Genomic DNA, 56,229 nt, shown 5'->3' with positions numbered 1-56,229 from the left:
AAGCGGTCATAGCATCACAAGACATGTCCACTGTGTGCAAGCACCGTATAACTACGTGTTGAGGGCAAGTTGGGGCAGATGGGCCGGTCAGCGGCCCGCCGGGGAACGAAAAAGCCCCGCACCTCTCGGATGCGGGGCTTTGGCTGCGGACCGGGCCGCGGACCGGATCAGAACGGGTAGTCGGCGATCACCCAGGTGGCGAACTCGCGCCACTGCGCGGCCGCCGCCTGGTGGGCCGGGTGCTCCAGGTACCGCTTCAGCGCGTCCGCGTCGGCCACGGCGGCGTTGATGGCGAAGTCGTACGCGATCGGCCGCTCGGTGATGTTCCAGGCGCACTCCCAGAACTCGATCTCGGGAACGAGCCCGTCGAGCTCCTGGAACGCCTTCACACCGGCGGCCACCCGGGCCTCGTCGCGCCCCACGCCCTCATTGAGCTTGAACAGGACCAGGTGGCGGATCATGAACGTCTCCTACGGCTTGCGACTACGGCTTATGGCGGCGGTGACTCGGCTGAGTCTGCCGGGGCGGCTCAGCGGACCAGGTTGGTCATGAACTTCCCGACGCCCTTGGCCGCGCTCGATATGCCCTCGAACCCAGTCTGGACCATCCCGGCGGCCTGCACCGGCGACGTGATGATCGTGTACAGCACGAAGACCACGACGACGTAGAGCAGGACCTTCTTGACGTCCACTTGCCTTGCCCCTCCCCGGCGGTCCGCTGTGTGATCGGGCGAGTCTAACCGCCATGTGGCCGGTTCTCACCCAGCCTTTATGGACCAAGGACCCGGTGATCGGGGCCCTTCGCCCGACGGTACGGACGTGACGAGGGAGCAGGATGGTTCCTGAGCCCTCCGGATCTGGCAGGAATGCGGAGGGCCAGGAACAGGGCCTCACTGCGGGGCCCGCGCCGCGCGCTTCCCCTGACTGCGGCGCAGGGCTTGCAGGTTCTGTTCTCATCGGGGGAAGCGGCTTGTCCCCCCGATGCCGCTTCCCCCGTCCCCACGTCGAAGCCCCGGTCACTTCCCCGACCGGGGCTTCTGCGCGTCCTCGTACGTAAACCACAAAGCTGCGCCTCCCTAGCGCGGTGCCCGTCGGTGGTTCGTCCGAGGTTGTCCAGGGCGTGAGACGGCCCGGCCCCCGGCGTCTCCGTGCCGAGGTGGAGGGTTAGCGTCGGCGACCGCAATTGACGTAATCAAAGGGGGAGTTGAGCCGTGTCCGCGTCCACGAGTCTGCGTGCCGTCTTCATGGCGGGGCCCGCCCTGCCGCTCATCTCGTTCCTGGCCAGGCTGCCGGCCGCGATCTGTCCCATCGGCACGCTCCTGATGCTCACGGAGCTCAACGGGATCGGCCGGGCCGGGATCGTCGCCGGCCTGCTGTGGGCGGGGCAGGCCGTGGGCGGGCCGTTCCTCGGCCGGTTCGCCGACCGGCACGGGCACCGCCCGGTGATCCTGGGCGCCTCCCTCGCCAACGCTGCGGCGATCGCGGCCCTCGTCGGCGCGGTCCTCGCCGACCTGCCCGTACCGGCCGAAGCGGCCCTGGCGGCCGTGGTGGGACTGACCGTGCCGCAGGTCGGCCCGCTGTCCCGCACCCGCTGGATCGCCATTGTCGAAGCGCGCGGCACGCAGGATCAGCCGGCCGCCGCCCGGGAGCGGAACCGGGAACTGACCGGCCGGGTGCTGTCGTTCGACACCACGATCGACGAGATCGGCTTCATGGCGGGACCGGCGCTCGCGGGCCTGGCTGTCCTCCTGATCCATCCGGTGGCGGCGATGGTGCTGGCGGGTGCGCTCATCGCGGTCTTCGGCGCCCTGTTCGCCGTCCACCCCACCGCGCCACGCGGTACGGGCGCGAAAGCCGCGTCCGGGGTGCGGGTGCTGACCCCGGCGCTGGGCGTGCTCTTCGCGATGGCGCTGCTCCAGGGAACGATCTGGGGCAGCGCCAACGCGGGTGTCAGCGCGCTGGCCGAGCACCTCGGCGATGCCGGAATGGCGGGGTTCATCTGGGGCGCCATGGCGGTGACGAGCTCCCTCGCCGGTCTCGCCACCACGATGAGGACCGCGAAACGGGACCTGACGGTACGCCTCAGGCTGGCCATCGTGGGCCAGCTGATCCTGCTGGTGCCGCTGCTCGCCGTGGACAGCTTCCTCGGCGCGGCCGCGGCCGTCGCGGGCATCGGCCTCGCCGTGGCCCCCCACCTGATCGCGGTCTTCGGCCTCGCCGAGCGGGTCGCGCCGAGCGAGCGGATGGGCGAGGCGATGGCCCTGCTCGGCAGCGGCCTGATCGCCGGCCAGGGAATCGCGGCCCTGGCCGCCGGCCAACTGGCCCAGCACTCCGGCTACCCCGCCGCCTTCATCCTGACCTGCGCATCGGGCACGGCAGCGGCCCTGACCGCCCTGACGCTGGTCCGCCCCACCACGTTCGCGTCCGCCCCTGCGGCGAGCGCGACGGCGGTGGAAGTGACGGGGCCGGCGACCGACTCCCGGACAGGTAGCAGTTCGGGACAGGCGGGCCGTCGCCGCGCAGCCGGCTGAAGCCGACGTCCAGGTGCACCCGAACTCTGGTCCTTCTCAGGCGAGTTGGCAGATTTCCCCACCCGCCCGTGTGGACTCGCCCACACGCAAAACACCCCGCCGCCCTGAGTTTCCTCAGGTCAGCGGGGTGTTGAAAGCGGTAGCGGAGGGATTTGAACCCTCGGTGAGTTTCCCCACACTCGCTTTCGAGGCGAGCTCCTTCGGCCGCTCGGACACGCTACCGAGAGAGAGCTTAGCCCAAGGTGGGCCGTGGTTTGAAATCGGTTCGGCGAGACGTCGGTCACCGCTGCCGGAAGAACGCCGTCAGCTGCGCCGAGCACTCCGCTTCGAGGACGCCCGCGATCACCTCGGGGCGGTGGTTGAGCCTCCGGTCGCGTACGAGGTCCCACAGCGAGCCGGCCGCGCCCGCCTTCTCGTCGCGGGCGCCGTACACGAGCCGGTCGATCCGGGACTGCACGATGGCGCCCGCGCACATCACGCACGGCTCCAGGGTGACGACGAGCGTGCAGCCGGTCAGCCGCCACTCGCCGGTCCGCTCCGCCGCGCGGCGGAGCGCGAGGATCTCCGCGTGCGCGGTCGGATCGCCCGTCTCCTCGCGCTCGTTGTGCCCGGACGCGAGGAACGAGCCGTCCGCGGCCAGTACGACCGCGCCGACCGGCACATCGCCGGCCGACTCGGCCTCGGCGGCCCCGGCCAGGGCAGAGCGCATCGGCTCCGTCCATCGTTCTCGTACGGGGTCGTGCGGGTGCGGCACTAGCGGACGGCCTCCAGGACCTCGGCCGCGCCGAGCGCATCCGCGATCGTCACGAGGGCGTCGCCCTCGAGCGCGAGGAGCTCCCGCTCGGCGACCCCGAGGTCGGCGAGGATCGCGCTCTCGCCGAGCGGCCCGGCCGGCACGGCGGCGAGGTCCTCGTCGCCGTCCGGGTCGTCCGCGACCGCTTGCGCCGCGTCCTCGTCGTAACCGTCCTCCGTGCCGTCGAGGTCAAGGGCCTCCAGCTCGTCCTCCTCGTCGTCCTGGTCGTGGCCGAGCAGTTCGTCGGTGAGCATGGCCCCGTACGAGGAGCGGGCTGCAACGGCGGCGTTGGAGACGAAGACGCGCGGGTCCTCCTCGCCGTCGACGCGGACGACGCCGAACCAGGCATCCTCCTGCTCGATGAAGACGAGCACCGTGTCGTCGGCCCCGTCGGCCGCTGCTTCCCGGGCCAGGTCGGCCAGATCGGCCAGCGTCTCCACATTGTCGAGCTCTGTGTCGCTCGCTTCCCACCCGTCTTCGGTGCGCGCGAGCAGTGCGGCGAAGTACACCGTGACTCTCCCACTGGTCATAGGCGTGCCGGTTGGGGGTCCCCCCGGCTGTGGCTTCCTTCGGAATCGTGGCAGAAAACCACGCGGATGCGAGAGTTCTTCCACGGTTGCGTTTTTCCGGTCGCCGCGATCACGGGCTCGGGGGCACCGGAATCGCGGGTCACCAGCGGAAGGTTCGCATGCGCATGGCCTGCCGCATACGGGCCGCGCGGGCGCGCCGCGGCTGGACCCGCTCGCGCAGCGCCTTCGCCTCGTGGAGTTCGCGCAGGAACTGGGCGCGCCGCCGACGGCGGTCGGCATCGTTCTCCGGCTGCTGGTCTCGGTCGCGCTCGTCCGGCATTGGCCCACACCGCCCCGGGGTCGGTTCGTGCCTCCCACCTTCCCCCCGTTCGGCCGCTTGACGCCAGCGCGAACCATCAGCAGGTGGGGCGCGGTGCCCCTACGCCCCGGTTACTGTGGACGTCATGCGGATCCATGTCGTCGACCACCCTCTCGTGGCGCACAAGCTCACCACGCTGCGCGACAAGCGCACCGACTCCCCGACCTTCCGGCGGCTCGCCGACGAGCTGGTCACCCTGCTCGCCTACGAGGCCACCCGGGACGTGCGCACCGAGCAGGTCGACATCGAGACCCCGGTGACGCCGACCACCGGCGTGAAGCTCTCGCACCCGCGTCCGCTGGTGGTCCCGATCCTTCGGGCGGGCCTGGGCATGCTCGACGGCATGGTGCGGCTGCTGCCGACCGCCGAGGTGGGCTTCCTCGGCATGATCCGCAACGAGGAGACCCTGGAGGCCTCCACGTACGCGTCCCGGATGCCCGAGGACCTCTCCGGCCGCCAGGTGTACGTCCTGGACCCGATGCTGGCGACCGGCGGCACGCTCGTCGCGGCGATCCGGGAGCTGATCAAGCGCGGCGCCGACGACGTGACCGCCGTGGTGCTGCTCGCGGCCCCCGAGGGCGTCGAGGTCATGGAGCGCGAACTCGCGGGCACTCCGGTGACCGTGGTGACCGCCTCGGTCGACGAGCGCCTGAACGAGCACGGCTACATCGTGCCGGGCCTCGGCGACGCGGGCGACCGGATGTACGGGACCGCGAGCTAGGCGATCTTGTGGAAGTCCGGTGCGGTACCGCGCCCTGAAGGGGCGCGGGGAACTGCGCGACCAGCCAGGGCTGGCCCGCAGCCGACGAACACCACTTCCCGCGGAGCGCTCAGCACTTCCCGGAGGGCGCGGGCGCGGGCTTGGCCAGGGCGGCCAGGGCCGTGGTCGCGTCCTGCGGCGTGTTCAAGGCCCCGAACGTCGTGCCGATGATGAGGTCGACGTCCGGCGTGTCGCGCGTGTCGATCTTCTGCTGCGCGCCCTTGAGCTGCGTACCGAGCACGGAGAGCGGGCCCCGGGTGGCCGCCGGGTTGCCGAGCAGTATTCCGTTGCCCGGGACCTTCTTGTCGTACTCCTCGGGCGCGTTGCCGACCTTGCCGATCGCGAAGCCGCGCTTCTTCAGCTCGTCGGCCACCGACTTGGCGAGGCCGCCGCGCGGGGTCGCGTTGTAGACGTTGACGGTGATCTGGGCGGGCTTCGGCAGCGCCTGCGCCTGTGCCTGGGGCGCGGCGGACGCGGGGGGCGTCTTGCAGTTCCCCTTGGCAGTGGCCGCCTTCGCGCCACTGTGGCCGCCGAACACGTCGATGAGCTGGATCGTCCCCCAGCCGATCACGCCGAGGGCCAGGACCGCGCCGACCAGCGCGAGGACGAGCCGGCCGCGATTTCGGGGACGCCGCATCCGCGGGTACGCGTCGCCCTTGATGCGGTACTTTCCGCCCATGCCGGGGGGAGTGAGCATGCTCATAGCGGCAGGGTAATGCCGTTATGTGACGATGCCTACTAAATGATCAATGCCCGGCGCGCGTGTGCGCCCGTATGCGCCTCAAAAGGTCCGAAAGGCTCATCCGGCTGTCGGAGTCAGTCCATTTCGAGTACGCGCGCGTGCAGGACCTGGCGCTGCTGGAGCGCCGCCCGTACCGCCCGGTGCAGCCCGTCCTCCAGGTAGAGGTCACCCTGCCACTTCACGACGTGCGCGAAGAGGTCGCCGTAGAACGTGGAGTCCTCGGCGAGCAGGGTCTCCAGGTCGAGCTGGCCCTTGGTGGTCACGAGCTGATCGAGCCGGACCGGGCGCGGCGCGACGTCCGCCCACTGACGGGTGCTTTCCCGGCCGTGGTCGGGGTACGGCCGTCCGCTTCCGATGCGCTTGAAGATCACACGGAAAGCCTACCGGGCGAGCGGCTCCGGGCGCAGCCATGGAACGCGAGTGCAATCCCGCGCAAAATGCAAGAAACCCGACGTAGTGGGCGTGTCATGACGGACAGCGACCTGACAGCGGCCGGACGGTGGCCGCGCCCGAGCCCATCAGCGCCGCCCGCGCGGGCGAAACCGGAGCGCGGGATCGCGCTGCGGCGCTCTCCGCCCCGCCCGCGCCCCCGGCAGCGCTCACTTCGCCGCCTTGGCCGCTCTCGCCGCCGCCTTCGCCTCCTGCTTGTACGCTCTGACCTTGGTCAGGGACTCGGGGCCGGTGATGTCGGCGACCGAGCGGAAGCAGTTCTCCTCGCCGTAGGCGCCCGCGGCCTCGCGCCAGCCCTTGGGGCGGACGCCGAGCTGCTTGCCGAGCAGCGCGAGGAAGATCTTCGCCTTCTGCTCGCCGAAGCCGGGCAGCGCCTCAAGCCGGGCCAGGAGCTCGGCGCCGGTCCGCGCCCCCGTCCACACCCCGGCCGCGTCACCCTCGTACTCCTCGACGAGGAACTGGCACAGCTGCTGGATCCGCTTCGCCATCGAGCCCGGGTAGCGGTGCACGGCCGGCTTCTCCTTGAGGAGTTCGGCGAAGGCCTCCGGGTCGTACGCGGCGATCGCCCCGGCGTCGAGATCGTCCACCCGCATCCGCTGAGCGATCGTGTACGGGCCGGAGAACGCCCACTCCATGGGGACCTGCTGGTCGAGCAGCATGCCGACCAGGGCGGCCAGCGGGCTGCGGCCGAGCAGCTCGTCGGCCTCGGGCTGCTGGGCGAGCCGAAGGGTTGTGTCCATGCCTCGATGATCGGCGGGCGGCGGCCCGGCCGCATGCGGACACCGACGGGCGGGTACTGCGTGCCGCGATCCGCAAGGGGTGTTTCCGAGCGGACTCACGCTTTCGCATGACAGGCGTACGGGGCCCGAATGGGCGCGGGGCGGCGGGGTAGTTCGGGGCCGACCGTCAACGCGCGTACCAGGAGGGGCGACCGCAGTGACCCAGCCTTTTGTCCTGCCGGATTTCTACATGCCGTATCCGGCCCGGCTCAATCCGCATCTCGAAGCGGCCCGGGTGCACACCCGGAAGTGGGCGGCCGAGATGGGCATGCTGGAGGGCTCCGGGATCTGGGAGCTCAAGGACCTCGAAGCGCACGACTACGCGCTGCTCTGCTCGTACACCCACCCCGACTGCGACGCCGAGCAGCTGGCCCTGGTGACCGACTGGTACGTGTGGGTGTTCTTCTTCGACGACCACTTCCTGGAGACGTTCAAACGGACCCTGGACCGCAAGGGCGGCAAGGAGTACCTCGACCGGCTGCCCGCCTTCATGCCGATGGACCTGGCCGACGGATTCCCGGAGCCGGCCAACCCCGTCGAGGCGGGCCTCGCCGATCTGTGGGCGCGGACCGTGCCGTCGATGACGAACGAGTGGCGCGAGCGCTTCGCCGTCAGCACCCGCAATCTGCTCAACGAGTCGCTGTGGGAGCTCGCCAACATCAACGCGGGGCGGATCTCCAACCCCGTCGAGTACATCGAGATGCGCCGCAAGGTGGGCGGGGCGCCCTGGTCGGCCGGGCTCATCGAGTACGCGGCGAACGCCGAACTCCCCGCGGCCGTCGCCCGGTCGAGGCCGCTGCGCGTCCTGACGGACGCCTTCGCCGACGGCGTGCACCTGCGCAACGACCTGTTCTCCTACCAGCGCGAGGTGGAGGACGAGGGCGAACTCAGCAACGGCGTCCTGGTACTTGAGACCTTCCTCGGCTGTACGACGCAGGAGGCCGCCGAGGCCGTCAACGACCTGCTGACCTCGCGGCTCCAGCAGTTCGAGAACACCGCGCTGACCGAAGTCCCCGCGCTGTGCCTGGAGAAGGGCCTCACACCGGTCGAGTGCGCGGCGGTCGGGGCGTACGTCAAGGGGCTCCAGGACTGGCAGTCCGGCGGCCAGGAGTGGCACCTGCGCTCCAGCCGCTACATGAACGAGGGCGCCGCCGGGCCCTCCCTCTTCGACGGGGTGCTCGGCACCTCGGCGCTCTACATCACGACCCTGTTCGGCCGCCCGGCCGCGGCCCGGCAGCGCAGCTTCACGCACGTACCGATGCAGAAGGTCGGGCAGTCGCTGCTGCCCGACTTCGACGTGCCGTACCCGCTCACGGTCAGCCCGCACGCGGCCGAGGCCCGCGAGCTGTCCATCGCCTGGGCGGACCGGACGGGGCTGCTCGGCGACATCTGGGACGCGGAGAAACTCGCGGGCTACGACTTCGCGCTCTGCTCGGCCGGAATCGACCCCGACGCGACCCTGGAGGAGCTGGAACTCAGCGCCGAGTGGCTGACCTGGGGAACGTACGGCGACGACTACTACCCACTGGTGTACGGGCGTTCGCGCGATCTGGCCGGGGCGCGGGCCTGCACCGAGCGGTTCTCCGCGTGCATGCCGGTGGACGAGCCGGAGGCCGGGCTCCTGGCAGCCGAGACCCCCATGGAGCGCGGCCTCGCCGACCTGTGGGCGCGCACGGCCGGGCCGATGAGTCCCGAGGCCCGCGCGGACTTCCGCCGGTCGGTCGACGTCATGCTGGAGAGCTGGCTCTGGGAGCTGCACAACCAGTCCCAGCACCGCATCCCCGACCCCGTCGACTACATCGAGATGCGCCGGTACACCTTCGGCTCCGACCTCACGATGAGCCTGTCCCGGCTGCGCCACGCGGGCCGGCTGCCGCCCGGGATCTACCAGAGCGGCCCGGTCCGCGACCTGGAGAACTCGGCGGCGGACTACTGCTGCCTCCTCAACGACGTGTTCTCGTACCAGAAGGAGATCGAGTACGAGGGCGAGCTGCACAACGGCGTCCTCGTCATCCAGAACTTCTTCAACTGCGACTACCCGACGGCGCTGCGCATCGTGGACGACCTGATGCGGTCGCGGCTGCGGCAGTTCCAGCACGTGGTGGACAGCGAACTCCCCGTGCTGTACGAGGACTTCGAGCTCGACGAGGAGGGGCGGGCGGTCCTCGACGCCCATGTGGCCGAACTCCAGGACTGGATCGCGGGCATCCTGAACTGGCACCGCTCGGCCCGCCGCTACATGGCCGATGACCTGCCGGGGTCCCTGCCGCACGGGGGCGGCCTCCATGCGGAGCCGGAGGCGGGGGCGGCACCGTGGTGGATGCGGCCCACGGGGGTGGGGACGTCCGCGGACCGGGTGCGGCTGCCGGAGGCGATCGCTTCGGCGCTGCCGGGGGCGGGGGCTCCGTCGGTGGGGAGGGGGGCCACGCCGGACGTGGCTGCTGGGGCTCCCGTGGCTGCTGTGCCCTCGCTGCCCGGGGTGCTGCCCACGCCCTCCGGCTCCGCCGTCCCCGCGCTGCCCCTGCCGGCGGACTGGGTGCCCAGCCTGCCCGTGCCCACGGTGGCGGGAGGCCACGCCTCGTGATCCTCTGAGGTGTGCGGGGGCCCCACCCGGCACGAGGAGGCGCGTATGGGACACGACCACGGCGCGCCCTCCGCCGCAACCGGCACGCTCAGCGGTACGTACCGCAAGCGGCTCCTGTGGACCATCGGCATCAGTGCGTCGATCACCCTCATCCAGGTGGTCGGCGCGCTGCTGTCCGGCAGCCTCGCGCTGCTCGCCGACGCCGCGCACAGCCTCACCGACGCGATCGGGGTGTCCCTCGCGCTCGGCGCGATCACGCTCGCCCAGCGCGCCCCGACCCCGCGCCGCACCTTCGGCTTCTACCGGGTGGAGATCTTCTCGGCGGTCCTGAACGCGCTGCTGCTCGCGGCGATCTTCGTCTGGGTGCTGTGGTCGGCGATCGGCCGCTTCAGCGAGCCCGTCGAGGTCAAGGGCGGGCTGATGTTCGCGGTCGCGCTGGGCGGGCTCGCCGCGAACCTGGTGGGCCTGTGGCTGCTGAAGGACGCCAAGGACAAGAGCCTCAACCTGCGCGGCGCCTACCTGGAGGTGCTAGGTGACGCGCTGGGTTCGGTCGCGGTGATCGTGGGCGGCCTGGTCATCCTGCTCACCGGCTGGCAGGCCGCGGACCCGATCGCCTCGATCGTCATCGGGCTGCTGATCGTGCCGAGGACGTACGGGCTGCTCCGCGACGCCCTGCACGTGCTGATGGAGGCGGCACCGCAGGACGTGGATCTGGCCCAGGTGCGCCGACACATGCTGGACGAGCCGGGTGTGGTCGACGTACACGATCTGCACGGCTGGACCGTGACCTCCGGGATGCCTGTGCTCACCGCACATGTGGTGGTGTCGGCGGCGGCCCTGGACGGCGGGTACGGGGCGCTGCTCGCCCGGCTCCAGAGCTGTGTGGGAGAGCACTTCGACGTGGCGCACTCCACGATCCAGCTGGAACCGGAGGGCCACAGCGAGGCCGCGGAATCCTTCCACACCTGACTGTCACAGACGGCGGGCCCCTCTCGTCCCTCCGGTATGGACACCATGAACACGAAGAGCACGAACACGCTGGACATCGCGGTCGCCGGAGGCACCGGCACGCTGGGCCGCCATGTCGTGGCGGAACTGCGGGCGCGCGGTCACAACGTGCGGGTGCTGAGCCGGAGTTCGGCCGAGTACCGGGTCGACCTGACCACGGGCGAGGGTCTGGCGGCCGCGCTCGCGGGCTGCGACGTGGTGGTCGACGCGGCGAACTCCACCTCCCCGCGCGCCATGCGCGCCACCCTCGTGGACGGCACGAGGCGGCTGCTCGCCGCGGAGCGGGCGGCGGGGGTGGGCCACCACGTGTGCGTCTCGATCGTGGGGTGCGACCGGGTGCCGATGCCCTACTACAAGATCAAGACGGCGCAGGAGGACGCGGTGGCGGCGGGCCCGGTGCCGTGGACGATCGTGCGGGCCACGCAGTTCCACGAGCTGATCGCGAGCATGTTCACCGCGATGGCCCGCGCCCGTGTGCTGCTGGTCCCGAGGGACGTCCGCCTCCAGACGATCGCCGCGGTCGAGGCGGCCGGTGCCGTGGCGGACGTGGCCGAGTCGGCACCGCGCCGGGCCCGTGTGGAGGCGGCGGGCCCGCAGGTGACGGACCTGCGAACCCTGACCGAGGAATGGCGGTCCGCCACCGCCCGCAGGGCCGTTTTGCTTCCCGTCCCCCTCCCGGGCCCGCTAGGCCGGGCCCTGCGCTCGGGCGGCCTCACCTCGGACGATCCGCAGGCCCGGGGGGCCGTGGCCTTCGCGGAGTGGCTGCGGGACGCGGAGCGGCGCAAGTGAGGTCGGTGCGGAGGCCTGCGCAGCACTGGCGTGCGCGGAAGTGACCCGGCGCGGAAGTCGGCGCCGCACCGGCCCGCGCGAAAGGTAGACCGGCAGGCTCGGGGACGCTGACCGGCGCGGTTACTGAGGGTGAGCCGGGTTCGGCGCGCGGGATGGGGTGGGGGTGCCTAGCCTGGTCGGGGGGCTTGGCTTCCTGGAAGGGTGAGTCGATGCTCGCTCGACGCGTGATCGCGGCCGGAGCCGGGGCGGCTCTGGCGCTGATCGGCCCCGCGGCCGTCACCGAGGCCGCCGGGCCGGGTCCCGATCTGGGGCGGTTCTACCAGCAGAAGATCGGCTGGGAGGCCTGCAAGCCCAAGGAGAGCCAGACCGGCGAACTCCTGGATTCCGTACGGGAAATGGAGTGCGGCACCCTCAGCGTGCCGATCGACTACGCGGATCCCGGCAGCGGCGCCATCTCGCTCGCGGTGTCCCGCTTCAAGACGTCGGCGCGCGGCAGCGACCGCAAGGGCTCCGTCGTCTTCAACTTCGGCGGGCCCGGCGCCTCCGGAGTCGACGGCCTGGCCGGGTTCCGGGCCGAGGCGGCCGGCCTCGGCAAGCACTACGACCTGGTCAGCTTCGACCCGCGCGGGGTCGCGCGCAGCTCCCCCGTGCACTGCGGCGGCGAGGGTGAACTGAGCCGGCTGGAAGGCGAGAGCCCGAACGCGCCGGGCACGGCCGCCGCCGCTGTGGACGAGGCGAAGCGCATCGCCCGGGCCTGCCGCGACAAGACCGGTCCGCTGCTCGACCACGTCGGCACCATCAACGCCGCCCGGGACATGGACGTACTGCGCCAGGCGCTCGGCGACGACAAGCTCAACTACCTCGGCATCTCGTACGGGACGCGGCTCGGCGCGGTCTACGCGAGCCAGTTCCCGAAGAAGACCGGGCGGATGGTCCTCGACGCCGTCGACACCTTGCGGGGCTCCGCCAAGCAGGACGCGCTGACCCAGACCAGGGGGTTCCAGCGGGCGCTCGACGCCTTCTTCGCGGGCTGCGCCCAGCAGAACTGCGAGCTCGGCAGCAGCCCGCAGGAGGTCAAGGCGTCCTTCGACAAGGCGGTCGCCGAGCTCGCCGACGGGCGGGTGGTGACGTCCGCCGGAAACCAGGACTTCACCGGCGCCGACCTCCAGAACGCCGTGCGGTCCGCCCTGTACAGCCAGGCCTCCTGGCCGGTCCTGTCCTCCGGCATCGCGGCCCTGCTCCAGGACCGCGACCCCTCGGTCCTCGTCTCGATCAACGACGCGATGCAGAACACGTTCGCCGACAACGCGGGCGAGGCGCTGCTCGCGATCAATTGCGCGGACGATCCGGAACGGCCGGCCGACCCCGCGAAGGAATTCAACGACGTACGCGGGCAACTGGCGGCGGAATCCCCGTACTTCGGCCCGGACGCGGCCGGGCAGGCCGTCGCCTGCACGGGGTGGCCCGCGGGCACGGACTACATCCGCCGGATAGACCACCCCGGTGCGCCCAAGATCCTGGTCGTGGGCGGCAGGGGCGACCCGGCGACGCCGTACCAGTGGGCCCAGGACACCGCCAAGCGGCTCGGCTCGGGCGTACTCCTCACCTACGAGGGCGAGGGCCACGGGGCGTACGCGGCCTCCCGGTGCATCCGGGCGAAGGTGGACGCGTTCTTCGCGGCGGGGACGGTACCGAAGGAGGGGACGAGCTGCCCGGCGGAGGTTCCGCAGGAGTAGGGCGGGGTCACATGTGGCGGTAGCGCGTGGTGGGGCCGGGACCCTGCGCACGGCCACATGTGGCCCCGCCTCACCGGGCTTCGGCCCGCCGTCCGCCCCACCGGGCCACCCCCTCCTCGCCACTCCGCTCCCCCTGCCGTACACCTCCGCCACCGGGGGACCGCGTCAGCGCGCCCAACACCCAGGCCGTGTACCGCTGTTCGGTCACCACGTACACCGGCGTCGCCCCATCCCGGCACTCCACCACCTGGGAGCCGGGGGCGGGGCGGGGGCCCGGGTCGGTCCAGTAGGGCGGGCGGACGCGGACGGGGGTCAGGGTGCGGGGGACGGGATGGCGGGCGAGGTGGCCGGTCGGGTCGGGGGTGGAGGCGAGCAGGCCCGGGGCGGCCACCAGGTATCCGAACCCCTCGTGGCTGTACGGGACTTCACCGAGTACCCGGCCCGGAAAGCACTCCCGTCCGGCGGGTAGCAGCGGGGTCACCCTGATGGTGTCCGTGGTGCGGCGGCGGTGCCGGCGCGTGAGCCAGGCCGCCCCGGCCAGCACCGGCACCGCCCCGGCGGCCGTGAGCAGCAGGGCCGTCGGCACCCCGCCGGCCACCCATGGCGTACCGAAGGCGCAGCAGGCGAGCAGCAGCGCGGAGGCCAGCGGCACGGTGAGGCGCCAGGGCTCGGCCGCGGGCGGCTCGGTGGCGCGCTGGGCCCACCAGTGGGCGCCGCGCAGCGCCGCGCCGCCCACGAAGAGCAGGACGAGCGCCGCGGCGAACGGCAGCCGGTAGCCGCCGCGCGGATCCGCCGAGGTGTACTGGCGCAGGTCCCGGTACTCGACGTATCTGATCTCCCCGTGCCAGTACGTGAGTTGGGCCATGGCGCCGGGCTGGACGGCCGCGAACACCGGGGTGCTGCCGTCCATCTTGACCCGGAGCGGCGCGGGGGCCTGCGGCCCGTTCGGTACGGGGTCGAAGCCCAGCCAGTAGTAGGTCGAGCGGTGTTTGTGATCGGCCACCACGGAGGTCACCGTCGCCGCGACGGAGTGCCGGCACTCCGCCGAGACCCGCACGACCGGGCAGCCGGCCGCCGACGCGAACTCCCGCTCCTCGTCGAGCGCGCGGGGCACGGTGACCAGGAACAGCCAGCCGGCGCCGAGCATGAGCGCGGCGCCGAGCGCCGCGGCGACGAGGGCGGCCGGGCGGTTGCGGCGCTGGGGGGCGGGTCCGCTCATCGCTCGCCGCGCCTGGCCGCGTACCGTACGAAAGGGGATGACGAGATCATCATCCGGTCATTCTGGAGGTTCCCGACGATCAAGTTCCGCACGGTGGGCGGTGGTTCAGACCATTTTGCGGGGCACGCGCGCGACCTGCGGAACCGTCCCGGATGGGCCCTTTCGGCCAGTCCTGCACACCCCGGAACGGGGCCCCATATGTGTATTCATCGAATCACCCGTAGGTGTGATCAAGTACCGCGAATGAGCCCGTGGCACTTGCGTGTCGGCGCCGGGCGGTGCCAAGGGGGCGGACAACCGGGGCCGTCGACACCCTGCTGTTCCGCACCGCCCGGTGCGAGAATTCCCTCCACGCGAAACCGGCCGACGGGCATGTGCGGACGTTCCGGACACATGCCCGCACCCTGTGCATTCCCCACGTGCACACGACAGTTGTGCTCTCCGACTGCGTACGAGCCGCCGTGAGCGGGCATATGCCCAACCGGCGCTCCCGAATGAAGGTGATGGGGCCATGTCCGCGGACATGAAGGTGCTACTGGTCGACGACCACGAGGACAACCTGTTCGCCATGGAGAGCATCCTCGCGCCGCTCGGCTACCCGCTGGAGCTCGCGACCAACGGGGACGCGGCGCTCAAGGCCGCCCTCCACGGGGGCATAGCCGTCGCGGTCCTCGATGTGGTGATGCCGGGCGTGAGCGGCCTCGACGTGGTCCGCTACCTGCGCCGCCTGGCCCAGACCCAGCTGATCCCCGTCATCCTGGTGACCGGGATGGACCAGAACAACAAACTGGCCGCCGAGGCCCTGCGTCTGGGTATCGCCGACTTCCTGCTCAAGCCGCTGGACCCGTGGGCCCTGCGCATCAAGGTCCAGTACCTGTACCGCACGAGCGTCCTCCTGAGCGCCCCCCTCCGTCAGCAGACCCTCCGCAACCACCCCACGGACCCGCCCCAAGCCCCCTCCGGCCACCGCCGGTTGCGCCCCACCGAAACCATCCGCATTCCCTGGCAGCCGGAGGAACCGCCGTTGTGATGGCGGCGGCCCGCCTTCCCGCGATCGGCGGACCGGGCCTCAGGACCGGCGCGGCAGCCGCAGCGCGGCGATCGCTCCCCCCGCCCCCGGAGCGTTCGACAGGGTCAACTCGGCGTCCAGCAGCTCCGCTTGGGCCTGGGCGATGGTGAGGCCCAGGCCGTGGCCGTGGCCGCGTTCGGGGGCGGCGGTGCGGAAGCGCTGGGGGCCGTGGGCCAGGAGGTCGGCGGGGAAGCCGGGGCCGTGGTCGCGGACCGTGATCGTCGTGCCCTCGACCGTCACCTCCACCGGCGCCGCACCGTGCCGGTGGGCGTTGAGGACGAGGTTGGTGACGATGCGGTCCAGGCGGCGCGGGTCGGTCTCGGCGACCGGGTGGCCGGTCACCGAGATGTCCGACTCCAGGCCCGCACGCCGTACGGATTCCGTCACCAGGTCGCCCAGCGGCACCAGTTGGGCATCGGCCTCCTCGGCGCCCGAGTCCAGGCGGGAGATCTCCAGGAGGTCGTCCACGAGGGCGCGCAGCACCTGGACGCGGTCGCGGACCAGGTCGGTGGGCTCGCTCTCGGGGAGGAGGGAGGCGGAGGTGACGAGACCGGCGAGCGGGGTGCGCAGTTCGTGGGCCACGTCGGCGGTGAAGCGCTGTTCGCTGCGCAGCCGGTCCCGCAGGGCGTCCGCCATGAGGTCGACGGCGGAGGAGATGTCGCTGATCTCGTCGTGGCCGCGCCCGCCGGTCCTTGCCTCCAGGTCGCCGCCCTTGATGCGGCGGGCGGTCGCGGCGACGCGGCGCAGCCGCCGGAGCACCAACTCGGCGGCGAGCAGGGCGAGCGGGACGACGACGGCCAGCGTGGCGATCGCCGCGTACCTCATGTGCCGGTCCAGGGCCTGGAGGCTGAGCGTCTCGGTCGTCGTGCTCACCCTGACCGCCAGCGCCCGGCCGTCGACGCGGCTCGCCGCCCACATCCAGCCCTGGGTCGGCTTCCGGGTGTCGTACCAGTTCACGGGCGGATGGCCGGAGGCGAGCCGGGACAGCAGCGGATCCGGCAGCTCGTCGTCGACGAGGTAGCCGCGAGGGCCCGGCGGAGGCGGTTTCTCACCCCGGAACTCGGCCTCGGCCGAGACCAGTTCGGTCAGCGCCTGCCCGCGGAGGATGCTCATCGAGCGGTCCTCGGTGGTCCGGTGGACCAGGATCCCGATGCCCAGCGCCATCGCGCAGGCCGCCGCCGCGACCCCCGCGGCGATCTTCCAGCGCAGGGACAGCGGGTTGGCGAGCCGCCGCAGCGCACCGCCCTGGTGCGCGTCCGCGTCCGCGTCGGCTCCGTATCCGTATCCGTATCCGTATCCGTATCCGCGTCTGCGTCGCAGGTCGGCGTGTCCGCGTCGCATCTCAGCGCCGGAACCGGTAGCCGAAACCGCGGACGGTCTCGATGTGGTCGGCGCCGATCTTCTTGCGCAGCCGCTGCACCGCCAGATCGACCACCCGGATGTCGCCGTCCCAGCCGTAGTCCCACACCTCGCGCAGCAGCGTCCGCCGTTGCAGGGCGATGCCCGGGGCGGCCGCGAACTCCAGGAGCAGCCGTAGTTCGGTCGGGGCGAGCGCGAGCGGCCGGTCGTCGAGGCGGACCTCCAGGCCGCGGGTGTCGATGCTGAGGTCGCGGAAGGTGAGCACGCTGTCGGCATCGGCCGGTGGCGGGTCGGCCGCGGTGAAGGTGGCCCGCCTCAGCAGCGTACGGATCCGGGCCACCAGGACGTTGGTGTCGACGGGTTTGACGACGTAGTCGTCGGCGCCCGCCTCCAGGCCGGCCACCACGTCCAGCGCGTCGCCGCGGGCGGACATCATCAGGATGGGTGCCTGGCTGGTCTCACGGATCCTGCGGCACAGCCCGATGCCGTCGAGGTGCGGCAGCATGATGTCGAGCAGCAGCAGATCGTGCCCGCCGTCCCGGAACATCTCCAGGCCGGTCAGACCGTCGGGCGCCGCCGACACCTGGTAGCCGTAACGGTCCAACGCCATCCCGACGGACCGGCGGATCGTCTCGTCGTCCTCGACCAGCAGTACGTGGACCGGGGGGACTGGGCCGGGGCCGCCGTGGTGCCGGCCCGCCGCTTCACTGTCGCGCTGTCGCATGCCGTCTCATCCCGTCATCACCTGATTGGGTACGGAACTGCTCACGCGCATCCCGCCGTACGAAGAGGTAACCACTGCCCGCGCCTCACAGACGCAGCGCCGCCGCGACCGGCAGATGGTCGCTCCCGGTGCGCGGCAGGGTCCACGACGAGGCCGGGGCGATGCCCTTCAGCAGGATCTGGTCGATCCGGGCGACCGGGAAGGCGGCCGGCCAGCTGAAGCCGAAGCCGTCGCCCGCCTCGTCCTGGGCCGACCGCAGCTGAGAGGTCACCGGCCCGAGCGCCCGGTCCCCGGTGCTGCCGTTGAAGTCGCCCACCACCACGACCCGGGGCAGCGGTTCAGCCCGTACGGCATCCGCGAGCCTGCCCGCCGCCTCGTCGCGCCGCGCCGTGGTGAAGCCGACGGCGGGCAGCACCCGGACCGAGGCGAGGTGGGCGACGTACACGGCGACCGGCCCCTTCGGGGTGTCGGCGGTGGCCCGCAGGGCGCGGGTCCACGGCATGATCGCGACCGGCCGCACGTCGTGCAGCGGGTACGTGCTCCACAGCCCGACCGTGCCCTGCACCGAGTGGTACGGATAGGCGGCGTCCAGGGCGCGCTCGTACGCGGGCGCCGTGTGCGGGGTCAGTTCTTCGAGGGCGAGCAACTGGGGTTTGGCGGCGGCCAGTTGGCGCGCGGTGCCGGCCGGGTCGGGGTTCGCGTCGTTGACGTTGTGGCTCACCACGGTGAGGTCCCCGCCGCCGGACCGCTTGTCCATGAGCGTGCCGCCGAACAGAGCGCACCACACGACGGCCGGAAGCAGCACGGCGACACCGGCGGTCGCGGACCGCCGCACCGCCGCGAGGGCGAGCAGCACGGGCACGCTCAGTCCCAGCCAGGGCAGGAACGTCTCAAGGAGGCTGCCGGGGTTGCCGAAGACGTTCGGCACCGCGGAGTGCGCCGCCATGGCCAGCGCGCACAGCACGGCGCCGACGGCGATCAGCCGCCCCCGCCGCCAACCGACCTTGTGCGTCCGCGTAGTTGAGCCCGGCGCTTCGGGGCGCGGGCGATGGGCGAGTGTCGTCATGACGGCACGCTCTCCTTGCTGCCGGGGCAGCCGGACAGCACCCCGGCGACGCCCTCGACCTCGATGCTCGCCCGCCCCCGGACCCGCCCTCCCCGGCCCGCCCCAGCAGCACGCATCCGACCAGCACCCACCGCCAACCACCTCTCCCAGCCCGCCCGGCGCACCCGGGAACCGGGTACGTCCCGAAGCCTGGGAGAAGACCGCGTCCGGCAGATCAGGACGGTGCGTCCGGCAGCGCGCGGATTTGTGTCAGCCAGGTATCAGGCCGGGTGTCGGGCCGGGTATCAGGCGAGGTACCAGGTCGGGTGTCGGGGCGGGTGTCGGGCCGCTGGAGACGGGGGCCGAGTACGGGAGCGCGGACGGGAACCAGGGCCGCCCACCCCGCGTCCCACCCGCATGAATCGACGCCCCGGCCAGGCACTGGCCACCGCGTTCGTCCTGCTCGGCGGCGGTCTCGCGGTCGCCGCCTGCGGGCATGCGGGGGCCTCCGCGTCCGCTCGGCCCATCACGGGACCCATCGTCCTCGGCGCGGACGGGCGGACTCTCAGCGCGCGGATCACGGTGGGGGGATGCGAGGAGGGCCAACTCGCGGGAGCCGAGGGCGACTCCACCGTCAAGCTGACCCTCTCGCTGATCAGGCACCAGAAATCCGGCGAAGTCTGCCCGGCCTACGTCAAGGTGGGCGACGTGAGCTTGACGCTCCGGTCTCCCCTGGGCAGCCGCACGGTAGTTGACGGTACGTCAGGGAACGAGCCGGCCGTCGTCAGGCAGTAGTTCGCCCGCCGGCCGCGGCCCGCGGGGAGTGCGCCGGAACGGGGTGAGGACGCGTTCGGCGTGCTGCTCCTCGTGCAGGTCGACGCGGCGCGCCTCCAGCAGGTGGCGCAGGCCGAGGATGCCCTCGACGCGGCCCGGTTCGTCGCGCGGGACGACCACGACGCGGGTGACGTCGTGGGCGGCCATCCGGTTGGCGATGACGCGCAGCGTCTCGTCGGGGTGGGCGGTGATCGCGGGGCGGGCGAGCGCGCTCAGCGGGCGGGGGTCGTCCGGGGGGGGCCTGGGGGCAGGGGGCTCACGGGCTCATGGGCTCGGGGATTCGGGAGCCGAGGCCCGGGGTGCTGGGTGGGGCTGCGGTTTGCGGAGCTCAGGGGTGCTGGGCGGCTGCGGGTTGCGGAGCTCAGGTGCTGGGTGGCGGCGGGCCCATGGGGCCCTGGGGCTGGGCGGCCGCTCAGGCCGGAGCGGCACCCACCTCTTCCCCGCACCACGCGCAGAAGCGCGCTCCCGCTTCCGCCCGCATCCGGCCGCACGCCGGGCAGACCCGTTCCATGGCGCACGGCGCCTCGCCGCCTTCCTCGGTGGTGGCGGTTCGGCCGCCGATGGTCAGGCCGGGGCGGCGCCGGTGGACGGTCAGGTAGGCCAGTCCGCGCGGACCCGCGAGCAGCCCGCGCCGCGCCGACTTCGGCAGCCACGCCACGACGCCGGGCTCCAGCGCCTGGAGGCTCACACCGTTGTCGAGTTGCCCGGTGCCGTCGACGACGACAAGCAGCACGTCCAGTTCGGCCTCGACGTGCCCGGGGACGGAGCCGCCCGCGGGCAGCCGCACCAGGTTGGCGTCGAGCTGCCGGTCCTCCTGCGCCAGCCGCCACAGCGCACCACGCTGCCCCTCGTCGGCCTCGGCGAGGCGCGTGGCGAGAGCCACCAGCACCTGGGACGTCTCCTGCCCGGACAAGCTGCCTCCTCTGAAACCCACCCCGGAGGCTGCGCCCCGGCCCGAATATTGCACCATGCCGGCGAACGGGCGCTGTCCCCCCGGGAGTTGATGTTCCGTCCGCCCTCGGGCTGACGATCCGGTCCGCATCTGAGGGGACGTCAGGTGGGGTGCTCCGGACCTGGCGTCCTGGGCATGACCAGAATCCGTCGCACCGCCGCAGCCGCGGTGCCCGCGCTCGTCCTGCCGGTGCCGATCGCCGGGGTGGCAGCCGTGGCACCCAGCCCCACCGCCGCCACTTCTTCCGCTTCTTCCGCGGCCTCGCCCGCGTTCGGCGTCCCGGAACTGCCCCGCCCGACGGGCCCGCATGCGGTCGGGCGCAGCACGCTGCACCTTGTCGACCAGCACCGCCAGGACGCGTACGCCCGGCGGCGGAGGACCCGAAGGGGGCGAGTGTCTGGAGTGACTGTGGTGTTGCCGCTCCGGACGCGTGGACCTGCGATATGAAGCTGCCGTTCCGGTATTTCGCTGTCTGTTTCCGAGCGGGGAGTGTTCGTGCGGGTCGGTGAAGTCGGCGGTGTGCTGGTCGGTCTGCACGGTGCGCGGTGCTGAGCAGGTCGGCGCTGCTCCGGACGGCAGCCGGAGCTCTGATGGCGGGAGGTTCGTTGGTGGGCACGTCGCCTGGCGCGCGGGCCGCGGGCGGGGTCGGATCCGGCGGCCGCCGCAGCGGGACGGACGCCCTCGTGGTGGCCAAGGTCGGTGATCTGACCGGTCCGGGGATCACGACCCGGTTCCGGATGGAGGCGGCCGATCTCGGCATCCCCGTCCGGACTCCGGACGGGCGGCTGCTGTTCGTGTTCGGCGACACCTTCGAGGAGCCGCGGGTGGGCGGCGGCTGGTGGCGCTCGCCCGTCGCGCTGTACGCGTCCATGCCGGACGGCGGGGAGGTCGTCTGGACCGGCGCGGTGGGCGGGAGGTATGCCCAACAGCTGCGCCCGTACGACGACGACAGAGCGGGCATGTTCACCGTGCTGCCCACCGACGTGATCACCATCGGCGCCGACATGTTCCTCCATGTCGCGATGCATCGGGGCTTCGGGAACGTGGCGGGGAGCGAGATCTGGCGCTCGCACGACTCGGGCGCGAGCTGGCACCGTACCGCCGCCCGGTTCCCGGGAGGCCTGCACAGCGGACTGTTCCAGCTGCTGACCTGGGGGCTCGGTAGCGACGGCTACGTGTACGTGTACTCGACCGGCTTCCAGCGCGACAAGCCGGTCATCCTCCACCGGGTCCCCGCCGGCGACATCACGGACCCGTCCGCCTACCAGCCGTGGGGCCGACGCGACGGCATCTGGGGCTGGGGCAACCCTCCCACGCCGGTCCTGGAGGGGAAGTTCGGCGAAATGTGCCTGCGCCCGCTCGCGGGCCGATGGGCTCTGACGTGGTTCAACGCGGGTGACTACCGGATCGACGCAGCCGTCATGGACACCCCCATGGCGGACCTCTCCACCGCGTACCGCAGGACGCTGATCCGAGGAGGAGCCTGGGGGCACGAGGACGATACGCATGTGGCCCAGCTGTACGGCGGCTACATCATCCCGGGCTCGACTCTCAACGACCTCCGCCTGTCGGTCAGCCAGTGGAACACCGCTGCCGGATGGCCGTATCGCGTCATGCAGTTCCGCGTCCAAGGGCTCACGGGCTGACCAGCGAGGGCGACACCCCGGGCCCGGGGTCTTCGGCTTACACCGGACGCCGGGCGGTGAAACTCTCTAGAGTGCATGATCGTCAGGTGGTGCGTGCAGGGCGCCGCAGATGGTTGAGGGGCTGTTGTGAGGGTCGAACTTCCGCCGGGGCCGGTGTACTTCGTCAACCGTGACGAGGAGCGGGAACGCGCTTTGCGCGCCGTGACGGAATGGCGGGGCCGCTCCCGTCCGCTGGTCCTGTCGTTCAGCGGGCCCGGAGGTTTAGGAAAGACGGAGCTGGCCGTCCTGATTGCCCGCGCGCTGCTCGACCGCCAATCCTTTCCCGATGGTGTGCTGTCCGTCGACCTCGACGACTTCCGGGTGGACGGCGTTCTGGACCCCGGTGATGTGCTCTCCCAGCTGCTGACTTCCCTCGATGCGGAGCCGGACCAGGTCCAGGCCTCATACGCGGCTCGGTGCAAGCAGTACTGGACCAAGACCTCCGAGGCGAAGCTGATCCTGCTGCTGGACAACGCGCGCTACGCCTCGGAGGTCCTCCCGCTGCTTCCGGCGTCGGGCGACAGCGTGGTGATCGTCACGAGCCACGGTCCGCTCCACGACCTCGAAGCCGGAGCCGCGGTGGATCTGGCGCTGCCGCCGCTGGAAGAGCAGGCGGCGGCGGAGCTGCTTGAGCTGATCGCCCGCGATCACCGGCTGGCCGCCGACCCGGAGGCGGCGCGGGCGGTGGTCCGGTTGTGCGACGGCCTCCCCGCGGCGCTGCACGTGGCGGGCCGGTGGGTGCGCGCGCACCGGCTGCGCCCGCTCTCCCGTATCCTCGCCGATCTCCAGGCCGAGTTGGACGAGAAGGGCGTGTCCGGCGTCGAGCACTTCTCGGACATGGTCTACGCCGATCTGTCCCGCCCGGCGGCCCTGCTCTACCGGCTGCTTCCGCATCATCCTGGTGAGACGTTCACGCTCCACTCCGCCACCGCGCTGTCGGGACTCGGCCCGGACGCCTGCGAGGACGCCCTGGAGGAGCTGTACCGGGCCGGATTACTGGACCTGCGTCGGCTGTCGCTGACGGAGGCCGGCCAGCTGAGGCTGCCGGGATCGCAGCGCGGGCACGCCTTGCGCCGGTCCCGCCGCGAGGCGGCCGAGGGGGAGGTGGCCGAGGCACAGGTGCGGCTGCTGCGCTGGTTCGTACGGCAGGCTCAGCTGGCCGACCGGTTCGCCGCCGGCCGCCGGCTGACCGTCGTGGATCTCTTCGACCCCGTTCCCGGCGCGCCGGACGTTCCACTGGAGGATCCAGCGGCGGTCGCGGACGACGAAGCACGGGCCGAACGCGCCGAACGAGCGGCGCGCTGGCTGGACGAGGAACGCCATGTGCTGTTCGGCTGCTCGCGCCTGGCCCACGGCCGTGGGATGGACACCGAGGTCGTGGCCCTGTCCGAGCCGGTGTGGACGCATGCGCTGGACCACCCCCACCAGTCCGAGGTGATCGAGCTCTTCCGGCGCACCGTCGACTCGGCGGTCCGGCACGGGGGGTACGCGGGGTTGCTGGTGCGCACGCGCTGCCAGCTGGCCAGGTCGCTGTGGGAGGCCGGAGAGATGGGCGAGGCCGGGGTCCAGCTCGACCGCGCGATGTCCGCCCGTGGTCTGTTGGAGGACTCCGACCGGGACCGCAAGCTCGCCGCCTCGGTCGTCGAGCACTGCGGCATGCTCAAGGGCGCACGCGGTGAGTGGAGTGCGGCGCTGGCGGACTTCACCGTCTCCCGCGACATGCACCGGGCGATCCCCAACCCCTACGGCGTCCTGCTCCTGACCTATCGGATGGGCGAGGCGAACGCGAAGGTGGGAGACCTTGAGACGGCGCATCGTCTGCTGAGTGAGGCGCACACCGGGTTCGTGGCCCAGCATCGCGAGAGGCTGATCGGGCGTTCGGCGTTCGCCCTCGCGGGCGTCCTCCACAGGCTCGGGCGTACGAGCGAGGCCCGTGAGCTGTACCAGCAGGCGCTAGGGCGGGCCGGCCGGCGGCGCTCGGGCTTCGACCGGGCACGCGTCCACGACGCCCTCGCCGACCTGGACACGGCCGAGGGGAACGTGGCGGATGCCGAGGAGCACCGTACGGCGGCGCAGGCCCTCCGACGGCGCAACGGCCTGGTCTAGACCCGGATTTCGCACGAGATCCGGGTCTAGATCACTTGCGCCTCTTCGGCTTCCGTGGCCGGACGGAGGGTGATGTGGAAGGCCCGGTCACCGATGAGGCAGGTCATTCGGGTCGGGCCGGCCGAGAGGGGCGCAGCGGAGACCAGCCGGGCGTGCGCGGCCGACAGCGCGACGGCCGGGTCGATCCGTACGATCCGGCCTTCCTCGGGCCGCGGCTCGACCTGGACGGCGTACGTCTGCTCATGACCGCGGACTCTGAGCAGGCATCGACCGGACGCCGGCAGCACAGCGGCCGCACGGCAGCCCGGGTAGGCGGACAGGGCGTGCCGAGTCCACCCGTCGGCGGTCCAGGCCAGGTCCACGGGGGCCGCGGAGGCCGGGAGCGGGCGACGGTACAACAGGCCTGCGGAACGGACGAGTCGCTCATCGGCGGCGCCGTGTTCCACCGCCAGATGATGGCCGGGCGGCCCGGTGCCGGCCGGGTGCCGGGTGATCCGGACACCGGCCGCCGTGGCCTCCACCCGGACGTCGAACGCCGCGGGGACACGCGCGGCGGGCGCGGGCGAGGGCAGCAGCCGGGGTGCGACACGGTGGACGGGAGGCGCGAGACCGAGCAGGGCGTAGACCTCGGTGCGCAAGAGGCCCGCGGCTTCACCGTGGCGCGCGAACGCCATCCGAGCGGCGGTCTGCCCGGGACCCGGCCGATACGCCCGCAGGGCGTCGACGATGTCCTCGGCGCGGCCCAACCGCGGTACTCGCCGCAGGAGTACGTCCATGGGGCTGCCGGGGATCAGCTCGCCACCGGCTCGGTGGACGCTCACGACGGGGCGGTCCTGGGCGGCACAGTAGTACAGCGCCGCTGATCCGTGGTCGGTGACCAGGGCATCGGCGGCGATCAGTACGGAGGCCCACTCCTCGTGCGGATCCGGGAGGATCATCCCCGCATCGAGGGCCGGCGCCAGGCGTTCGGCCAACTCGTACGTCCCGAGCAGGCTGCGTTCATTGGGATGGATCACGAGCGCCAACTGGTATTCGTCGTACGGGAGTTGGGCGGCAAGTCGAGCAGGCAGGCCGGGGTGTTGCCGGATGAGGGACTCGGGCCCCCACGTGGAGACCAGGACCAGCAGCTCGCGGGCCCCGGTGCCCAACGCGGCTCGGTAGCCCTCGCGCAGGGACGACGAGGCGAGGACGCGCTCCAGAGTGGGGTCGCCGATCACCTTCGCGCGCCGGGCGGCCTGCGGGTTCGTGGCGGCCAGCCTGGCGATCTGCTCGGGATGGGCCAGGGCGTGCAGCGCTATCGGGGCGTGGCGGTGGTTCCGGCGCAGATACGCCGGGTCCAGTCCGGACGCCGAGTCGGCCGAACCGTCGCCGGGGATCGACTTGTTGAAGCCCGCGCCGTGCGGCAGGAGGACCTGCGGACCGCGCAGCAGACTCAGGTCGCCTTTCGGGCTCGCGGCGATGACCAGGTCGTACGTGTGACCGCCGGCTTCGCTCCATGGGACCGTGCGGCCTCCGAGGGCGTCGATCGTGGAGAGGGCGTCGGCTCCGAAGTCCGAACCGGGGATGAGGGTGAACAGGCGGGTGATCCGGTCGTCACCGGAGAATATGGGGAGAACGTCGAGCAGGCGATACAGGGCTACCGCCGATCGAGCCGCGAACAGAACCGTTCGCCCGTCGCCCGTCGCCCGTCGCCCGTCGCCCGTCGCCCGTCGCCCGTCGCGCGAAGTTTCCAGTTTACCGGCAACCGGCGGGCGGAGACAGCTGTTTCCGCAGGTCAGGGCAGGTTCATCCGCGTCGTCGGGCGACATGATCCGATCCTATCGGACGCTGTTCGCAGGTCGCTGAGAGTGATCCACGCCGCACATTCGGCAAGGGGGTGTGGGATGCCTTGGCCGATCGCGAAGATGGCGGCATGAGTGACTGGGGAATCGCGCTGATCGCCGCGGGGGCGGCGGTCGCGGGCAGCGTCGTCACCGGCTGGTACACCCGCAGCGCCGGCATCCGGCAGGCCACCGCGGCACGGCACGCCGGCGACCGCCAGGCGGACGCCCTGCTCGAATCTGTTCGCATGACGCTCCGCGCCGAGTCCGGGCACCGCGAGCTCGCCCTCCGCCGCCAGAGCTACGCGGAGTTCCTCGGAGCCGCGGAGGCCAGGATCCTCACCGAGCGGAACGGGCGGGGGCAGGCCGACGACGACGTCCTGCTGCAACGCGCCCTGGGCGGCGTGCTCCTGGAAGGCCCGCCGGATGCCGCCGCGGCGGCACAGCATCTCGTCGACTGCCTGCGACGCCATGAGCGGCCGGACGAACTGAAACGGGCGAAGCTGGCCTTCGTCTCGGTGGCGCAGGAGCACTGCCGACCCCGGTGACCTCCGTATCGCTGCGGCGAGCAGTCCCGGACGTAGGGGAATGAGACCAGAACTGAGACCGCGCGATCGAGATCAGGCGGGCCTGCGAGGTGATCCCACGATCGCCGCGCCAGATTCCTACTTCTTTGATAATCTTGATGCATGAGTGAGACGCCGTACAGCATCGGTGAGGGGCCGGCGACCAGGGTCAGCCTCTCGCTTCCGGAAGGAACGGCCGAGGCCATCCGGCAGCGGGTGGGCAAGCGCGAGTTCTCCGCGTTCATCGCGGCGGCGGTCGAGCGCGAGCTGCGAGGCCAGATCCTGGATGAGTATCTGGCCGACTACGAGCGCCGTCAGGGGCCCATCTCGGAGCGGGAACAGGTGCGGGCGCGTCAGGTCTTCGACGAGGTGTTCGCCGAGGAGGGCGAGTGGCCCGCCGCAAGTTGAGCCACGAAGGCACCCTCGTTCTCGACTGTGAGGGACTGTCGAAGTTCGTCAACGATCACGAGTCGGCGGTCGCGCTGGTTGCCGAGGCACGCAAGCGTGGCATGGAAGTGGTGATCAGCGCGCTCACCATCATCGAAGCCACCCACCGCCGGACGGACAAGGCGAGACTCGCGTGGGTGCTGTCCGGGGTGCGTATCGTCCACATCGGGGATGAGGAAGCCAAAGCTGCCTCCGCGCTACTGCTGAACACCGGCCTGCACGGCCACACATGCGCCATCGACGCGGTCGTCGCCGAGATGGCGCTGCGGCAGCAGCGGCCGGTCGTGATGCTCACCTGCGACATCGACGACATGGCGAAGCTGTGCGGAGACCGGGTGCGTCTCGTCGCGGTCTGACTCCGCCGCTGACGGGCTGGTTTCCCAGGGACGGAAGCGCGACTTCTCGAAGGGGAGGTGCTGATTTCGTGGGCGGTGGGGCTGGATGAAGTCTTGGCGCTGACGAACGGGCTGGTGAACGCCGTCATCGACCTGAAGAGCGGCGGCGGCAGCAGGTGCTGGCCTGCCGGAAGCCGCCGTGGGTGCTCGGTGACCTGTCCGCGGTCGAGGGTGGGGTCACCAGTGCGCGGGTGGTGGCCGTGACGCGCCACTGGAGGAGAGCCGGCAGTGCCGGACGCTCTGATGACGGCAGCGTGCCGTCGGCTGTGGCGGCTCGGCACCCGTACGGCCCGGGAGGCGCCCGCCGTCGACATCGCGGCGGTCGCCGCAGCACGTACCGCCGGGCGCCCGGCTGAAGACGAACTGCCGCCCGAGGGCGGCTGGGAACTAGAGGACGGCTGGGAACTAGGGGACGTCCGGTGGATCATGGCCGGGGTCGCGGCGGCTGGCACGGCACCTCGCCGCGTTGCCGAAACGACCCGATAGCTCCGCCCTCAAGGCCTTAAGGGCCAGAGGGACCCCTATTCAGGCCGCTCCGGCGCCTTGCGATGCACCGCACCAGCCTGCAGGGCCGTCGCGTACCCGATCCGCGTTGCCGATCTCTTCTTGCGACGACGAAGCCATGGCGGCCAGTATCCGCATCTCAACGGTGGTACGGAATGCCACCCCCGTCCGCGCTGTGGCACTCAGAGCCAGCCCTTGCGGCGCGCGATGCGCACGGCGTCCAGGCGGTTCCTGGCGCCGGCCTTCTGGACGGCGGACAGCAGATGGTTGCGTACGGTGCCGGCGGAGAGATGGAGATGCCGCGCGGTCTCCTCGGGGCTCTCCCCCTCGGCCGCGAGCCCCAGGATCTCGTTCTCGCGAGGGGTCAGCGGATTCGGGCAGTGCGCGCTGCCGAGGACGGCGACGTCCGGCCCGACGACCCGCTCCCCGGCCTGCAGCCGTCTGATGGAATCGATCAGTACGTCCGCCGAGGACGCGTCGGAGATCACCCCGGCCGCGTCGGCCGCCAGCGCCCGCTGCGCTCCGCCTGCCGCGAGGCCGCCGACGACGAGCAGGACGGGACAGTCGTAGAAGAGCCGACGGATTTCACGCAGGGATTCCATACCCGCCCGGTCGCCGGCAGGCAGCAGGAGCACCAGCACGTCCGGGCATTCGGTACGGCCCGGAGCTATGGCCGCCGCATTCTCCGCCTCGCCGAGGACCCGCATTCCCGGCCGGGACGAAATCATCGCGACAATTCCGCTGCGGGGGAGCGCGCCCCGCGCCAGGACGAATACCCCGATGGTTTCCGCGTCGCGGCCGAGTCTGGTTTCTCCTTCTGTGATGCTCACAGTTTTTCGCCCCCTAGCCAGAGAAGTTCGCATACCTGCCGTGCCGACGGGTCGTCGACCAGTGGTTTGAGCAACTGACCTTTCCAGCAACATGAGTTGATGGCTCACCCTCGGGACGCTAGGTCGCCCGCCCGCGCCCTGTCAACTGATATGGATAGGCCGCGCCATCGACTACTACGCGGGTGGAGCGCTAGATTGACGCGGAACGGAGGTGCGCCTTGACCGATTCCGAGGACGCGGGCGGGCGTACGCTCGCCGCCAAGCTGAACCACCTGTTTGAGACAGTCCTGCCGGCCGGCCGCGGTCCTTACGGCACCGAAGAGGTCGCCCGCGCGATCACCTCGGCCGACGTGTCCATTTCCGGCAGCTACATCTGGCTGCTGCGCAAGGGGCAGCGCGACAACCCCACCCTCAAACACCTGGAAGCGCTCGCCCGCTTCTTCGGCGTGCCCCCGGCCTACTTCTTCGACGACGAGGTGACGAAGGCCGTCGACGGCGAGCTGGAGCTGATGGTCGCCCTGCGGTCCGCCGGGGTGCAGCACGTGGCGCTGCGCGCAGCCGGCCTGTCACCCAGGAGTCTTCGGACCATCAAGGAGATCATCGAGCGCGCCCGCGAGCTCGAAGGGCTGCCCGGCGGGACCGACCCCGAGCCCGCCGACGAGTAACCGGCTGAAGGCCGAAGGCAGTTGCCTTTCGGCCAGCGCGTCGGGCAGTCGGCGGGCCGCGGCGGTTAGCATCGCCGAGGGCTCCTGACCGCGGAAGCCCAGCCAATTTCCGCATTGGCTCCGAGGCGTTTGTGGAGGGTGCATGCCGCAGAAACTGCAAGCTCCGGAGCAGCCTCTCAGCAGAGAATTGCTCCGGGGGTGTCCGGAGAGCAATTCCAGCCGGCCGTCGTGAAGCTCCCCAATTTATTCCGGGCCGCGCGCAGCCGATCCGTACGCAAGGAATTCCAGCTTCTCCGGCGGACTTCCGAAGAACTACTGGCACGCCTGGACCTGCCCGACGGCAGCGACATCGCCACGCTCATCGACCGGCTCAGCGTCGAGCGCGGACGTCCGATCAAGATGGTCTCCCTGGCCCTCGGCGCGGGCCGCCCCTGCGGGCTCTGGCTGGCGACGGAGGCCCTCGACCTCATCGTCGTCGAGGCGCGGACCGGTCCGCTGCACCGGGACCACATCGTCGCCCACGAACTGGCACACATGCTGTGCTGCCACTCCCGCTCCCCGGGGCTCGACCCGGACAGCATCGGGCTGCTCCTGCCCAGCCTCGATCCCCGGCGCGTCCTCGACGTGCTCGGGCGGACCAGCTATCCGACCCAGGAGGAGCAGGCCGCGGAGATCGTCGCCTCGCTGATCCTCGAACGCGTCACCCGCCCGCCGAAGGAGCCCCGCTGGCCGGTGCCCTCCGGCGACGCGGCAGCCGTCGCCCGCATCGACCAGTCCCTGAAACCACCGCACTGAGCCCGACGCCCCGCTGCGGACCCCTCATCCGCCACCAGGACCTGGAGGAGCTGTGCCCGGCGTCAAGAGCGTGGTCTTTCCGGTGTGCGCCGCGATCTGCGTGCTCGCCCTGCTCTACAAGCTGCGCGACGTGCGCAGGCACCCGCGCGATCCGGCGCTGATCGCGCTGCTCGTCGCGTTCTCCTGCAAGGCCGCCTCCTTCGCCCTGTCCACCCCACGCGTATCGGCGGCCGTGGACGCCCGCACCGGCGTTCCCGACCTGGGTGCGCTCGGCATCCATCTCCTGGGCGGCGTGGCATCGAGCGCCGCCATCCTCATCGCCATCGCGTACTGGGTCCATCCGCCGCAGCAGGCCCGTCGCCGAGCGGTGAGGCTGTTGGCGAGCAGTGCGCTGTGTGCCGCGGCGATGCTCACGATGTGGGTGGTGGCCGACTCGGGGACGGGCCCCCGCTCCCCGCACTACCTGCTGCAGAACGCACACCGCCCGGCCGTCACGGTCTACCTCCTCGTGTACGTCGCCGCCTTCGGCACCGGCATGGTGGAGATCATCCGGCTGTGCCGGCGCTACGGGCGGGTGGCCGGACGCCAGTGGCTGTGCCGGGGCCTGTACACCACGGGGATCGGCGCGAGCGCGTACCTCGTCTACTGCGTCCACCGCGCCTCGGCCGTCATCGCCGTGCAGCTCGGGCTCGACCCGCTGCGCTGGGAGCTGACGACGCCGCTGGCCAACAGCATCGGCATCTCGTTCCTGGCCGCGGGGCTCACCATGCCGTCCTGGGGGCCGAAGGCCTCCGACCTGAACCAGAAGCTGCGCAACTTCGCCAACTACCAGCGGCTGCACTCCCTGTGGCGCGCGCTGTACCGGGCGAACCCGCACATCGTCCTGGAGCCGCGGCCTTCCACTCTGCTCGCTCGCATCCGGCCCGGGGACATCAACTACCGGCTGTACCGCGAGATCATCGAGATCCAGGACGGTCTCCTTGCCCTTCGGCCCTACATGGATCCGGCCGTGAGCGAACGGGCCGAGCGGGATGCCCGCCGGGCCGGGCTGAGCGGGGAGGGACTGAACGCCGCGGTGCAGGCGACCGCCCTCACGCACGCCCTGACGGCCAAGAGCGCCGACCGGCCCGCCGAGGAGCCGGCAGAGGCGGCCGGGGCCGTCGAGCCGTACCCCGCCGGGCGCGGGGACTACGGGGCGGAGGTGGCCCGGCTGCTGAGCCTGGCGCGCGCGTACGCCACCCTCTCGTCGCCGCAGGACTCATCCCGCAAACGGAGCACTGCGTGAGGTATCGCAGGAGTTCCGGCCGCCGGCTGCGGCGGCACCCGGCCGAGCGCGAACGGCTGGTCGTTGCAACGAAGTTCCGAGCAGGCGCTGAAGAGGCTGGGGCACTGATCCGGCCGAAGGCCGCGTACAGACTCGTGGATATTCCACGATTCGGGCGCCGGGCCGCGCTCTCGGCCCCTCGCCGTTCGATCATTGCGGTAGCAAGGGGCCCTGAGCGGGCGCTGGTTGGGGCCGAGGAGGCGGGAGCGGGGATGAGGCGGATGCGGAAGTCCGGGCGGTTCGTGGGCCGGCGGCGTGCCATCGTGCTGCCGGCCGCCCTGGGAGCGCTGCTCGCCCCCTGCGTCCAGCCCGGGTTCGCGGCCGCGCGGCCCCCCGCCAAGGAGCCGTCGATCGCGGTGCCCTACCGGGCCGCGGAGCTGTGGCGCCAGGGCGTCACCGGCAGGGGCACCACCGTCGCCGTGCTGGTCTCCTTCGGCGATCCGGGCATCGAGAAGTTCATGGCCGAGTACGACAAGACCTACGACCTGCCGCCCGCGGACATCCGCCGTATCGAACCCGTCGGGAAGGTGCCGTCCTGTACTGACCCCGGGGTGAACACGGAGAACTGCCGGGCCTGGGAGTCGGAGACCCGTATCGACGTGGCGATGATCCACTCGCTGGCGCCCGGGGCCCGCATCGTCGTCGCCGCGACTCCGGTCGACGAGACGCAGGGCGAGACGGGCATGCCCGAGATGATGCGGGCCCTCGACCACATCACCGAACACGGGCTCGCCGACGTCGTGTCCATGAGCTTCGGCTCGCCCGAGGAGAACTTCCGCGACCCGAGGTCGATCCCGCGCTACGGGAAGAGTTTCGACCGGGCCGCACGGGCCGGGATAACCCTGGTGGCGGCGTCGGGGGACCACGGCCCCACCGGACCGCTGCGCGACGCGCCCGACCGCACCCACTCCCACCGGGTGGTGGCCTGGCCCGCCTCCGACCCGCGGGTCACCGCCGTCGGCGGAGCGCAGCTGCACGTCGACCCCGAGGGGCACCGGACGGCCCCCGACACGCTGTGGCCGAGGACCGGGGCGGGCCATTCGGTACGGTTCGCCCGCCCGGCGTGGCAACACCGCCTGGGCTGCCCCGACGTGGCGCCGGGGCGCTCGGTTCCGGACATCACCATGCAGGGGGCCAGCGGCACCTCGCAGTCGGCGCCGCTGTTCGCGGGCGTGCTCGCCCTCGCGGCGCAGCTGCACGGCGGCCGGCTCGGCAACGTCAACCCCGCGCTGTACCGGCTCGGCCCGCTGGGCGCGGCGGCCGGGATCACCGACGTCACCCGGGGCAGCAACGACTACGGCGGGGTGCGGGGGTTCACCGCCCGCGCCGGCTTCGACACCGCGAGCGGCTGGGGCACTGTCGACCTGCCTGCCTTCACCCGCGCCCTGGCCGCGGCCGTGCGGTGAGCGGATCCGGCCGCGAGGCGAGAAGAGTGGCCACGCCCACTAACTATGCTCGGAACAACGACAGTTGAGGGACATCGTGCCCCCTGCGGCACACCGGTAGGAGCCTCGCGCAAGAGAGGGCAGGCGTGGAACAGCACGGCAGCACGGAGACCGGACGTACCGGGGACTTATCCGGGGCGCACCCCCGCACCGCGGGCGGGGACGAGAAGTGGGCGGTGCGGCTGAGCGGGGTGACCAAGACGCACGGGCGCGGCCGCACCGCCGTGACGGCGCTGCGGGACGTCTCCACGCAGCTCCCGTACGGAACGTTCACCGCGGTCATGGGCCCCTCCGGATCCGGCAAGAGCACCTTCCTGCACTGCGCCTCGGGCCTTGAGGCGCCGGACCGGGGCGCGGTCGAGATCGGCGGCCGGGACCTGGCAGGGCTCAGTGAGACGGCACTGACCGAACTGCGGCGCGAGCGGATCGGCTTCGTCTTCCAGGGCTTCAACCTGCTGCCCGCGCTCACCGCCGAGCAGAACATCACGCTGCCGGTGCGCCTGGGCGGCCGGCGGCTGCGGCTCGATGGGGTCTGGCTCGACCAGCTCATCGAGTACACCGGCCTCACCGACCGGCGCGGACACCGGCCGAGCGAGCTGTCCGGCGGCCAGCAGCAGCGCGTCGCCATCGCCCGCGCGCTGGTCACCCGGCCCGACGTCGTCTTCGCCGACGAACCCACCGGTGCCCTGGACACCTCCACCGGCCGCATGGTGCTGCAACTGCTCCGCGACCTCGTGGACCGGACCGGCCAGACGGTCCTGATGGTCACCCACGACCCGGTGGCCGCCTCCTACGCGGACTGCGTACTGCTCCTGGAGGACGGGCGGATCACCGAGGCGCTGCGCTCCGCGTCGGCCGAGGCGATCGCCGAACGCATGGCCCGGCTGGGAGCGTGAGCACCGTGCTGTTCCAGCTCGCCTGGCAGACCGTGCGGACCCGCAGGACCGCGTTCGCCGGTTGCTTCGTCGCCATGATCTGCGCCCAGACGCTGGTCGCTGCCTGCGCGGTGCTGCTCCAGTCCGGCGCACGGGCGCCGTCCGCCCAGGGCGGCCAGGACGTGGTCTCCTTCGCGGTCCCGTTCGGGTTCATCTGCCTCTTCGTCGCCTCGTTCGCGGTCGCCGGCGCCTTCTCCCTCGCCGTACAGCAACGGACCCGGGAAATCGCCCTGTTGCGGGCCATCGCGGCGACGCCCCGGCAGATCCGCCGCCTGATCGCGATCGAGGCGCTGGTGGTGACCGCGGCTTCCGCGGTGCCCGGCTGCGGACTCGGCGTGCTGCTCGCCGCGGCCATCCGGGCCAGGCTCGCCGCCCAGTCGATGATCCCGGACGCCTTCGCCCTGGACTTCGGTGCCGTCGCCCTGATCTGCGCCGTCGCGGTGTGCTGCGTGACCGCCGAGGCCGCCGTGTGGAGCAGCGGCCGGCGGGCCGCTCGGGTCCGCGCCGTTCAGGCGCTCGGCGAAGCGGCCGTGCCGAGCCGCCGGGTCGGAGTGCTGCGCACGGGTACGGGACTTGCGGTGCTGGTGGGCGGCGGCTGGGGCCTCTTCGCGATCGCGGGCTCCCAGGGGTCCGACGCGGCCAACTCGGCGGCGGGCATGGTCATGGTCCTGATGGTGGCCGTGGCCCTGCTCGCCCCCTGGATCGGCCGATTGGCGGGCGCGGCGCTCGGGCTGCTGTGCCGCGTGCTGTTCCCCGGCGTCGGCTTCCTCGTCCGGGCGAACCTGAACCTCGGCCACCGCAGGCTGGCGGCGGCGGTCGTGCCGCTCGCCCTCACGGTCGCCTTCGCCGCGGTCGCCCTGTTCGTCCCGCAGATGAAATGGCACGAGGTGCAGCGCCTCGACGACCGCCGGATCGTGGCCGACCACATGGTGCGGGCCTCCGGCGGCCTGCCCGCCGCCGCGCCCGCCACTGTCGGCCAAGTCCCCGGCGTGGCCGCGGCGATCGGGGTGTCCAGCACCTTTGTGCGGGTGCTGCTCGGCGACGGTCCTGCGCCGACCGGGCCGGGTGCGGTGGCCACGGCCGTCACGCCCGGCCCGCTCGGGCAGGTGCTCGACCTGGGTACGAGCGCCGGATCCCTGGACCGGCTCGGCCGCGACGACATCGCGCTCAGCGAGCGCATGGCCGGGCGGGCCCACGCGAAGGTCGGCGACGAGGTACGCCTCGAAATGGAGAGCGGCCGCACCGAGCGGGTGCGTCTGGCCGCCGTCTACACCCGCAGCCAGGGCTTCGGCGACGCGGTCCTGAGCGGGCAGCTCGCCGCCGCCCACAGTCAGGACGGCCCGCCCGCCGAGGACTTGGTGTACGTGCGGTCCCGGCCGGGCCAGGACCGGGCCGTGGCCGACGGCCTCGACACGCTGCAACGCGCCCACCCGGCCTGGCGGATGCTGGACCGGGCCGGCTATCGCGCCGAGGCCCAGCGGCAGCAGGACGCGTCCATGACGGTCACGTACCTCCTGCTCGGCGTGATCACGGTCTTCACCTCGATCTCGGTGGTCAACACCCTGGTCATGACCACGATGGAGCGGTCCCGGGAGTTCGCGCTGCTGCGCCTCGTCGGCGCGACGCGCAGACAGGTGGTGCGCATGATGCGGCTGGAGACGGCGGTCACGGTCCTGGCGGCGCTGCTGGTCGGCGCCGCCGTGGCGGGCGCGGTCCTGACTGCCTTCAGCCGGGCCCTGACCGGCTCGGGCACCCCCGATCTGCCGGGCTCCACCTCGGCCCTGATCGTGGCGGGCGCGGGTGTCCTCGCGCTCGCGACCGGCGTGGCGGTGACGCGCATCGCGTTGCGCGAGCGCCCCTCGGCGGCGTTGCGCGGCGCGTAGCCGGCCGAAGTGCGGCGGTCCGGGCGGAGCCAGTCCGCCCGGACCGCCGCATTCCTGTTTTCCGGCACTTGCCAAAGGCGCTCGCCCATGGGTAATCCACGGGGAGAACCATGGATTATGCGCTGGTGAACCATTGCCTCGGTATTCGAAAATGGATGCGCACCGGAAACGGATGGGCAACCGCAGGGGGAATGGTGGACAAGCGTTACGACGTCTATTGTCTGGCGGACCGCTACTTCTATGACCTGCCCGACCGGGCAGCCAGTACGGAGGAAATGCAGAAGCAGGCCTTCCGGGTTGACTCCGAGGAACTGCCCGCCGGTTGGCGGAAGACCGCCAAGGAGGACTGGACCGTCTGCAGTCCGCCAGAGCAGGTCCTTCCCTTGCAGGGCTGGAAGATCCACGTATCCGCGCACCGGGGAAATGCGGACACGGTCCTCGAAACCGTCCACCGTTACTGCGTGGCGCGCGGCATTTCCTTCAAATACTTGAGCGGACGCCACGTCCTGCAGAACCGGAACCTGAAGTATTCCGACCGCGGCGCCAGCGGAAAGTTCATCACCATCTATCCGCTGGACGACCAGGTGTGCCACACCGTCCTGCGGGAGCTGGGCGAGGAGCTCGACGGCGAGCAGGGGCCGTACATCCTGAGCGATCTGCGCTGGGGCGAGGGCCCGCTGTACGTCCGCTACGGCGGCTTCGTCGAGCGGCACTGCCTCTCCGCCACCGGCTCCCTGGTCGGTGCCATCGAGGACGACCGGGGCGTGCTGGTCCCGGACCGCCGCGACCCCGTCTTCCACGTGCCGTCCTGGATCGAACTGCCGGAATTCCTCGGGCCCCACCTCGAAGCGCGGAAGAAGGGCACGACGGAAGAGATCGGCTACGTCGTCGAACGCGCGGTGCACTTCTCCAACGCGGGCGGCCTGTACGAGGCCAAGGAACGTGCCACCGGCCGCAAGGTCATCCTCAAAGAAGCGCGCCCCTATGCCGGTCTCACGCTGGATTCGGCCGACGCCGTCACCAGGCTCCGCCAGGAACGGGACATCCTGGAACGGCTGCGCGGAATCGAGGCGGTCCCCGAACTCATCGACTACTTCGAATGGGGCGGCCACCACTTCCTGGTCCAGGAATTCATCGAGGGCGAGACCCTCAGCAAGACCTTCGCGATCCGCTATCCCCTCAACGAACGCGAGACGAGTCCCGAGGGCGCGGCCGCGTACACACAATGGGCGGTCGGTATTTCACGCCAGGTCGAAGCGGCTGTCGCGCAGATCCACGAACGCGGCATCGTGTTCGGCGACCTGCACCCGTTCAACGTCCTGATCACCGCCGACGACCAGGTCCGGCTGATCGACTACGAGGTCTCGGCGGACGCCGAGGACGGAGTCAAACCCACTCTGGTGAACCCGGCCTTCGCCGCCCCCGCCGACCGCGTGGGATTCGAGCACGACCACTACGCCGTCGGTTGTCTGCGGCTCTCCCTGTTCATGCCCCTCACCACCCTGTTCCGGCACGACTTCGCCAAGGCGCGGCACTTCGCGGACGAGATCCGCCGAGTCTTCCCGGTGCCGCCGGGGTACCTCGAAGAGGCCGTGGAAAAGGTCATGGGACCGGTCCGGCCATCGCAGTCAACTCCCTTGCCTGCCATAGGACTTGAACCGGATACCTGGCCGGACGTTCGCGATTTGCTGGCGCGGGCCATCGTGCGCAGTGCCACCCCCGAGAGGGACGACCGGCTCTTCCCCGGCGACATCGAGCAGTTCCACACCGGGGCGCTGAATCTCATGCACGGGGCGTCCGGGGTACTGCTGGCACTGAACGAGGCGGGCTGCGACTATCCGCCGGAGTTCGAGGACTGGCTCACCCGGCGCGCCCTGGTCCCGCGCCCCCAGGACCGGCTCGGGCTCTACGACGGCATGCACGGCGTCGCCCATGCGCTCCTCAGGCTCGGGCACGAGGACATCGCCCGGGAGCTGGTCGGCATCTGCCTCAAGGAAAAGTGGGAGCAGCTGGGCACCGACCTGCGCGGCGGACTGTCCGGCATCGGCCTCAACCTGCTGTCCTTCGCCGATGCGACCGGAGATCCGCAGTACCTGGAGGCCGCCCTGCGCGCGGCCGGGCTCATCGGCGACCGCCTGGGCGGCGTGACATCCGTACCCACCGTCAGTGGCGGCGACCGCCCCTACGCGGGACTGCTGCGCGGCTCGTCCGGGCCGGCCCTCTTCCACCTGCGGCTCTTCGAGCGGACCGGCGACAGTGCCTTCCTGGACCTGGCCGAACTGGCGCTCCGTCAGGATCTGCGCCGCTGCGTCACGTTGGACAACGGCATGATGCAGGTCAACGAGGGCTGGCGCACCATGCCGTACCTCGCCACTGGAAGCGCCGGGATCGGCATGGTCCTCGACCACTACCTGCGACACCGGCCGGACGAGGACCTGGCCCGCGCGTCCGACGCGCTAGCCGCATCCGCGACCTCCCAGTTCTATGTGCAGCCGAACCTGTTCAACGGCCGGGCCGGCCTCATCCTGCACCTCGCCGAGCGGGCCCGGGTGCGGCCGACCGCCGAGGTCGCCGACGACCTCGCCCGCCAGGCCCGGCTGCTCCGGCTGCACGCCCTGTCGTACGAGGGCGGACTTGCCTTCCCCGGCGAAATGCTGATGCGCCTGTCGATGGACCTGGCCACCGGCTCCGCGGGAGTGCTGCTCGCCCTGTCGGCGGCGGCCCACCCCGACCGCCCGGGCCTGCCGCTCCTGACGGCGGCCCGGACCCCTTGAACTCCCTCGCACGTCCGCGGACGGGCGAGGGCCCCCACACCTGCGATCCGATGCGAGAGGAGGGACACCACCATGGCACTGCTTGACCTTCAGGGGCTTGAGCTGCCCGAGGGCGACGAGATGGCGCCCATGAGCAGCGCGAGCAGCAACTGCAGCAACTCCAGCTGGGTCTTCTGCAACTGACCCGGCCGCACCGAAGCACACCACCCCGACCGGCACCCGCCGGTCCCGCATGAGAAGGAGTACGTCATGGCACTGCTTGACCTCCAGGGACTGGAACTGCCCGAGGGCGACGAGATGGCGCCCATGAGCAGCGCGAGCAACAACTGCAGCAACTCCAGCTACATCTTCTGCAACTGAGCTGCTGACGGGCCGGGCCGCGCGGACCGGATGCCCAACCGGGCTCATGGACAGACCGGTTGATCCATCGCCGCGCGGACCTGACCCGGTCCCGCACCGCCCTTTGGGCGGAGCGGACCGAGATCCGGCAGCGTCCCGGGGTTTCCTCTGCCCCGGGACGCTTGCCGCGTACACAGCAGGGACGACCGGCTGAGGGGGAGTGACACGATGTTCGGTTCCGGTGCCCGGCTGCTTCGTACCGCGGCCCGCGCCCAGGCGGGCCGGACCGTTTTGCTCACCGTCGCCAACGCGGCGAGCACCGGCGCCCAGCTCGCCCTGCCCGCGGCCCTGGGCGCCACGGTCGACGCGCTCATCGAGGGACGGGACTTCACCGGCTGCCTGCTGCTCTGCGCCTCTCTCGTGGCCCTGTACGTGGTCACCGAAGCTCTGAGCGACTACACGGCGGGCCTGATCCAGGCCCGTTCGGCACTCTTCTTCCGGCGGCTCGCCACGCGCCGCGTCCTGGCCGCGGGGCCGTACGCACCGGCCGGCCCGAAGTCGGGAGAGTTCGCGACGCTGCTCCTGGAGAGCGCGGCCGCGGCCTCCATGGGCACCAACGCCGCGGTCTGGCTGGGCTTTTCGCTCGCCCCCGCGCTGGTCGCGCTCGCCGCGCTGTGGTGGACCGACGCATCGGTGGGGCTCGTCTTCACGTGCGGGCTGCCGTTGGCCGCCTGGTGCTTGAAGGCCTTCGCCGCCGACAGCTCCCGGCTGGTCGCGGGGTACCTGGACGTGCAGGGTGAGATCTCGGCGCGCCTTACCGAGGCGCTGGACGGGGCCCGCACTATTGCGGTGTCGCACACCAGCGAGCGTGAAGTCGCCCGGATCCTGGCGCCGTTGCCCCGGCTGCGATGCAGCGGCCAGGCGCTCTGGCAACTCCAGGGCAAGGTGACGGCCCGTACCGGCCTGCTCTTCCCCCTCTTGAACGCCGCGGTGGTCGCCACCGCCGGCCTCGCCCTCGGCGCGGGCCGCATCACCCCGGGGCAGTTGCTGGCCGCGGCGGAGTACGCGGCCATGGGCACGGGCCTCGGGATGTCGATGCTGTTCATCAGCCAGCTCTCCCGGGCGAGGGCGGGCGCCGAGCGGTTGGCGACGCTCACCGCGTCGCGGCCGATGCGGTACGGGGAGGACGGACGTTCCGTGGCGCGGTGGTTGCATGGCGCGACACAGCCGGAACACGAGACCCGGGGGCGCGCCGGACCGGGGCTTCCCGGAGCCCGTGCGGAGATCCGGGGGGCGGTGGTCCGACGGGGCGGGCGGACCCTGCTCGACCACGTCGACCTCACCGTGGCACCCGGCCGGGTGACGGCCCTGGTCGGCCGGTCGGGCTCGGGCAAGTCCATGGCGGCCGCGCTGCTCGGTCGGCTCCTGGACCCGGACGAGGGAGCGGTGCTGCTCGACGGGATTCCCGTACCACAGGTCCCCAAGTCCGTACTGCGACGGCAGATCGCCGTGGCCTTCGAGAAGCCCGCCCTGCTGGGGGGCGACGTGGCGGCCGCGATCACGGCTGGGCTGCCCGGGGCCACCGGGCAGGACGTGCTGCGGGCGGCGCGGCTTGCCCGCGCGGAGTCGTTCATCGGCAAGATGCCCGAGGGCTTCGCGACGGAACTCGCGACCGTGGCCATGTCGGGCGGCGAGGCCCAACGCGTGGGTCTGGCAAGGGCGTTCATCCGCCCGGCCCGGCTGCTGATCCTCGACGACGCGACGTCGAGCCTCGACATGGCGACCGAACACGAGGTCAACCAGGCGCTGCTGGCCGCCATGCCGGGCACGACCAGGGTGGTCGTCGCACATCGCGTGTCGAGCGCGGCCCGGGCGGACACGGTGGTCTGGCTCGACGGGGGCAGGGTACGAGCGGTCGGCGCGCACGCGGGGCTGTGGCTGGACCCGGAGTACCGGGCGGTGTTCGAGCCGACGGCGAGCGGGGCGCGGACGGAGGCGGCGAGGTGACCGCTGCGCTGCCCGGACCGTCCGGCGCGTCCCCCGGACGCTTCCTTCGGGAGTGGCTGCGACGCGACCCGCCCCTGCTGCTCCGGCTCCTCCTGTGGACCGCCGTCGAATCGGTTCCGGCCCTCCTCGCGGGCCGCCTGGTCGCGACGGCTGTCGACCGGGGCTTCCTCGACGGCGCGCCGCTGGTGGGCCTGGCCTGGCTGGCCGGGCTGGCGTTCAGCTCGGCGGTGGGGGCGTACGGAGCGAGGAACGCCCTGGCGCGGAGCGGCGAGTTCGTCGAACCCATGCGGGATGCGCTGGTCGCGTACACGGTGGAACGCTCGCTGGAGCGAGCGGTGACGGAGACCCGCACGCGACACGACCTGTCCGGTGTCGCACGGCTGACCCGGCAGGTGGAAATCGTCCGGGAGGCGGCGGGCAGCCTGATCGCAGTGGTGTGCAGATTCGCCTTCGCGTTCGTGGGCGTATGTCTGGGCACCCTCACCCTGGCCCCCATGGCAGCCGTCCTGATCTTCGCCCCGGTCCTGCTCACGGTGGTGGGCTATGTGCTCGCCCTTCGCGGCCTCGCCAGAATTCAACTGCGCAGCATCGTGGCCGCGGAGACCCTGGCGCAGGAGGCCTGGGAATTGTCGGCGGGACTGCGTGACATCACGGCCTGCGGGATGGAGGAATCGGAATTCGAGCGAGTGGACCGGGCAGCACGGGAAAACGTGCGCGCGGACGAAATGCTGGCCCGGATGAACGCCGTCCGGACGATAGTGCTCGGCCTGGGGGGCTGGCTCCCCCTTCTCCTCATCCTGTTGTGGGCCCGCTGGGGAGGTGCGGGGGCGAGCGCGGGCACGACACTCGGCATCCTGACGTACGTGATGCAGAGCCTACGTCCAGCGGTGCAGTCCCTGGTCCAGGGTCTGGGAACCACGGGCATCCGGCTGCTGGTCACCCTGGGCCGCCTGCTGGAGCCGAGGGGCGCGGGTCAGCAGCCGACGGCCGATCACGCGGAACGACCGGTCACGACGGCCCCGGAACTCGGCGTAACCGCGAAAGAAATCTCCTTCTCGTATTCGGCCACGGGAAATGAAGTCCTGAGCGCGGTCGACATGCACGTGAGCCCGGGTGAGCACGTGGCGGTGGTCGGTCCGAGCGGAGTGGGCAAATCGACGCTGGCGGCCATCATGGCGGGAACGCTGGCTCCCGTATCGGGAACCATGAAATGGGGCGAGGTGAACGTCGGGGACATTCCACCAGAAGCCCGGGCGAGACTTCGCACCTACCTCCCCCAGGAGGCATACGTATTCAGCGGAAGCCTGCGGGAGAACCTGGTCTACCTCTGTGAGCGCGAGGTCCCGGACGCCGAACTGGACCGGGCAGCACAGGAGATGGGCCTGGGAGACCTGGTGCGGGACCTGGGCGGATACGAATCCGGCCTGAAGCCGGAATCGCTCTCGGCGGGCGAGCGGCAGCTGATCGCCCTGACCCGCGCCTATCTGTCCCCGGCCCGCCTGACGATCCTGGACGAGGCGACGTGCCACCTGGACCAGCCGGCCGAAGCCCGCGCCGAACAGGCCATGCGCCGCCGCCCGGGCACCCTGGTGGTGATAGCCCACCGCATGAGCTCCGCCGAGGCGGCGGACCGGGTCCTGGTCCTGGACGGCACGAACACCCGGCAGGACACCCACCAGAACCTCCAGGCCCGGCCGGGCCTGTACCGGGATCTGGCGGGGCTGTGGCAGCCGCCGGGGCCCTGAGAGCTGTCCCGGCCGCCTGCGGTGCAGCTGGGGTGGGCCGGGATCCCGAACGGTGTTGTACGCCGGTGAACGCAACCAGAACTGCAACCGGGGATCTCTACTTGCCGAGCTCGGGTCCGTACCACTGGAGTGCCTGCCCGGTGACAGCCGCGATGCATTCGAAGTCCCGGTCGCGGTGCAGCAGAGTCAGCCCCTGCAGCTCTGCCGTCGCAGCCACGACGAGGTCGACGGCGCCCGCGCTCCGATGCTGCCCTCGCTTGGTGAGGACTTCCTGGACCTGCCAGGCACGGTCGTACGCGCGATCGTCGACCGGAACCCAGCCGAACAGCAGCCGCATGTCCTCGATGCCCTTTGTGCGGTCTTCGGCGGACCGGGCACTGTAGAAAAGCTCCAGCTCGGTGATGGGGGAGGTCGCGATGAGCCCTGCCGCAGCGGCCTGGTCCCAGCCGTACTGTTCCGCGTCGGGGCGCATGAAGCGTGCGAGCGCGCTGGTGTCGATGAGGAACTGGGCCGCGCTCACCGGCGGTAGTTCCGCTTGTCTTCGAGCAGATCCAGGTCGAAAGCGCCTTCGTCGGCTGCCGCGCGGAGGCGAGTGAGGGCCAGTGCCGACCGATCGGTGTGCCTGCGCCTGGGGAGGCGGGTGTGTCACCGGCCGGTACCAGAAGTTCAACCACGAACGTCGATGGGCCCCACCGCAAGCGGTGGGGCCCATCGACATCGTGCCCGGTGAGGCACTGGCGGAGGATACGAGATTCGAACTCGTGAGGGGTTGCCCCCAACACGCTTTCCAAGCGTGCGCCCTAGGCCACTAGGCGAATCCTCCGCGGCAAACAATACAAGACGTTGAGGGGTGCTCGCGAACTCGTTCCCACGTCAGGGATCGGGTACCCTGTGCGGAGCCCCTCACGTGGCGCTATCTGACTGAACTCCCCCAGGGCCGGAAGGCAGCAAGGGTAGGTCGGCTCTGGCGGGTGCGTGGGGGGCGCCTTATTTTCCGTGCGGTGCGAGTCATTTTTCCGTCCGGGTGCGGGTCGATTCCACCTGCGTACGCGCTGATTCGGCTGGTCGTACGCCGTCCGGAGGCGGCGGGGGTCCGGTTGGCGGGGCCGGTTGTCAGTGGGCCCCGATAACCTCGTATGCGTGTCGTCCCTTGCGCTGTACCGCCGCTACCGCCCCGAGTCGTTCGCCGAGGTCATCGGGCAGGAGCATGTCACTGACCCGCTGCAGCAGGCGCTGCGGAACAACCGGGTCAATCACGCGTACCTGTTCAGCGGGCCGCGTGGTTGTGGCAAGACGACCAGTGCCCGGATTCTCGCCAGATGTCTGAACTGCGAGCAGGGGCCGACGCCGACGCCGTGCGGGGAGTGCCAGTCCTGCCAGGACCTCGCGCGCAACGGGCCCGGGTCCATCGACGTGATCGAGATCGACGCGGCTTCGCACGGTGGCGTGGACGACGCCCGTGAGCTGCGCGAGAAGGCCTTCTTCGGGCCCGCCTCCAGCCGGTACAAGATCTACATCATCGACGAGGCCCACATGGTGACCTCGGCGGGCTTCAACGCCCTGCTGAAGGTTGTCGAGGAGCCGCCGGAGCACCTCAAGTTCATCTTCGCCACCACCGAGCCCGAGAAGGTCATCGGGACCATCCGGTCGCGGACCCATCACTACCCGTTCCGCCTCGTGCCGCCGGGCACCCTGCGGGAGTACCTCGGTGAGGTCTGCGGGCGGGAGGGGATTCCCGTCGAGGACGGGGTGCTGCCGCTCGTGGTGCGGGCCGGCGCCGGGTCCGTGCGTGACTCCATGTCCGTCATGGACCAGTTGCTCGCCGGTGCCGCCGCTGACGGTGTGACGTACGCCATGGCCACCGCGCTGCTCGGATACACCGACGGGTCGCTGCTCGATTCGGTGGTGGATGCCTTTGCCGCCGGGGACGGGGCGGCCGCCTTCGAGGTGGTCGACCGCGTCATCGAGGGCGGCAACGATCCCCGTCGCTTCGTCGCCGATCTTCTGGAGCGGCTGCGGGATCTTGTCATCCTCGCCGCCGTTCCCGATGCCGGGGAGAAGGGGCTCATCGACGCCCCCGTCGACGTGGTCGAGCGGATGCGGGCGCAGGCCTCGGTGTTCGGGGCCGCCGAGCTCAGCCGGGCCGCCGATCTCGTCAACGCCGGCCTCACCGAGATGCGCGGGGCCACCTCGCCCCGGCTCCAGCTCGAATTGATCTGCGCCCGGGTGCTGCTGCCCGCCGCGTACGACGACGAGCGCTCGCTCCAGGCCCGGATCGACCGACTTGAGCGCGGGGCCAACTTCCAGGCGGCGCCCGCCGGTGGGCCCGCCATGGGGTACGTTCCCGGGCCCGAGGCGCATGCGCCGATGCGGGGTGGCCCCGGCGGGTCCGAGGCGGCTCGGGCCGCGGTGCGGGGTGTGGGGCCGGGGGTGGCTCAGGGACCGGCGGGCGGGCCCGCCCCCTCGGTGCCGGTCGAGCCGTCCACCCCGTCCGCCCCACCCGCTCCTTCGGTGCCGGTCGCGCCGCCGACGCCGACCGTGCACCAGCAGCCCCCCGCCGAGCCTCAGCCCGTTCAGCCGCAGCCCGACCAGCGGCAAGCTGTACAGGCTCCGGCCGGCGGGCAGTCCGGGGCCGGGGCCTGGCCGTCTGCTGCCGCGCCCGGGCAGGGTGGCGGTCAGCGGCCCGGAGCCTGGCCCGGTGCCACCGCTCCCGCCACGGGCGCCTGGCCCTCCGCCTCGGCCGCGCCGGCACCCGCGCCCGAACCCGCCCCGCCCCGCCCCGCCCCCGCCGAGCCCACCCCGGCCCCCGCCGGCCAGGGCAACGCCGTGCAGGTGCGGAACATGTGGCCGGACATCCTGGAGGCCGTGAAGAACAAGCGGCGCTTCACCTGGATCCTGCTCAGTCAGAACGCGCAGGTGGCCGGGTTCGACGGCACCACCGTCCAGCTCGGCTTCATCAACGCGGGCGCCCGCGACAACTTCGCCAGCAGCGGCAGCGAGGACGTGCTGCGCAGCGTGCTCTCCGAGCGGTTCGGGGTGCAGTGGAAGGTCGAGGCGATCATCGACCCGTCGGGCGGCGCCCAGCCCCCGGCCGCCGCGGGAAACTTCGGCGGCAGCGCGCCCAGGCCCCCGGCGCCGCCCGTGCAGCAGCACCAGCCGGTGCAGCCGCCTCCGCAGCCCCCCCGGCCCTCAACTCAGGCCGCCCCCGCGCCCGTTCAGCAGCAGTCGCAGGCCCCCGCTCCCGTACGGCAGGAGGAGCCGCCGCCCCCGGTCCGGCCGGAGGACGACGTTCCGGAGGACGACGACCCGGATCTGGTGGACAACGCGCTGTCCGGGCACGACCTGATCGTGCGCGAGCTCGGGGCGACCGTGGTGGAGGAATATACGAACGAGGGGTGAGGGTCCGCTCGGTGGCCCGCACAAAGATCACGCCACCGCGGCGGCTAGGCTGGCTACCGTGAAGGTCCTTGTCATCGGCGGCGGTGCCCGCGAGCACGCCCTGTGCCGTTCCCTGTCCCTCGACCCCGACGTGACGGCGCTGCACTGCGCCCCCGGCAACGCCGGGATCGCGGAGGTCGCCGAGCTCCACCCCGTGGACCAGCTGGACGGCGGCGCGGTCGCGCGGCTCGCCGCCGGGCTGGGCAGCGATCTGGTCGTCGTCGGGCCCGAGGCGCCGCTGGTCGCCGGGGTCGCCGACGCCGTACGGGCCGCGGGCATCCCCTGTTTCGGCCCCTCCGGGGAAGCCGCGCAGCTGGAAGGCTCCAAGGCCTTCGCCAAGGACGTGATGGCGGCGGCGAACGTGCCCACCGCCCGCTCCTACGTGTGCACCACCCCCGAGGAGATCGACGAGGCGCTGGACGCCTTCGGAGCTCCGTACGTGGTGAAGGACGACGGTCTCGCGGCCGGCAAGGGCGTCGTCGTGACGGACGACCTCGCCGCGGCCCGCGAGCACGCGCTCGCCTGCGACCGCGTCGTCATCGAGGAGTTCCTCGACGGCCCCGAGGTCTCGCTCTTCGCGATCACCGACGGCGTGACCGTGCTTCCGCTCCAGCCCGCGCAGGACTTCAAGCGCGCGCTCGACGGTGACCAGGGCCCCAACACCGGTGGTATGGGCGCCTATTCGCCGCTTCCGTGGGCCGACCCCAAGCTGGTGGACGAGGTCATGGCGAGCGTGCTCCAGCCGACCGTGGACGAGCTGCGCCGCCGGGGTACGCCGTTTTCCGGACTTCTGTACGCGGGCCTCGCGATCACCTCGCGCGGGGTGCGGGTCATCGAGTTCAACGCGCGGTTCGGCGACCCCGAGACCCAGGTCGTCCTCGCCCGCCTCAAGACGCCGCTCGCCAGCGTCCTGCTCAACTCGGCCAACGGCACGCTCGACGTCGAACCGCCGCTGAACTGGCGCGACGACGCGGCCGTGACCGTGGTCATCGCCTCGCACAACTACCCCGCCACGCCCCGCACCGGCGACCCGATCGAGGGCCTGGACGAGGTCGCGGCCCAGGACGCCCCCACGGCGTACGTCCTGCACGCAGGGACGAAGCGGGACGGCGACGCGGTGGTCAGCGCGGGCGGCCGGGTCCTCTCGGTCACCGCGACCGGCCAGGACCTGGCACAGGCCCGCGACCGGGCGTACACGGCGGTGGCCCGCATCCGCCTCGACGGCTCGCAGCACCGTACGGACATCGCGCGCGAGGCGGCGCAGGCGCGGGGCTGACGGTTTACGGCGGCCCCGCCGCCCGCGCCGCCTCGCCCGCGCCAGGCTCCCGCGCGCGCCCGGACCGCCCCGCCCGGCCGCTGCCCCCGACGCAATCGCACCTTTACCCAAAGCCATTCCATCGAGTGACGAACGGCCCATCCTGATGACTCCCGCCGGGGCCCCAACTAGGGTGCGGCGAGGGCGTTGCGGCACTTGGCCCACCGGCATTGCGATGTCAGTGGCGGGTGCCACAGTGGGGGAGTGAGCAACGCCGCCGCAGGGCAGAGGGGGTGAAGTCCGGCCGTGTCCGATACCGGAATGGGTGGAGAGGCGGGTGCGCTGCATGCGCGCTCGCGGGCTCTCGCCGTGCTGCGCATCCGTAGCAGGGCGCTGGCCGCGGCCCTGCTGCCGGCCGCCGTCGCCGTCGTGCTGGGCGTCGCCGCCGTACAGGGCCGCATCGACGGCAGCGGCTGGGACACCGCGCGCTGGGCGGTCACCGCCACCGCGCTGCTCGTGCTGCTGTTCGCGGGCGCGGTCGCCGCGGTGATCGTGCGGGCCAGACCCGCCCTGTCCCCGACGGTGCACCTCGCCGAATCGGCCGCTCCCGACCTGTACCGCCTGGTCAGGGACCTGGCCGACCGGCTCGATGTGCCCGCGCCCTCGGCGATAGCCCTCACCCCCGACTGCGACAGCTGGCTGGAGGACCGTACGCATCGCGCGCACGGTGCCACCGAGGCCGTGCTGTCCGCCCGCTCCATACCGGGCGCCGCCGATGTGCGCTCCGGCCGCACCCGCCGGGTTCCGGCCGCGCCGGTCCTGGTCATCGGCTCGCCCTTCCTGTGGTGGATGCGGGTCGGCGAGCTGCGCGCGATCCTCGCCCCCGTCGTCGCCGGTACGGGCCCCTCCGCGCACCCGGACATAGCCGCCGCCCGCCGGTTCGTACGGGGTCTGGACGCGGCCGTCGCCGTGACCACCCGCCCCGGGCTCGACCCGGTGCGGCGGCTGGCACTCGGCTTCGTCGGCTCGATGGCCCGGCTGCTTCTGAGGGGCTGCCGCGTGCACGTCGCAGAAATGGAGCGCGGGGTCGCCGCCGCCGCGTCCGAGCGTGCACAGGGTGTGGACTACGGAGTGCGGATCGTCGCCCAGGAGCAGGTCGGGCTCGCATACGCGGGCTGGGACCGGCTGCTCACCCGGGTCGCGCTGCCCGCCTGGCGGATGGGGCGCTGGCCGTCCCGGCTGGACGCGGGCGTGGTGTCCGCGCTCACCGAGCTGTCCCGGCGCGACCGGCTGGCCGAGGGCTTCACCTCCCGGCTCGGCGAGCGGCCGGCCTGCGACCTCCTGGAGGAGCCCGGGGCCGCCGACGAGGCGACCTCGCTGCTCGCGGCCCGGCTCTTCCACGGCGGCCCCGCCGAGCCCGGCCCCGACTGGGCGCCGGTCGACTGGGCCGCGTACCCGGAAGAAGTCGTCGACCGCAAATGGCGCATCGAGGCCGCCCGGCTGCACCGTGTCCTGGACGGGCTCGGCGAGCGCCGCGGCGCGGAACCGGCCGCGCCCACGCTCGCCCGTGTCATCGACCACCTCACCGCGGGCGACGGCGAGGCAGCGGAGCGGCTGGCCGCCGGGATCGCGGCGGAAGTGGCCGGCGAGGAAGCCGCGTCCGCGCCGCCCGCGCCGGGCCCGGAGTCCTGGGGCGCCGACGCGATACCGCTCTTCCCGCTCCAGCCGCCGAGGACGGGCCGCGAGCTGCTCGCCGACCACGTGACGGCGATGGTGTGCTGCGCCGCCGTCGACTCGGCGGGCGCGACGCCCGGGCTGGACTGGCTGGACGGCCCGTCGCTCCTGGTCGACGGCGTGCGGCGGTCCGACCTGGTCTCGCCCGTGCTGACGCTGGTCGAGGACGGGAACGCGGAGGAACTGCGCGGCTGGCTCTCGTCCATAGGCATCCGCCCGGAGAAGCCGGTACGGCTGGTCTGACGGGTCTGACGGGTCTAAGGGGCTTGAGGGATCGGAGGGGCCCGGCCGCTGCGCCCCGCCCGGCCGCCGCCCTCGCGCCCGACCGCCGCTCCCCCTCGCCCGACCTCCGCCCCCGCCCCGGCGCCCCCGCCCCCGGCGCCCCCGCACCAGTCCCACCACCCCCTCCACAGTCCAGATCCGGAACGCCAAGCTCCCCTTCACGTCAATTCGCGACGAACGGTGACGGAGTGCGTGCGTTATGTGATGTGCTGGGGACCGGTAGCTGACAGGCGGCGCGACGCAGTCGTATTGCAGTCGTACCGCAGCCGCATCACACGTCGCATCACGGATGTCCCGGGGGATCGAGGGAGGGAGTGACATGGGGGTGGAACGGTCGGACCACATCCGGCGCTGGGAGTCCGGGGCCCTCGCGCACGCCGTCTCGGACCCCTTCGGCCAGGGACCGCTGCCCTGGCTGCGCGGCAGCGAGCACTACTTCGACGACACCGGCCACGTGGTGCCCTGGTACGTCGACCACCTCCCGCTCCAGCGCGGCACCCCGCGCAGCACCGCCCGGGTCACCGGACCGCGCACCGCCGACGACGTACGCCAGCAGATCAAGGGGTTCGCCTCCAGCGGTGCCGTCGAGCCCGGCGAGGCCATCGACTTCCACATCACCGTGGACCCGCCGCAGCAGTTCACCGTCGACATCTACCGGATCGGGCACTACGGCGGCGACGGGGCCGCGAAGATCGCCACCAGCCCCCGGCTCTCCGGGATCGTCCAGCCGCTCCCGCTCGCCGCCGACCGGACCGTCTCCTGCCACCACTGGTGGCAGTCCTGGCGCTACCAGGTCCCTTCGCACGCCTCGATCGGCGCCCATGTCGCCGTGCTGACCACCGCCGACGGCTACCGCTCGCACATCCCGTTCACCGTCCGCGACAGCCATCCCGCCGATCTGCTCCTGCTGCTGCCCGACATCACCTGGCAGGCCTACAACCTGTATCCGGAAGACGGCCGCACCGGCGCCAGCCTCTACCACGCCTGGGACGAGGAGGGCCGGCTGCTCGGCGAGGAGGACGCGGCCATCACCGTCTCCTTCGACCGGCCGTACGCGGGCGCCGGCCTGCCCCTGCACGTCGGGCACGCCTACGACTTCATCCGCTGGGCCGAGCGCTACGGCTACGACCTCGCCTACGCCGACGCCCGCGATCTGCACGCGGGCCGCGTGGACCCCAGCCGCTATCGGGGCCTGGTCTTCCCCGGCCACGACGAGTACTGGTCGGCCCCGATGCGCCGCACCGTCGAGCTGGCCCGCGAGGGCGGCACCTCGCTCGTCTTCCTGTCCGCCAACACCCTTTACTGGCAAGTGGAGTTGGGGCCCTCCCCGTCCGGGGTGCCGGACCGCCTGCTGACCTGCCGCAAGCGGCGGGGCCCCGGCCGGCCCGCCCTGTGGCGCGAGGTCGCGCGCCCCGAGCAGCAGCTCCTCGGCATCCAGTACGCGGGCCGGGTCCCCGAGCCGTATCCCATGGTCGTACGCAACGCCGACCACTGGCTGTGGGAGGCGACCGGCGCCGGCGAGGGCGACGAGATCGAGGGCCTGGTCGCGGGCGAGGCCGACCGCTACTACCCGCGCACCGCGCTCCCCGAGCACCAGGACCGCATCCTGCTCGCCCACTCCCCGTACCGGGACAGCGAGCAGAACGCCCGGCACCAGGAGACCTCCCTGTACCGGGCCCCCTCCGGAGCGCTCGTCTTCGCCTCGGGCACCTTCGCCTGGTCACCCGCGCTCGACCGCCCCGGCCATGTGGACCCCCGCATCCAGCGCGCGACCGCCAACCTCCTCGACCGCATCTGCAAGCGGGACTGACACCGGCCGGGACCTCCGGGCAAGACCCGCGACCGGGGTACCCGTCAGCGTGCCGGAGAACGTGCGAGAGAATCGGATTCGTTCCTGGATCAACCTACGCGGAGGAACCGTGTCCGGATTCGTAGAAAAGCCCGAACCGCTTCAGGTCCCGGGCCTGACCCACCTGCACACGGGCAAGGTGCGTGACCTCTATCAGAACGAGGCCGGCGACCTGGTCATGGTCGCCAGCGACCGGATGTCCGCGTACGACTGGGTGCTGCCCAGCGAGATCCCGGACAAGGGCCGGGTGCTCACCCAGCTCTCGCTGTGGTGGTTCGACCTGCTCGCCGACCTCGTCCCCAACCACGTCATCTCCAGCGAGCTCCCCGACGGCGCCCCCGCCGACTGGGCGGGCCGCACGCTGGTGTGCCGGTCGCTCGCGATGGTCCCGGTGGAGTGCGTCGCCCGCGGCTACCTCGCCGGCTCGGGTCTGGTCGAGTACAACGAGTCCCGTACGGTGTGCGGCCTCGCGCTCCCCGAGGGCCTGGCCAACGGCTCCGAGCTGCCCGCGCCGATCTTCACGCCCGCCACCAAGGCCGCGGTCGGCGAGCACGACGAGAACGTGTCGTACGAGGAGGTCGCCCGCCAGATCGGCGCGGAGACCGCCGCCCAGCTGCGCCAGACCACCCTCGCGGTGTACGGCCGGGCCCGCGACATCGCGCGCGAGCGGGGCATCATCCTCGCCGACACCAAGTTCGAGTTCGGCTTCGCGGGCGAGGAGCTCGTCATCGCCGACGAGGTGCTCACCCCGGACTCCTCGCGCTTCTGGCCGGCCGCCACCTGGCAGCCGGGCCGCGCCCAGCCGTCCTACGACAAGCAGTACGTGCGCGACTGGCTGACCTCGCCGGCCTCCGGCTGGGACCGCGCCTCCGAGCAGCCGCCGCCCCCGCTGCCCCAGCAGGTCGTCGACGCGACCCGGGCCAAGTACGTGGAGGCGTACGAGGTCCTCACAGGCAACAGCTGGTCGTAGACGGCAAGCAAGAAGCCCCCCGGCCGATGGCCGGGGGGCTTCCTCTTCTGAGCGAACGACGAGGTTCGAACTCGCGACATCCACCTTGGCAAGGTGGTGCTCTACCAGCTGAGCTACGTTCGCATGCGCCGTGGCGCGGAGACCACTATACCCAACCCCGGTCGCGGGCGAGCCGCACGGCCGTGTGACGGTTCTCCGCACCCAGCTTGGCGGCGGCCGACGAGAGGTAGTTGCGCACCGTCCCCTGCGACAGCGCGGCCCGCTCGGCGATCTCCGCGACGGGCGCCCCGTCGGCCGCGAACCCCAGCACCTCGGCCTCCCGCACGGTCAGCGGGGAGTCCCCGGCGGAGATCGCGTCGGCCGCCAACTCCGGGTCCACATAACGGTTTCCGGCGTGTACGGATCTGATGATCTCGGCCAGCCGCTGGGCGCTCACCGTCTTCGGCACGAAGCCGCGCACCCCCGCCGACAGGGCACGCTTGAGATGTCCGGGCCGGCCGTGACTGGTCACGATCATGGTCCGGCAGGACGGCAGCTCGGCCCGCAGGGTTGTGGCCACTGTCACACCGTCCGCGCCCGGCATCTCCAGATCGAGGACCGCCACATCGGGCCGGTGCGCCCGCGCCATGGCGAGCGCCTCGGGCCCGGTCGCGGCCTCCGCGACCACCGTCAGATCGTCCTCCAGAGCGAGCAGCGCGGCGAGCGCGCCCCGGATCAGATGCTCGTCGTCGGCGAGCAGAATGCGTACCGCCCCACTCACGCCCTCAGCCCCGCTCACGCCCGCACCCCCCGTCTCCGGCCGGCCGCGGCCGGCGCCTGTTCTTCCGTGCCGGGGTCACCGGCCAACGGCACCCGTGCTGTCAGGCGGAACCGGCCCCCCGTGACCGGTCCCGCCGTCAGCGTCCCCTCCAGTACGGAGAGGCGTTCGCGCAGCCCGGCCAGGCCCGATCCGGGGGCGCCGGCGGGGCGCTCCGGGGCGCCGTCGTTCTCGACGACGAGGCCGGCCGCCCCGTCCGTGGCGGTCACCGTGACCGAGCAGCTCCGGGCGTCCCCGTGCCGCAGCACATTGGTGGTGGCCTCGCGCACCACCCACCCCAGCGCCGACTGCACATCGGCGGGCAGCGCGCCCGTCGTCCCGCGCACCGTGCAGGCGATCCCGGCGGCCTCCAACACGCCCCGGGCGCCGTCGAGTTCGACGTCGAGGTCGGCCTCGCGGTAGCCGCGCACCACTTCGCGCACCTCCCGCTGCGACTCCTGGGCGATCCGCTGGACCTCCACCATCTGCGCCACCGCCTCCGGGCGGCCGCGCTGGGCCAACTGCACGGCGAGCTCACTCTTGAGCGCGATGACCGAGAGGTTCCGGCCGAGCACGTCGTGCAGATCGCGGCCGAACCGCAGCCGCTCCTCGGCGACCGCGAGCCGGGCCTCGGACTCACGGGCCCGGTCCGCCTCCCCGAGCACGGAGAGCGTCCAGGCCCCGCAGCGCGAGACCAGCAGGACGTACAGGCCGGAGAGGGCCGTCACGACCGCAAGCCCCGCCAGCTGCGGACCGCCCATCCCGGCCAGCGCGAACAGCACCACCAGGGGCACACCGAACGCGGTGAACCGCAGCAGGAAGGCCCGGGTCGGCAGCAGCAGGCAGTACGTCATCCCGAACGGCAGCAGCGCGAAGAGCAGGACGAACATCACGAGAGGGTCCTTGATGCCGTGCGCCGCCCGGAGCCCCGCGAGCAGCGCCACCGAGACCGCGCAGAGCACCCCCGCCGTGACCAGGCCGCGGCGCGGCGCGCTGCCGCGCCCCAGGTAGTGGTCGAGCGCGAGCCGGTGCACCCGGTTGCCCTGGACGCACTGCGCCACGCCCGCCGCGAGCAGCGTCGCGGCGAGGGCCAGCGGCAGCGGCCCGCGACCGAGGCCCTCCAGGACGAACATCAGGTCCCAGGTGACGAACAGGAACCAGGTCGAGGCGGTCCAGATCAGCCGGCTCTGCACCTCGACCTTCTCGACCCTGCTGCGGTCCCGCCACTTCCGCCGGTGCCAGCTGCGTATCCGGTCGCGCACTGTGCCGTCCCCCTGTGTGTCTTCGCCCTGTTCAGCGCCGCGGCTCCCACCGGAACCGCTTCCGTACAGCAAACACCGACAGCACGGTCCAGGCCACCACGGTCGTCAGCATGCGCAGCACCTCGCCGGCGTCCGCGCTCCCGGTCCAGCCGGCCCTGATGAGCCCGATCACCGGGGTCAGCGGCAGCAGTTCGCACGCGCCGGCCAGCCGGTCGGGCAGCACGTCGAGCGGGACGATCATTCCGGAGCCGGCCATCGACAGCAGCAGCATCGGCATGATGGCGATCTGGGCGCCCTCGGCGGATTTGGTGTACGCGGCGGTCGCCGCCGCGAGCGCGCAGGTCATCACCAGGCCGAGCGCGAGCCCGAGGAGCGCGAACCACACGGCCCGGGGCGCGCCGACATGCATGACGACGGTGCTGCCGACGGCGAGCAGCACGCACTGCGCGAGCCCGATCAGGACCGACGGCAGCGCGGCCCCGGTCAGGATCTCCACGTCCCGCAACTCCCCGGTGCGCAGCCGCTTGAGGACGAGTTCCTCACGCCGTACGACGTAGACGCCGACCAGTGCCGAGTAGACGGCGAACAGCAGGACGAAGCCGAGCGAACCGGGCAGCAGTACGGTGCCGACGGTCAGACCGGTGTCCCTGAGGTCGATGCCGCGCACCCCCGAGTACATCGACATCGTCATCATGGCGGGCAGCACCAGGACGGTGAACAGGCTCGCCTTGTTCCGGCCGAGCAGCGTCAGCTCGGCCCTGGCGAGCGCCTTCATCCGCCCGCCGCGGGACACCACGTCCGGCGCCGCTGCCTCAACTGCCTTGATCCGTACGTCGGTTGCGGTCATCGGACCGGCTCCCCTTCCCGCTGCTGCTCCCGAGCGATGTGCAGAAATGCCTCTTCGAGCGATGCCGACCGCACATCGAGCCCCCGCAGCTCGACCCGGCTGTCCTGCGCCCACAACAGCAGTCCGGTGGCGGCCCGTTGCAGCTCGGACGTCTTCAGCCGTACCGAACGACCCGTCACCTCGCGTCCGGTGACGCCGAGTTCGCCCAGCGGGGGCAGATCGCCCAGGTGGTAGCCGTCGGGCAGCTCGAAGGCGATGTGCGAGGGCTGGGCGGCGACCACGTCCTCGACGCGTCCGCTCGCCGCGATCCGCCCTTCGTGGAGGATCGCGAGCCGCTCGGCGAGCGCCTCGGCCTCCTCCAGGTAGTGGGTGGTCAGGAGCACGGTGGTGCCGCCGTCACGCAGCGCCCGCACCAACTCCCAGGTGTCGGCCCGCCCTTCGGCGTCCAGACCGGTCGTCGGCTCGTCCAGGAAGAGCACCTCGGGCCGCGAGAGCAGCGCGAGCGCCAGGTCGAGCCGCCGCTTCTCGCCCCCGGAGAGCTGTTTCACCCGTACGTGGGCCCGCCGGGCCAGATCGACCAGCTCCAGCGCCTCGTCCACCGGCCGGGCCCCACTGGTGCAGCCCGCCCACATCTGTACGGTCTCGGTGACGGTCAGCCCGGCGGGGAAGCCGCCTTCCTGGAGCATCACGCCGGTGCGCGGTCGCACGGCGGCCCGCTCGGTGTACGGGTCGTGCCCGAGCACCCGGACGCTGCCGCCGCTCGGCGGGGCCAGCCCTTCGAGGAGTTCGACGGTGGAGGTCTTTCCCGCGCCGTTGGTGCCGAGCAGCGCGAAGAGCTCGCCCCGCGCCACGGAGAAGGAGATTCCGGAAACGGCCTCGAAGCCCCCGGCGTAGGTCCGCCGCAGCCCCTCGACCTCGATCACATCTGCCATGCCTTCAGCGTTCCGCGGGAAGGGGAGCCGGGGCAGTGCGCGGTGTCATCACTGCTCATGACAAATGTCAGAAGGAGGAGAGGCGGGGACATGACTAAGGCCCCGGTTCGATGAACCGGGGCCTTCAGTGCTTCCTGAGCGGACGACGAGATTCGAACTCGCGACCCTCACCTTGGCAAGGTGATGCTCTACCAACTGAGCCACGTCCGCATGCTGCCACTCAGCTTTCACTGGGTGGTGCGAGCACTACTCTACCTGATCCACAAGAGTGGTCGGTAGGCAATGCAGAGCGGGTGACAGGAATTGCACACTGCGCCTTCCCCCTGGAAGGGGGATGT

The 56,229-nt window shown here is 71.9% G+C and carries 52 protein-coding genes, 5 tRNA genes, 1 other RNA gene and 1 pseudogene (1 of these 59 cut by a window edge); 31 read left to right on the top strand and 28 right to left on the bottom strand.

The annotated features are described in order from the left end of the window. Positions 1–167: 167 nt before the first annotated feature. Together ACIBK6_RS04240 and ACIBK6_RS04235 are read right to left on the bottom strand one after the other, a co-directional pair. Positions 168–461: a Dabb family protein gene (locus ACIBK6_RS04240; RefSeq protein ID WP_399048629.1), complete on the bottom strand. Its 294-nt coding sequence runs from the start codon at positions 459–461 to the stop codon at positions 168–170. A gap of 68 nt (positions 462–529) precedes the next feature. Next, on the bottom strand, positions 530–691 hold the full coding sequence (locus ACIBK6_RS04235) for a hypothetical protein (protein WP_399048628.1): 162 nt from the start codon (positions 689–691) through the stop codon (positions 530–532). A gap of 519 nt (positions 692–1,210) precedes the next feature. Here ACIBK6_RS04235 and ACIBK6_RS04230 point away from each other — a divergent pair. After that, positions 1,211–2,530, top strand: coding sequence for an MFS transporter (locus tag ACIBK6_RS04230; protein WP_399048626.1), 1,320 nt, complete (start codon positions 1,211–1,213; stop codon positions 2,528–2,530). Positions 2,531–2,667: 137 nt separating this feature from the next. On the opposite strand, the gene ACIBK6_RS04225 is transcribed toward ACIBK6_RS04230, so the two are convergent. The 4 genes from ACIBK6_RS04225 to ACIBK6_RS04210 all read right to left on the bottom strand — a co-directional run bounded on the left by ACIBK6_RS04225 (position 2,668) and on the right by ACIBK6_RS04210 (position 4,172). Further along, a tRNA-Ser gene (locus ACIBK6_RS04225) sits at positions 2,668–2,752 on the bottom strand. Between the two features lie 58 nt (positions 2,753–2,810). After that, the gene (gene tadA, locus ACIBK6_RS04220; protein ID WP_399048625.1) at positions 2,811–3,239 is read right to left on the bottom strand and encodes a tRNA adenosine(34) deaminase TadA; all 429 of its coding nucleotides are present in this window, start codon (positions 3,237–3,239) and stop codon (positions 2,811–2,813) included. 44 nt (positions 3,240–3,283) lie between these two features. Next, positions 3,284–3,853, bottom strand: a complete 570-nt coding sequence (locus ACIBK6_RS04215) for a hypothetical protein (RefSeq protein ID WP_399048623.1) — start codon at positions 3,851–3,853, stop codon at positions 3,284–3,286. Positions 3,854–3,992: 139 nt separating this feature from the next. After that, positions 3,993–4,172, bottom strand: a complete 180-nt coding sequence (locus ACIBK6_RS04210; RefSeq protein ID WP_399048622.1) for a hypothetical protein — start codon at positions 4,170–4,172, stop codon at positions 3,993–3,995. Positions 4,173–4,296: 124 nt separating this feature from the next. Here ACIBK6_RS04210 and upp point away from each other — a divergent pair, with 124 nt between their 5' ends. After that, entirely contained in the window at positions 4,297–4,932 is a 636-nt protein-coding gene (gene upp / locus ACIBK6_RS04205; protein ID WP_399048621.1) for a uracil phosphoribosyltransferase, read from the top strand. A 109-nt stretch (positions 4,933–5,041) separates the two neighbouring features. Here the strand turns inward: upp and ACIBK6_RS04200 are convergent, their stop codons facing one another. The 3 genes from ACIBK6_RS04200 to ACIBK6_RS04190 form a co-directional block, all read right to left on the bottom strand. Next, positions 5,042–5,674 carry a LytR C-terminal domain-containing protein gene (locus tag ACIBK6_RS04200; RefSeq protein ID WP_399048619.1) on the bottom strand — a complete coding sequence of 211 codons (633 nt, stop codon included), beginning with the start codon at positions 5,672–5,674 and terminating at the stop codon, positions 5,042–5,044. Positions 5,675–5,787: 113 nt separating this feature from the next. Then, complete coding sequence (locus ACIBK6_RS04195) at positions 5,788–6,084, bottom strand: type II toxin-antitoxin system VapB family antitoxin (RefSeq protein WP_053725882.1); 297 nt, start codon at positions 6,082–6,084, stop codon at positions 5,788–5,790. A 228-nt stretch (positions 6,085–6,312) separates the two neighbouring features. Further along, entirely contained in the window at positions 6,313–6,903 is a 591-nt protein-coding gene (locus ACIBK6_RS04190) for an HhH-GPD-type base excision DNA repair protein (protein ID WP_399048618.1), read from the bottom strand. Positions 6,904–7,099: 196 nt separating this feature from the next. Between ACIBK6_RS04190 and ACIBK6_RS04185 the strand changes: the two genes are divergently transcribed. From ACIBK6_RS04185 to ACIBK6_RS04170, 4 genes are all read left to right on the top strand, one after another. Further along, complete coding sequence (locus tag ACIBK6_RS04185) at positions 7,100–9,526, top strand: germacradienol/geosmin synthase (protein WP_399048617.1); 2,427 nt, start codon at positions 7,100–7,102, stop codon at positions 9,524–9,526. A gap of 45 nt (positions 9,527–9,571) precedes the next feature. Continuing rightward, the gene (locus tag ACIBK6_RS04180) at positions 9,572–10,495 is read left to right on the top strand and encodes a cation diffusion facilitator family transporter (RefSeq protein ID WP_399048616.1); all 924 of its coding nucleotides are present in this window, start codon (positions 9,572–9,574) and stop codon (positions 10,493–10,495) included. 45 nt (positions 10,496–10,540) lie between these two features. After that, entirely contained in the window at positions 10,541–11,323 is a 783-nt protein-coding gene (locus ACIBK6_RS04175) for an SDR family oxidoreductase (RefSeq protein ID WP_399048615.1), read from the top strand. Positions 11,324–11,532: 209 nt separating this feature from the next. Next, the gene (locus tag ACIBK6_RS04170) at positions 11,533–13,059 is read left to right on the top strand and encodes an alpha/beta hydrolase (protein ID WP_399048614.1); all 1,527 of its coding nucleotides are present in this window, start codon (positions 11,533–11,535) and stop codon (positions 13,057–13,059) included. 70 nt (positions 13,060–13,129) lie between these two features. Here the strand turns inward: ACIBK6_RS04170 and ACIBK6_RS04165 are convergent, their stop codons facing one another. Next, entirely contained in the window at positions 13,130–14,278 is a 1,149-nt protein-coding gene (locus ACIBK6_RS04165; RefSeq protein ID WP_399048612.1) for a hypothetical protein, read from the bottom strand. A 511-nt stretch (positions 14,279–14,789) separates the two neighbouring features. On the opposite strand from ACIBK6_RS04165, the gene ACIBK6_RS04160 reads away from it, so the two are divergent. Continuing rightward, entirely contained in the window at positions 14,790–15,308 is a 519-nt protein-coding gene (locus ACIBK6_RS04160; protein ID WP_399048611.1) for a two-component system response regulator, read from the top strand. A 39-nt stretch (positions 15,309–15,347) separates the two neighbouring features. On the opposite strand, the gene ACIBK6_RS04155 is transcribed toward ACIBK6_RS04160, so the two are convergent. From ACIBK6_RS04155 to ACIBK6_RS04145, 3 genes are all read right to left on the bottom strand, one after another. Then, complete coding sequence (locus ACIBK6_RS04155) at positions 15,348–16,688, bottom strand: sensor histidine kinase (protein WP_399048609.1); 1,341 nt, start codon at positions 16,686–16,688, stop codon at positions 15,348–15,350. Between the two features lies 1 nt (position 16,689). Further along, positions 16,690–17,430 (bottom strand): two-component system response regulator CseB, encoded by a 741-nt coding sequence (gene cseB / locus ACIBK6_RS04150; RefSeq protein WP_399048607.1) that lies wholly within the window; start codon positions 17,428–17,430, stop codon positions 16,690–16,692. Positions 17,431–17,515: 85 nt separating this feature from the next. Beyond that, positions 17,516–18,496: an endonuclease/exonuclease/phosphatase family protein gene (locus tag ACIBK6_RS04145; protein ID WP_399048605.1), complete on the bottom strand. Its 981-nt coding sequence runs from the start codon at positions 18,494–18,496 to the stop codon at positions 17,516–17,518. A gap of 396 nt (positions 18,497–18,892) precedes the next feature. On the opposite strand from ACIBK6_RS04145, the gene ACIBK6_RS04140 reads away from it, so the two are divergent. Beyond that, positions 18,893–19,270, top strand: a complete 378-nt coding sequence (locus tag ACIBK6_RS04140) for a hypothetical protein (protein ID WP_399048603.1) — start codon at positions 18,893–18,895, stop codon at positions 19,268–19,270. On the opposite strand, the gene ACIBK6_RS04135 is transcribed toward ACIBK6_RS04140, so the two are convergent. The 3 genes from ACIBK6_RS04135 to ACIBK6_RS04125 form a co-directional block, all read right to left on the bottom strand. Then, complete coding sequence (locus ACIBK6_RS04135; protein WP_399049297.1) at positions 19,238–19,501, bottom strand: CBS domain-containing protein; 264 nt, start codon at positions 19,499–19,501, stop codon at positions 19,238–19,240. The genes ACIBK6_RS04140 and ACIBK6_RS04135 overlap by 33 nt on opposite strands. A gap of 220 nt (positions 19,502–19,721) precedes the next feature. After that, complete coding sequence (locus tag ACIBK6_RS04130; protein WP_399048601.1) at positions 19,722–20,222, bottom strand: hypothetical protein; 501 nt, start codon at positions 20,220–20,222, stop codon at positions 19,722–19,724. 140 nt (positions 20,223–20,362) lie between these two features. After that, positions 20,363–20,587: a hypothetical protein gene (locus ACIBK6_RS04125; protein ID WP_399048599.1), complete on the bottom strand. Its 225-nt coding sequence runs from the start codon at positions 20,585–20,587 to the stop codon at positions 20,363–20,365. A gap of 282 nt (positions 20,588–20,869) precedes the next feature. Here ACIBK6_RS04125 and ACIBK6_RS04120 point away from each other — a divergent pair, with 282 nt between their 5' ends. Both ACIBK6_RS04120 and ACIBK6_RS04115 read left to right on the top strand, forming a co-directional pair. After that, positions 20,870–21,907, top strand: a complete 1,038-nt coding sequence (locus tag ACIBK6_RS04120) for a DUF4185 domain-containing protein (protein ID WP_399048597.1) — start codon at positions 20,870–20,872, stop codon at positions 21,905–21,907. 126 nt (positions 21,908–22,033) lie between these two features. Continuing rightward, positions 22,034–24,052 (top strand): NB-ARC domain-containing protein, encoded by a 2,019-nt coding sequence (locus ACIBK6_RS04115; protein ID WP_399048595.1) that lies wholly within the window; start codon positions 22,034–22,036, stop codon positions 24,050–24,052. A gap of 26 nt (positions 24,053–24,078) precedes the next feature. Here ACIBK6_RS04115 and ACIBK6_RS04110 read toward each other — a convergent pair whose 3' ends face one another. Continuing rightward, positions 24,079–25,860, bottom strand: a complete 1,782-nt coding sequence (locus ACIBK6_RS04110) for a translation initiation factor 2 (protein ID WP_399048593.1) — start codon at positions 25,858–25,860, stop codon at positions 24,079–24,081. Positions 25,861–25,964: 104 nt separating this feature from the next. Between ACIBK6_RS04110 and ACIBK6_RS04105 the strand changes: the two genes are divergently transcribed. The 4 genes from ACIBK6_RS04105 (at position 25,965) to ACIBK6_RS04090 (ending at position 27,766) form a co-directional block, all read left to right on the top strand. After that, positions 25,965–26,420 (top strand): hypothetical protein, encoded by a 456-nt coding sequence (locus tag ACIBK6_RS04105; RefSeq protein ID WP_399048591.1) that lies wholly within the window; start codon positions 25,965–25,967, stop codon positions 26,418–26,420. 141 nt (positions 26,421–26,561) lie between these two features. Further along, complete coding sequence (locus ACIBK6_RS04100; protein WP_399048590.1) at positions 26,562–26,846, top strand: hypothetical protein; 285 nt, start codon at positions 26,562–26,564, stop codon at positions 26,844–26,846. Further along, on the top strand, positions 26,828–27,241 hold the full coding sequence (locus ACIBK6_RS04095) for a DNA-binding protein (protein WP_399048588.1): 414 nt from the start codon (positions 26,828–26,830) through the stop codon (positions 27,239–27,241). Before ACIBK6_RS04100 ends, ACIBK6_RS04095 begins: the two co-directional genes overlap by 19 nt. 267 nt (positions 27,242–27,508) lie before the next feature. Next, positions 27,509–27,766, top strand: coding sequence for a hypothetical protein (locus ACIBK6_RS04090; protein WP_399048586.1), 258 nt, complete (start codon positions 27,509–27,511; stop codon positions 27,764–27,766). 200 nt (positions 27,767–27,966) lie between these two features. Here the strand turns inward: ACIBK6_RS04090 and ACIBK6_RS04085 are convergent, their stop codons facing one another. Continuing rightward, a complete protein-coding gene (locus tag ACIBK6_RS04085; RefSeq protein ID WP_399048585.1) occupies positions 27,967–28,614 on the bottom strand; it encodes a DNA-binding response regulator in 648 nt (215 codons plus the stop codon). A gap of 218 nt (positions 28,615–28,832) precedes the next feature. On the opposite strand from ACIBK6_RS04085, the gene ACIBK6_RS04080 reads away from it, so the two are divergent. The 11 genes from ACIBK6_RS04080 (at position 28,833) to ACIBK6_RS04030 (ending at position 42,526) form a co-directional block, all read left to right on the top strand. Then, positions 28,833–29,279 (top strand): helix-turn-helix domain-containing protein, encoded by a 447-nt coding sequence (locus tag ACIBK6_RS04080; RefSeq protein WP_399048582.1) that lies wholly within the window; start codon positions 28,833–28,835, stop codon positions 29,277–29,279. A gap of 198 nt (positions 29,280–29,477) precedes the next feature. Then, positions 29,478–30,074 carry a toxin gene (locus ACIBK6_RS04075; RefSeq protein WP_399048580.1) on the top strand — a complete coding sequence of 199 codons (597 nt, stop codon included), beginning with the start codon at positions 29,478–29,480 and terminating at the stop codon, positions 30,072–30,074. A 52-nt stretch (positions 30,075–30,126) separates the two neighbouring features. Beyond that, positions 30,127–31,359, top strand: coding sequence for an MAB_1171c family putative transporter (locus ACIBK6_RS04070; protein WP_399048578.1), 1,233 nt, complete (start codon positions 30,127–30,129; stop codon positions 31,357–31,359). Positions 31,360–31,610: 251 nt separating this feature from the next. Further along, on the top strand, positions 31,611–32,804 hold the full coding sequence (locus ACIBK6_RS04065) for a S8 family serine peptidase (protein ID WP_399048577.1): 1,194 nt from the start codon (positions 31,611–31,613) through the stop codon (positions 32,802–32,804). A gap of 230 nt (positions 32,805–33,034) precedes the next feature. Continuing rightward, positions 33,035–33,739 (top strand): ABC transporter ATP-binding protein, encoded by a 705-nt coding sequence (locus ACIBK6_RS04060; protein ID WP_399048575.1) that lies wholly within the window; start codon positions 33,035–33,037, stop codon positions 33,737–33,739. Continuing rightward, a complete protein-coding gene (locus ACIBK6_RS04055) occupies positions 33,736–35,661 on the top strand; it encodes an FtsX-like permease family protein (RefSeq protein WP_399048574.1) in 1,926 nt (641 codons plus the stop codon). The genes ACIBK6_RS04060 and ACIBK6_RS04055 overlap by 4 nt, the downstream gene beginning before the upstream one ends. Before the next feature lie 191 nt (positions 35,662–35,852). Continuing rightward, positions 35,853–38,435 (top strand): class III lanthionine synthetase LanKC, encoded by a 2,583-nt coding sequence (lanKC, locus tag ACIBK6_RS04050; RefSeq protein WP_399048573.1) that lies wholly within the window; start codon positions 35,853–35,855, stop codon positions 38,433–38,435. Positions 38,436–38,507: 72 nt separating this feature from the next. Then, the gene (locus ACIBK6_RS04045; RefSeq protein WP_399048571.1) at positions 38,508–38,618 is read left to right on the top strand and encodes a SapB/AmfS family lanthipeptide; all 111 of its coding nucleotides are present in this window, start codon (positions 38,508–38,510) and stop codon (positions 38,616–38,618) included. A gap of 66 nt (positions 38,619–38,684) precedes the next feature. Then, positions 38,685–38,795, top strand: coding sequence for a SapB/AmfS family lanthipeptide (locus tag ACIBK6_RS04040; RefSeq protein WP_386150937.1), 111 nt, complete (start codon positions 38,685–38,687; stop codon positions 38,793–38,795). 207 nt (positions 38,796–39,002) lie between these two features. Next, positions 39,003–40,781, top strand: coding sequence for an ABC transporter ATP-binding protein (locus ACIBK6_RS04035; RefSeq protein WP_399048569.1), 1,779 nt, complete (start codon positions 39,003–39,005; stop codon positions 40,779–40,781). Beyond that, positions 40,778–42,526: an ATP-binding cassette domain-containing protein gene (locus ACIBK6_RS04030; RefSeq protein ID WP_399048567.1), complete on the top strand. Its 1,749-nt coding sequence runs from the start codon at positions 40,778–40,780 to the stop codon at positions 42,524–42,526. The genes ACIBK6_RS04035 and ACIBK6_RS04030 overlap by 4 nt, the downstream gene beginning before the upstream one ends. Positions 42,527–42,623: 97 nt before the next feature. Here ACIBK6_RS04030 and ACIBK6_RS04025 read toward each other — a convergent pair whose 3' ends face one another. From ACIBK6_RS04025 to ACIBK6_RS04015, 3 genes and pseudogenes are all read right to left on the bottom strand, one after another. Further along, entirely contained in the window at positions 42,624–43,046 is a 423-nt protein-coding gene (locus ACIBK6_RS04025; RefSeq protein ID WP_399048565.1) for a PIN domain nuclease, read from the bottom strand. Continuing rightward, positions 43,043–43,138 (bottom strand): annotated as a pseudogene (locus ACIBK6_RS04020) (type II toxin-antitoxin system VapB family antitoxin); the annotation flags it as partial. The gene ACIBK6_RS04025 and the pseudogene ACIBK6_RS04020, both read right to left, overlap by 4 nt. A gap of 123 nt (positions 43,139–43,261) precedes the next feature. Beyond that, a tRNA-Ser gene (locus ACIBK6_RS04015) sits at positions 43,262–43,349 on the bottom strand. Positions 43,350–43,421: 72 nt separating this feature from the next. Between ACIBK6_RS04015 and ffs the strand changes: the two genes are divergently transcribed. The 6 genes from ffs (at position 43,422) to ACIBK6_RS03985 (ending at position 52,054) form a co-directional block, all read left to right on the top strand. Further along, positions 43,422–43,516, top strand: an RNA gene (gene ffs / locus ACIBK6_RS04010) — signal recognition particle sRNA small type. A gap of 150 nt (positions 43,517–43,666) precedes the next feature. Beyond that, a complete protein-coding gene (locus ACIBK6_RS04005) occupies positions 43,667–45,925 on the top strand; it encodes a DNA polymerase III subunit gamma and tau (RefSeq protein ID WP_399048563.1) in 2,259 nt (752 codons plus the stop codon). A gap of 58 nt (positions 45,926–45,983) precedes the next feature. Next, complete coding sequence (gene purD, locus ACIBK6_RS04000) at positions 45,984–47,240, top strand: phosphoribosylamine--glycine ligase (RefSeq protein WP_399048561.1); 1,257 nt, start codon at positions 45,984–45,986, stop codon at positions 47,238–47,240. A gap of 285 nt (positions 47,241–47,525) precedes the next feature. Beyond that, complete coding sequence (locus ACIBK6_RS03995) at positions 47,526–49,196, top strand: hypothetical protein (protein ID WP_399048559.1); 1,671 nt, start codon at positions 47,526–47,528, stop codon at positions 49,194–49,196. A 358-nt stretch (positions 49,197–49,554) separates the two neighbouring features. Then, complete coding sequence (locus tag ACIBK6_RS03990; RefSeq protein WP_399048557.1) at positions 49,555–51,045, top strand: N,N-dimethylformamidase beta subunit family domain-containing protein; 1,491 nt, start codon at positions 49,555–49,557, stop codon at positions 51,043–51,045. A gap of 109 nt (positions 51,046–51,154) precedes the next feature. Continuing rightward, entirely contained in the window at positions 51,155–52,054 is a 900-nt protein-coding gene (locus tag ACIBK6_RS03985) for a phosphoribosylaminoimidazolesuccinocarboxamide synthase (protein WP_399048556.1), read from the top strand. 50 nt (positions 52,055–52,104) lie between these two features. Here the strand turns inward: ACIBK6_RS03985 and ACIBK6_RS03980 are convergent. The 7 genes from ACIBK6_RS03980 to ACIBK6_RS03950 form a co-directional block, all read right to left on the bottom strand. Continuing rightward, a tRNA-Gly gene (locus tag ACIBK6_RS03980) sits at positions 52,105–52,177 on the bottom strand. Between the two features lie 22 nt (positions 52,178–52,199). Beyond that, positions 52,200–52,832: a DNA-binding response regulator gene (locus ACIBK6_RS03975; protein ID WP_399048554.1), complete on the bottom strand. Its 633-nt coding sequence runs from the start codon at positions 52,830–52,832 to the stop codon at positions 52,200–52,202. Further along, positions 52,829–54,112, bottom strand: coding sequence for a sensor histidine kinase (locus tag ACIBK6_RS03970; RefSeq protein WP_399048552.1), 1,284 nt, complete (start codon positions 54,110–54,112; stop codon positions 52,829–52,831). The genes ACIBK6_RS03975 and ACIBK6_RS03970 overlap by 4 nt, the downstream gene beginning before the upstream one ends. Positions 54,113–54,143: 31 nt before the next feature. After that, positions 54,144–54,959 (bottom strand): ABC transporter permease, encoded by an 816-nt coding sequence (locus tag ACIBK6_RS03965; RefSeq protein ID WP_399048550.1) that lies wholly within the window; start codon positions 54,957–54,959, stop codon positions 54,144–54,146. Continuing rightward, positions 54,956–55,891, bottom strand: coding sequence for an ABC transporter ATP-binding protein (locus ACIBK6_RS03960; protein ID WP_399048549.1), 936 nt, complete (start codon positions 55,889–55,891; stop codon positions 54,956–54,958). Before ACIBK6_RS03960 ends, ACIBK6_RS03965 begins: the two co-directional genes overlap by 4 nt. A 137-nt stretch (positions 55,892–56,028) precedes the next feature. Beyond that, a tRNA-Gly gene (locus ACIBK6_RS03955) sits at positions 56,029–56,101 on the bottom strand. 78 nt (positions 56,102–56,179) lie between these two features. Then, positions 56,180–56,229 (bottom strand) — tRNA-Gly (locus tag ACIBK6_RS03950) (it continues 22 nt past the right edge of the window).

The sequence above is a fragment of the Streptomyces sp. NPDC050485 genome (genome assembly GCF_044458185.1).
In the GTDB taxonomy this organism is placed as follows: Bacteria; Actinomycetota; Actinomycetes; order Streptomycetales; family Streptomycetaceae; genus Streptomyces.
Note: the sequence above shows the minus strand (reverse complement) of the source record. Positions and strands in the feature narration are given on the sequence as shown.

What these genes read in the sequence shown, in the direction of transcription:
- ACIBK6_RS04240 (WP_399048629.1), bottom strand. Translation starts at nt 461, where the DNA reads ATGATCCGCCACCTGGTCCTGTTCAAGCTCAATGAGGGCGTGGGGCGC.
- tadA (WP_399048625.1), bottom strand. Translation starts at nt 3,239, where the DNA reads ATGCGCTCTGCCCTGGCCGGGGCCGCCGAGGCCGAGTCGGCCGGCGAT.
- ACIBK6_RS04215 (WP_399048623.1), bottom strand. Translation starts at nt 3,853, where the DNA reads ATGACCAGTGGGAGAGTCACGGTGTACTTCGCCGCACTGCTCGCGCGC.
- ACIBK6_RS04210 (WP_399048622.1), bottom strand. Translation starts at nt 4,172, where the DNA reads ATGCCGGACGAGCGCGACCGAGACCAGCAGCCGGAGAACGATGCCGAC.
- upp (WP_399048621.1), top strand. Translation starts at nt 4,297, where the DNA reads ATGCGGATCCATGTCGTCGACCACCCTCTCGTGGCGCACAAGCTCACC.
- ACIBK6_RS04200 (WP_399048619.1), bottom strand. Translation starts at nt 5,674, where the DNA reads ATGAGCATGCTCACTCCCCCCGGCATGGGCGGAAAGTACCGCATCAAG.
- ACIBK6_RS04190 (WP_399048618.1), bottom strand. Translation starts at nt 6,903, where the DNA reads ATGGACACAACCCTTCGGCTCGCCCAGCAGCCCGAGGCCGACGAGCTG.
- ACIBK6_RS04180 (WP_399048616.1), top strand. Translation starts at nt 9,572, where the DNA reads ATGGGACACGACCACGGCGCGCCCTCCGCCGCAACCGGCACGCTCAGC.
- ACIBK6_RS04175 (WP_399048615.1), top strand. Translation starts at nt 10,541, where the DNA reads ATGAACACGAAGAGCACGAACACGCTGGACATCGCGGTCGCCGGAGGC.
- ACIBK6_RS04170 (WP_399048614.1), top strand. Translation starts at nt 11,533, where the DNA reads ATGCTCGCTCGACGCGTGATCGCGGCCGGAGCCGGGGCGGCTCTGGCG.
- ACIBK6_RS04165 (WP_399048612.1), bottom strand. Translation starts at nt 14,278, where the DNA reads ATGAGCGGACCCGCCCCCCAGCGCCGCAACCGCCCGGCCGCCCTCGTC.
- ACIBK6_RS04160 (WP_399048611.1), top strand. Translation starts at nt 14,790, where the DNA reads ATGTCCGCGGACATGAAGGTGCTACTGGTCGACGACCACGAGGACAAC.
- ACIBK6_RS04155 (WP_399048609.1), bottom strand. Translation starts at nt 16,688, where the DNA reads ATGCGACGCGGACACGCCGACCTGCGACGCAGACGCGGATACGGATAC.
- cseB (WP_399048607.1), bottom strand. Translation starts at nt 17,430, where the DNA reads ATGCGACAGCGCGACAGTGAAGCGGCGGGCCGGCACCACGGCGGCCCC.
- ACIBK6_RS04145 (WP_399048605.1), bottom strand. Translation starts at nt 18,496, where the DNA reads ATGACGACACTCGCCCATCGCCCGCGCCCCGAAGCGCCGGGCTCAACT.
- ACIBK6_RS04140 (WP_399048603.1), top strand. Translation starts at nt 18,893, where the DNA reads ATGAATCGACGCCCCGGCCAGGCACTGGCCACCGCGTTCGTCCTGCTC.
- ACIBK6_RS04110 (WP_399048593.1), bottom strand. Translation starts at nt 25,860, where the DNA reads ATGTCGCCCGACGACGCGGATGAACCTGCCCTGACCTGCGGAAACAGC.
- ACIBK6_RS04105 (WP_399048591.1), top strand. Translation starts at nt 25,965, where the DNA reads ATGAGTGACTGGGGAATCGCGCTGATCGCCGCGGGGGCGGCGGTCGCG.
- ACIBK6_RS04100 (WP_399048590.1), top strand. Translation starts at nt 26,562, where the DNA reads ATGAGTGAGACGCCGTACAGCATCGGTGAGGGGCCGGCGACCAGGGTC.
- ACIBK6_RS04065 (WP_399048577.1), top strand. Translation starts at nt 31,611, where the DNA reads ATGAGGCGGATGCGGAAGTCCGGGCGGTTCGTGGGCCGGCGGCGTGCC.
- lanKC (WP_399048573.1), top strand. Translation starts at nt 35,853, where the DNA reads ATGGTGGACAAGCGTTACGACGTCTATTGTCTGGCGGACCGCTACTTC.
- ACIBK6_RS04045 (WP_399048571.1), top strand. Translation starts at nt 38,508, where the DNA reads ATGGCACTGCTTGACCTTCAGGGGCTTGAGCTGCCCGAGGGCGACGAG.
- ACIBK6_RS04040 (WP_386150937.1), top strand. Translation starts at nt 38,685, where the DNA reads ATGGCACTGCTTGACCTCCAGGGACTGGAACTGCCCGAGGGCGACGAG.
- ACIBK6_RS04035 (WP_399048569.1), top strand. Translation starts at nt 39,003, where the DNA reads ATGTTCGGTTCCGGTGCCCGGCTGCTTCGTACCGCGGCCCGCGCCCAG.
- ACIBK6_RS03990 (WP_399048557.1), top strand. Translation starts at nt 49,555, where the DNA reads ATGGGGGTGGAACGGTCGGACCACATCCGGCGCTGGGAGTCCGGGGCC.
- ACIBK6_RS03965 (WP_399048550.1), bottom strand. Translation starts at nt 54,959, where the DNA reads ATGACCGCAACCGACGTACGGATCAAGGCAGTTGAGGCAGCGGCGCCG.
- ACIBK6_RS03960 (WP_399048549.1), bottom strand. Translation starts at nt 55,891, where the DNA reads ATGGCAGATGTGATCGAGGTCGAGGGGCTGCGGCGGACCTACGCCGGG.